The sequence below is a fragment of the Corynebacterium sp. 045007 genome, from assembly GCF_040743205.1.
In the GTDB taxonomy this organism is placed as follows: domain Bacteria; phylum Actinomycetota; class Actinomycetes; order Mycobacteriales; family Mycobacteriaceae; genus Corynebacterium; species Corynebacterium jeikeium_D.
This window is the reverse complement of the sequence record NZ_JBFLKW010000002.1, coordinates 171946-229616: the sequence shown is the minus strand read 5'-3', so window position 1 is coordinate 229616 and position 57671 is coordinate 171946. Positions and strand designations below refer to the sequence as shown.

General features: G+C 59.1%; 50 protein-coding genes (2 of these 50 only partly in view). 24 read left to right on the top strand and 26 right to left on the bottom strand.

Annotation, left to right across the window (positions count from 1 at the left end; translation table 11 throughout):
• The 4 genes from yidC to AB1Z34_RS02265 form a co-directional block, all read right to left on the bottom strand.
• A protein-coding gene (gene yidC / locus AB1Z34_RS02280; RefSeq protein ID WP_187404442.1) for a membrane protein insertase YidC crosses the window boundary here: on the bottom strand, window positions 1-880 show its 5' portion. It extends 479 nt beyond the left edge of the window; only the first 880 of its 1359 coding nucleotides appear in the window; the start codon lies at window positions 878-880; its stop codon lies beyond the left edge, outside the window.
• A gap of 196 nt (window positions 881-1076) precedes the next feature.
• Window positions 1077-1430, bottom strand: coding sequence for an Lsr2 family protein (locus AB1Z34_RS02275; protein ID WP_069359719.1), 354 nt, complete (start codon window positions 1428-1430; stop codon window positions 1077-1079).
• A 348-nt stretch (window positions 1431-1778) separates the two neighbouring features.
• Window positions 1779-3536, bottom strand: a complete 1758-nt coding sequence (locus tag AB1Z34_RS02270) for an alkaline phosphatase D family protein (protein WP_255468722.1) — start codon at window positions 3534-3536, stop codon at window positions 1779-1781.
• Window positions 3537-3696: 160 nt separating this feature from the next.
• Window positions 3697-4476, bottom strand: coding sequence for a DUF6474 family protein (locus AB1Z34_RS02265; protein WP_070602295.1), 780 nt, complete (start codon window positions 4474-4476; stop codon window positions 3697-3699).
• A 173-nt stretch (window positions 4477-4649) separates the two neighbouring features.
• Here AB1Z34_RS02265 and AB1Z34_RS02260 point away from each other — a divergent pair, with 173 nt between their 5' ends.
• On the top strand, window positions 4650-6470 hold the full coding sequence (locus AB1Z34_RS02260) for a ribonuclease H-like domain-containing protein (protein WP_187404959.1): 1821 nt from the start codon (window positions 4650-4652) through the stop codon (window positions 6468-6470).
• 4 nt (window positions 6471-6474) lie between these two features.
• Here AB1Z34_RS02260 and AB1Z34_RS02255 read toward each other — a convergent pair whose 3' ends face one another.
• The 3 genes from AB1Z34_RS02255 to AB1Z34_RS02245 form a co-directional block, all read right to left on the bottom strand.
• Entirely contained in the window at window positions 6475-7320 is an 846-nt protein-coding gene (locus tag AB1Z34_RS02255; protein WP_367157828.1) for a crotonase/enoyl-CoA hydratase family protein, read from the bottom strand.
• Between the two features lie 169 nt (window positions 7321-7489).
• On the bottom strand, window positions 7490-8086 hold the full coding sequence (locus AB1Z34_RS02250; RefSeq protein WP_005510435.1) for a superoxide dismutase: 597 nt from the start codon (window positions 8084-8086) through the stop codon (window positions 7490-7492).
• Window positions 8087-8222: 136 nt separating this feature from the next.
• Window positions 8223-10199 (bottom strand): alpha/beta-hydrolase family protein, encoded by a 1977-nt coding sequence (locus tag AB1Z34_RS02245; RefSeq protein WP_070858758.1) that lies wholly within the window; start codon window positions 10197-10199, stop codon window positions 8223-8225.
• 111 nt (window positions 10200-10310) lie between these two features.
• Between AB1Z34_RS02245 and AB1Z34_RS02240 the strand changes: the two genes are divergently transcribed.
• The 5 genes from AB1Z34_RS02240 (at window position 10311) to AB1Z34_RS02220 (ending at window position 15331) form a co-directional block, all read left to right on the top strand.
• Window positions 10311-11258, top strand: coding sequence for an L-lactate dehydrogenase (locus tag AB1Z34_RS02240; RefSeq protein ID WP_070858761.1), 948 nt, complete (start codon window positions 10311-10313; stop codon window positions 11256-11258).
• A 138-nt stretch (window positions 11259-11396) separates the two neighbouring features.
• Window positions 11397-12620: a pyruvate kinase gene (locus AB1Z34_RS02235; RefSeq protein WP_367157827.1), complete on the top strand. Its 1224-nt coding sequence runs from the start codon at window positions 11397-11399 to the stop codon at window positions 12618-12620.
• Window positions 12523-13359: a pyruvate kinase gene (locus tag AB1Z34_RS02230; RefSeq protein WP_367157826.1), complete on the top strand. Its 837-nt coding sequence runs from the start codon at window positions 12523-12525 to the stop codon at window positions 13357-13359. The genes AB1Z34_RS02235 and AB1Z34_RS02230 overlap by 98 nt, the downstream gene beginning before the upstream one ends.
• A 127-nt stretch (window positions 13360-13486) precedes the next feature.
• On the top strand, window positions 13487-14365 hold the full coding sequence (locus AB1Z34_RS02225; protein WP_367157825.1) for a hypothetical protein: 879 nt from the start codon (window positions 13487-13489) through the stop codon (window positions 14363-14365).
• A gap of 48 nt (window positions 14366-14413) precedes the next feature.
• Complete coding sequence (locus AB1Z34_RS02220; RefSeq protein ID WP_367157824.1) at window positions 14414-15331, top strand: DUF5926 family protein; 918 nt, start codon at window positions 14414-14416, stop codon at window positions 15329-15331.
• 104 nt (window positions 15332-15435) lie between these two features.
• Here AB1Z34_RS02220 and AB1Z34_RS02215 read toward each other — a convergent pair whose 3' ends face one another.
• Window positions 15436-16839, bottom strand: a complete 1404-nt coding sequence (locus AB1Z34_RS02215) for an LCP family protein (RefSeq protein WP_367157823.1) — start codon at window positions 16837-16839, stop codon at window positions 15436-15438.
• Between the two features lie 131 nt (window positions 16840-16970).
• Here AB1Z34_RS02215 and AB1Z34_RS02210 point away from each other — a divergent pair, with 131 nt between their 5' ends.
• The gene (locus AB1Z34_RS02210; RefSeq protein WP_049193137.1) at window positions 16971-17780 is read left to right on the top strand and encodes a fructosamine kinase family protein; all 810 of its coding nucleotides are present in this window, start codon (window positions 16971-16973) and stop codon (window positions 17778-17780) included.
• Here the strand turns inward: AB1Z34_RS02210 and AB1Z34_RS02205 are convergent.
• Window positions 17777-19165 (bottom strand): amidase, encoded by a 1389-nt coding sequence (locus AB1Z34_RS02205; RefSeq protein WP_187404956.1) that lies wholly within the window; start codon window positions 19163-19165, stop codon window positions 17777-17779. The genes AB1Z34_RS02210 and AB1Z34_RS02205 overlap by 4 nt on opposite strands.
• A 33-nt stretch (window positions 19166-19198) precedes the next feature.
• On the opposite strand from AB1Z34_RS02205, the gene pheA reads away from it, so the two are divergent.
• Both pheA and AB1Z34_RS02195 read left to right on the top strand, forming a co-directional pair.
• A complete protein-coding gene (gene pheA / locus AB1Z34_RS02200; RefSeq protein WP_049190938.1) occupies window positions 19199-20134 on the top strand; it encodes a prephenate dehydratase in 936 nt (311 codons plus the stop codon).
• A 3-nt stretch (window positions 20135-20137) separates the two neighbouring features.
• Window positions 20138-20929 (top strand): histidine phosphatase family protein, encoded by a 792-nt coding sequence (locus tag AB1Z34_RS02195; RefSeq protein ID WP_187404955.1) that lies wholly within the window; start codon window positions 20138-20140, stop codon window positions 20927-20929.
• A gap of 35 nt (window positions 20930-20964) precedes the next feature.
• Here the strand turns inward: AB1Z34_RS02195 and AB1Z34_RS02190 are convergent, their stop codons facing one another.
• The 3 genes from AB1Z34_RS02190 to AB1Z34_RS02180 form a co-directional block, all read right to left on the bottom strand.
• Window positions 20965-21510: a DUF1707 domain-containing protein gene (locus AB1Z34_RS02190; RefSeq protein ID WP_083296870.1), complete on the bottom strand. Its 546-nt coding sequence runs from the start codon at window positions 21508-21510 to the stop codon at window positions 20965-20967.
• A gap of 74 nt (window positions 21511-21584) precedes the next feature.
• The gene (locus tag AB1Z34_RS02185; RefSeq protein WP_016421667.1) at window positions 21585-21929 is read right to left on the bottom strand and encodes a metallopeptidase family protein; all 345 of its coding nucleotides are present in this window, start codon (window positions 21927-21929) and stop codon (window positions 21585-21587) included.
• Between the two features lie 31 nt (window positions 21930-21960).
• Window positions 21961-23214 (bottom strand): septum formation family protein, encoded by a 1254-nt coding sequence (locus AB1Z34_RS02180; RefSeq protein WP_367157822.1) that lies wholly within the window; start codon window positions 23212-23214, stop codon window positions 21961-21963.
• 134 nt (window positions 23215-23348) lie between these two features.
• Here AB1Z34_RS02180 and AB1Z34_RS02175 point away from each other — a divergent pair, with 134 nt between their 5' ends.
• Window positions 23349-23999, top strand: a complete 651-nt coding sequence (locus AB1Z34_RS02175) for a LysE family translocator (protein ID WP_049181857.1) — start codon at window positions 23349-23351, stop codon at window positions 23997-23999.
• Window positions 24000-24046: 47 nt separating this feature from the next.
• Window positions 24047-25309 carry a serine--tRNA ligase gene (gene serS / locus AB1Z34_RS02170; RefSeq protein WP_016421664.1) on the top strand — a complete coding sequence of 421 codons (1263 nt, stop codon included), beginning with the start codon at window positions 24047-24049 and terminating at the stop codon, window positions 25307-25309.
• A gap of 299 nt (window positions 25310-25608) precedes the next feature.
• On the opposite strand, the gene AB1Z34_RS02165 is transcribed toward serS, so the two are convergent.
• The 9 genes from AB1Z34_RS02165 to AB1Z34_RS02125 all read right to left on the bottom strand — a co-directional run bounded on the left by AB1Z34_RS02165 (window position 25609) and on the right by AB1Z34_RS02125 (window position 34641).
• A complete protein-coding gene (locus AB1Z34_RS02165; protein ID WP_049193142.1) occupies window positions 25609-26355 on the bottom strand; it encodes an ABC transporter permease subunit in 747 nt (248 codons plus the stop codon).
• A gap of 74 nt (window positions 26356-26429) precedes the next feature.
• Window positions 26430-27230 carry an ABC transporter ATP-binding protein gene (locus AB1Z34_RS02160; protein WP_367157821.1) on the bottom strand — a complete coding sequence of 267 codons (801 nt, stop codon included), beginning with the start codon at window positions 27228-27230 and terminating at the stop codon, window positions 26430-26432.
• Window positions 27230-27517 carry a PLDc N-terminal domain-containing protein gene (locus tag AB1Z34_RS02155; protein ID WP_016421661.1) on the bottom strand — a complete coding sequence of 96 codons (288 nt, stop codon included), beginning with the start codon at window positions 27515-27517 and terminating at the stop codon, window positions 27230-27232. Before AB1Z34_RS02155 ends, AB1Z34_RS02160 begins: the two co-directional genes overlap by 1 nt.
• A gap of 3 nt (window positions 27518-27520) precedes the next feature.
• Entirely contained in the window at window positions 27521-28363 is an 843-nt protein-coding gene (locus tag AB1Z34_RS02150; protein ID WP_187404952.1) for a hypothetical protein, read from the bottom strand.
• Complete coding sequence (locus AB1Z34_RS02145; protein WP_049190945.1) at window positions 28360-28695, bottom strand: PadR family transcriptional regulator; 336 nt, start codon at window positions 28693-28695, stop codon at window positions 28360-28362. Before AB1Z34_RS02145 ends, AB1Z34_RS02150 begins: the two co-directional genes overlap by 4 nt.
• Window positions 28696-28952: 257 nt before the next feature.
• Complete coding sequence (locus AB1Z34_RS02140; protein ID WP_284857704.1) at window positions 28953-30125, bottom strand: alpha/beta hydrolase; 1173 nt, start codon at window positions 30123-30125, stop codon at window positions 28953-28955.
• A gap of 142 nt (window positions 30126-30267) precedes the next feature.
• Window positions 30268-31824, bottom strand: a complete 1557-nt coding sequence (gene glpK / locus AB1Z34_RS02135) for a glycerol kinase GlpK (RefSeq protein WP_101688129.1) — start codon at window positions 31822-31824, stop codon at window positions 30268-30270.
• An 84-nt stretch (window positions 31825-31908) separates the two neighbouring features.
• The gene (locus AB1Z34_RS02130) at window positions 31909-32658 is read right to left on the bottom strand and encodes an MIP/aquaporin family protein (protein ID WP_187400677.1); all 750 of its coding nucleotides are present in this window, start codon (window positions 32656-32658) and stop codon (window positions 31909-31911) included.
• Between the two features lie 246 nt (window positions 32659-32904).
• On the bottom strand, window positions 32905-34641 hold the full coding sequence (locus AB1Z34_RS02125; protein ID WP_049190947.1) for a glycerol-3-phosphate dehydrogenase/oxidase: 1737 nt from the start codon (window positions 34639-34641) through the stop codon (window positions 32905-32907).
• A 439-nt stretch (window positions 34642-35080) separates the two neighbouring features.
• Here AB1Z34_RS02125 and AB1Z34_RS02120 point away from each other — a divergent pair, with 439 nt between their 5' ends.
• Together AB1Z34_RS02120 and AB1Z34_RS02115 are read left to right on the top strand one after the other, a co-directional pair.
• On the top strand, window positions 35081-36730 hold the full coding sequence (locus tag AB1Z34_RS02120) for a 1-acyl-sn-glycerol-3-phosphate acyltransferase (protein ID WP_367157820.1): 1650 nt from the start codon (window positions 35081-35083) through the stop codon (window positions 36728-36730).
• Between the two features lie 6 nt (window positions 36731-36736).
• A complete protein-coding gene (locus AB1Z34_RS02115; RefSeq protein ID WP_049190951.1) occupies window positions 36737-37570 on the top strand; it encodes an HAD family hydrolase in 834 nt (277 codons plus the stop codon).
• A 52-nt stretch (window positions 37571-37622) separates the two neighbouring features.
• Here the strand turns inward: AB1Z34_RS02115 and AB1Z34_RS02110 are convergent, their stop codons facing one another.
• Both AB1Z34_RS02110 and AB1Z34_RS02105 read right to left on the bottom strand, forming a co-directional pair.
• Window positions 37623-40046, bottom strand: coding sequence for an N-acetylmuramoyl-L-alanine amidase (locus tag AB1Z34_RS02110; protein WP_367157819.1), 2424 nt, complete (start codon window positions 40044-40046; stop codon window positions 37623-37625).
• 84 nt (window positions 40047-40130) lie between these two features.
• Window positions 40131-41636 carry an N-acetylmuramoyl-L-alanine amidase gene (locus tag AB1Z34_RS02105; RefSeq protein WP_239272138.1) on the bottom strand — a complete coding sequence of 502 codons (1506 nt, stop codon included), beginning with the start codon at window positions 41634-41636 and terminating at the stop codon, window positions 40131-40133.
• A 329-nt stretch (window positions 41637-41965) separates the two neighbouring features.
• On the opposite strand from AB1Z34_RS02105, the gene glf reads away from it, so the two are divergent.
• The 11 genes from glf (at window position 41966) to AB1Z34_RS02050 (ending at window position 55611) form a co-directional block, all read left to right on the top strand.
• Entirely contained in the window at window positions 41966-43162 is a 1197-nt protein-coding gene (gene glf, locus AB1Z34_RS02100) for a UDP-galactopyranose mutase (protein ID WP_367157834.1), read from the top strand.
• A gap of 36 nt (window positions 43163-43198) precedes the next feature.
• A complete protein-coding gene (locus tag AB1Z34_RS02095) occupies window positions 43199-44128 on the top strand; it encodes an EamA family transporter (RefSeq protein WP_239272136.1) in 930 nt (309 codons plus the stop codon).
• 182 nt (window positions 44129-44310) lie between these two features.
• Complete coding sequence (locus AB1Z34_RS02090) at window positions 44311-45324, top strand: alpha/beta hydrolase (RefSeq protein WP_367157818.1); 1014 nt, start codon at window positions 44311-44313, stop codon at window positions 45322-45324.
• A gap of 200 nt (window positions 45325-45524) precedes the next feature.
• Window positions 45525-47585 carry a glycosyltransferase gene (locus AB1Z34_RS02085; protein WP_255465784.1) on the top strand — a complete coding sequence of 687 codons (2061 nt, stop codon included), beginning with the start codon at window positions 45525-45527 and terminating at the stop codon, window positions 47583-47585.
• Complete coding sequence (locus AB1Z34_RS02080; RefSeq protein ID WP_049171825.1) at window positions 47569-48159, top strand: phosphatase PAP2 family protein; 591 nt, start codon at window positions 47569-47571, stop codon at window positions 48157-48159. The genes AB1Z34_RS02085 and AB1Z34_RS02080 overlap by 17 nt, the downstream gene beginning before the upstream one ends.
• Before the next feature lie 29 nt (window positions 48160-48188).
• Complete coding sequence (locus AB1Z34_RS02075; protein ID WP_049193199.1) at window positions 48189-49208, top strand: decaprenyl-phosphate phosphoribosyltransferase; 1020 nt, start codon at window positions 48189-48191, stop codon at window positions 49206-49208.
• A 470-nt stretch (window positions 49209-49678) separates the two neighbouring features.
• Window positions 49679-50722: an alpha/beta hydrolase family protein gene (locus AB1Z34_RS02070; RefSeq protein ID WP_049193152.1), complete on the top strand. Its 1044-nt coding sequence runs from the start codon at window positions 49679-49681 to the stop codon at window positions 50720-50722.
• Window positions 50723-51271: 549 nt separating this feature from the next.
• Entirely contained in the window at window positions 51272-53383 is a 2112-nt protein-coding gene (locus AB1Z34_RS02065) for an alpha/beta hydrolase-fold protein (RefSeq protein WP_126108231.1), read from the top strand.
• Between the two features lie 37 nt (window positions 53384-53420).
• Window positions 53421-53909, top strand: a complete 489-nt coding sequence (locus tag AB1Z34_RS02060) for a DUF732 domain-containing protein (RefSeq protein ID WP_016421642.1) — start codon at window positions 53421-53423, stop codon at window positions 53907-53909.
• A 5-nt stretch (window positions 53910-53914) separates the two neighbouring features.
• Window positions 53915-54838 (top strand): cutinase family protein, encoded by a 924-nt coding sequence (locus tag AB1Z34_RS02055; RefSeq protein ID WP_049193155.1) that lies wholly within the window; start codon window positions 53915-53917, stop codon window positions 54836-54838.
• A gap of 215 nt (window positions 54839-55053) precedes the next feature.
• Window positions 55054-55611, top strand: coding sequence for a TM2 domain-containing protein (locus AB1Z34_RS02050; RefSeq protein ID WP_016421640.1), 558 nt, complete (start codon window positions 55054-55056; stop codon window positions 55609-55611).
• Between the two features lie 18 nt (window positions 55612-55629).
• Here the strand turns inward: AB1Z34_RS02050 and AB1Z34_RS02045 are convergent, their stop codons facing one another.
• The 3 genes from AB1Z34_RS02045 to AB1Z34_RS02035 all read right to left on the bottom strand — a co-directional run.
• On the bottom strand, window positions 55630-56994 hold the full coding sequence (locus tag AB1Z34_RS02045) for a PFL family protein (protein WP_069359737.1): 1365 nt from the start codon (window positions 56992-56994) through the stop codon (window positions 55630-55632).
• 14 nt (window positions 56995-57008) lie between these two features.
• The gene (locus AB1Z34_RS02040; RefSeq protein WP_016421638.1) at window positions 57009-57278 is read right to left on the bottom strand and encodes an ACT domain-containing protein; all 270 of its coding nucleotides are present in this window, start codon (window positions 57276-57278) and stop codon (window positions 57009-57011) included.
• 236 nt (window positions 57279-57514) lie between these two features.
• On the bottom strand, window positions 57515-57671 hold the final stretch of the coding sequence (locus AB1Z34_RS02035; protein ID WP_016421637.1) for a peptide MFS transporter. Its footprint extends 1370 nt past the window's final position; the window shows 157 of its 1527 coding nt (coding positions 1371-1527); the start codon falls outside the window, past its right edge — the gene reads right to left on this strand; the stop codon is at window positions 57515-57517.

The following is a 57671-nucleotide window of genomic DNA, read 5'->3' as shown; positions in this document are numbered from 1 at the left end:
CCTTTTGGTGGTTTTGAAGAGTTCGGAAATCGTCCGTGAGCGGGTAGGTCTTTTCCACATAGCGGGTGAGAATGATATTTTGGGTCAGTGTCCAGAAGTTATTGGTGACCCAGTAGACAATTAGAGCCACAGGTGTTGGGCCAAAGAACCCCGCGAAGAGGATCATCAGCGGTGCGTAGATAAGCATTACGCGCATGAACTTGCTGAGGAATACACTGACGCTATTGGAATAGTCGAGAGTGCGCTGCAACCGGCGGTAGGAAATGACCAAGTTAAAACCGGTGAAAAAGGCCGCTGCCACGATGCCGATAATGCAGAAAGTTAACAGCGAATCATGATTGCCCCCGAGGATTTGCAGTTGCGCCGGGTCCATGCGCAGATATGCGGGTAGAGGCTGTCCCAAGAATGTCGCGCTCAGAAAGTCGGAGATCTCATCCTTAGAGATGAATCCGACATTATGAGACGCAGGCAGCCCAGGCCCCTCAGACGCCCGCAGCATGTGCCTCAGCATGCGAACAAGGCCCATAATCACGGGAATCTGGACGAAGAGGGGCGCCAGCATTACGGAGGTCTTAATTCCCTCTGCTTTGCGCATTTCCTTGCTGGCAAAGTTTACGTATTGTGGCGAGTTCGGCTCGATGCTCCTGCGGTAGCGCTCCTTGAGCATAAAAAGCTGCGGCCGTAGGTTGGCTGTCTTGCGCGCCGAGATAAATTGCTGGAACGCGAGAAACGCTAAAGCGCCACGCACCGTAAACACCAGCAGGAAGAGAGAAAGCGTCCAGGACAGAGAAGACGGCAGGTGAAATACTGAGGCCAGTAAAAGGTGCCACGCCTTAAGGACAAACGAGACCAGCCAAACAAATGGTTCCAAAATGACCACGGGCCGACTCCTCCATGTCAAGGATAAGAAAAGTAAGACAACCGGATGAGGCCGGTGTGCCAATTCCAGCCGCTATCCTAGCGACTCGAATTACCTGCCCCAACTTTAAAACAGGGCCCCGCTGTGGCGGGACCCTGTTTTAAAGATAGTAAACCTGGGTGAAACCCAGTGGAAGGCAAATGGACCTGGGTGAGAACTAGTTAGCGCTCTCGTACTTTTCAATAATGTGCTTTGGCAGCGCACCACGGTCTGCAACATCCATGCCATTCTCTCGTGCCCACTGGCGAATCTTGCGATTGCGATCACGGGCCTCAGCGGCATTGGGATTAGCGGAAGAGCGCTTACGCGGAGCTACAACCGTGCTGTGATCAATGGAAGCTTTCGCAATATACGGTTCTAATACCTGCTCGAACTTCTCTGCATTTTCCTGAGAGAGGTCGAGAATGTAGTTCTTACCGCGGAAAGAGAAACGAACGACTTGGTGGTCTGCGGAATCAAGTGGAGTCCCATCGAGGTCGTCGATGTACTGAATTAGTTCGCGGCGTGCCATAGAATCCCTGCCTAAGCTTGGTGCTGAACTTGTAATAATGAAGAAGGCTTACGGTGAAACTTCAATACGGTGAAATTTCAAATTAATATCAAGCCCTATTTTCTTTCCCCCACAGTATAAGTGCAAAGAAATTTAATGTCTATTGACGATAATTTAGCTTGATTGTGCAACTTATATTGAATACATGGTTTGTTAATAATTCGATTAATTGTGCACAAGAACTTGGGGTAATAAAAAGACGGCCCTGCATGTTGTGCAGGGCCGTCGTGAACAGCAACTACGCCACTGAGGGCGCAATGCGGGGTGCGCTCTCGGTAGTCGTCGTAAAGCGAAAGGACGAGAAGGCGCTTAAGCCTGGGTCATGCCCTGACCCGGCTTGCCGCGGTAGGTAGCGGCGACGAAAAGCGGCTGGTTCGGTTCTTCCTTGACCTCGACAAGGCGGTACTCAGAGGTAACGTCCTCGCGGCCGAAGTAGACGGCAGTGTAGCCGTGGCGGTCGAACTCGAGGTAGTTGACGTACGGGTTCGCAGCCTTGAGTCCAGCGGTAGCAGCCAAGGAAATCGGGTTGTCCTGAGGCAGCTTCACAATGTCATCGATGTTCGGGGCGCTGACGGAAGTACAGACAATCTCAATGGCGGCAATACCGGCACTCGGGTACTGGCCCGGGACCTTCGGTACGTTGCAGTTCCAGGAGGAGTGAATATCGCCGGTGAGGAAGACAACGTTGTCGTAGCCCTCCTTACCCATGATGTCAATCAGCTTACGACGCTCAGCAGCGTAGCCATCCCACTGATCCAAGTTGTACGGCAGGCCGTCCTGAGGCAAGCTCAGCAGCTCAGTGACAGCGCGAGTGGCCTCCGGATCCAGCGGCGGAACCAGCACTGGAGTGAACATGACGGAGTTGCCCACGACACGCCACTTTGCGCTCGAGGAACGCCACTGGCCGAGCAGGTAATTGAACTGCTCAGAGCCGAGCATGGAGCGGTTCTCATCATCGGTCTCGCCAGCGCGGATGAACTTCAGCTGCTGGTCGCGGTAGGTGCGCAGGTCCAGCATGGTCAGGTCGGCGAGATCGCCGAAACGGAAGCTGCGGTAGAGCTTTCCGCCCTGGGAGAACGGGACCGCGCGAACCGGCAGCCACTCCAGGTAAGCCTGGATAGCGGCGTCGCGGCGGGCAATGTAGTCGCCTTCGGTCTCCGGGTCGTGATTCTCAGCGCCACTGTGCCAATCATCGTTGGCGACCTCGTGGTCGTCCCAGGTCACAATCCACGGCTTTGCGCGGTGAGCTTCCTGCAGGTCCGCATCGGTACGGTAGGTGGCGTAGCGCAGGCGGTAGTCAGCGAGAGAAATGATCTCGTGAGCCGGCTTGTGGTCACGAACCGGGCCCTTGCCGGAGTAGCCACCGGCCTCGTACTCGTAGATGTAGTCACCGACACACATAATGATGTCGATGCGGTCATTTTCCGCCATGTCGCGGTAAGCGGAGAAGAAGCCACTTTCCCAGTTAGCGCAGGAAGTCAGCGCGATGCCCAGGTGATCTGGCGAGGAGTTCACCGGCGGCGCAGTGCGAGTCTGGCCAATCGGGGAAACCTGGCCCGCGTGATCACCAGCGGTGACGGTAAAGCGGTAGAAGTAGTAGGAATCAGCGGAGAGACCCTTGACATCGATCTTGACAGTGTTGTCAGCATCCGGGTCGGTGTTCAGGGCACCAGAGGCAACGATGTTGCCGAAGCCCTCATCAGAAGCGACTTCCCACTTCAGTGCAACAGGACGGCCCTGGTTTGCACCTGCGGTATCGCCTGGGTGTGAGGTCACACGAGTCCAGATAAGAACCGAGTCCGGCAGTGGGTCGCCAGAGGCCACGCCGTGTTGGAATACCTGAAAACCACCGGAACCGCCAGCATTAGCTGGGGACTGTGACTCAGGATTGGCCCCCGCACTGGTAGCGGTTGCCAGGCCGATGGCTCCGGCAGCAGCACCGGTAGCGCCGGCACGCAGTACGGCACGACGAGAAGGGGTGAATGGCTTTTGGGCTGTTGCGTCGCTGTACGAGACCGCACCGTTCAGATTCGAGGCTGCAGTCTGAGATTTATCTGAAGATGGCATAGCCCTCATTACAGTAGTTCTCAGTCCGTAGCGCCATTGGTGGGAAAAAATAGCCCGATACGGGGGTAATAAGAGCAAAAGCGCGACTGTTGCTGTTCAACAACAGTCGCGCTCAATTCGATGAATCTCGGCGAGTGGCCTCAACCTGAAGCGGCCGGGTTTACGCGCCCAGCTCCGAAATAATCTGGCGGTCCAGCGAATCCAGCTCCGCGGTAATGGAGTGGTGCGCGCGACGACGCTGCTCCGGGGTCATCTTCTCGGCAGTATTAATAGCATCAGTCATGACATCCAGACGCGAGTTGGCGTCCTTGATAAAACCATCGATGCCCTTGGCGCCCGACTTACGCAGCTCCGTCAGCGAACCGCGAGTAGCCTCAATGCGGGCCAGCAGCGGTGCACCGTGCCCCTGGTAACGAGCGGCATCATTAGCGGAAACACCGAACTTCTGCGCGGCCGACGAGTGTTCACGGCGCTGAATGGCAGTGATAGCGCGGTAGGCCAGCGGAACCAGCACCGGTACCAGCAGGCGCGCGCCACCGATCCACGACTTTGCCTTGTCCTTGTTGAAGCCCTGGCTGCGCTGCTGTGCCAGGATCTTCTCGGCCATCTTGGTCTGGTGACGCTGCTTGGCAGCCAGCGCCTTCTTCTCGTCCTTGGCACTTGCCTTGCGGATCTTCTCCGCGCGCTTCAGAGCACGGTTTTCCAGCTTGAGTTCCTTCTTACCGAGCTTTTCCTCAGAACGAACGCGGCCAGCGGCCTCCTTCAGCTCCAGCTTGTGCTGGTGCTTCTGGTCGCGCTTAGCGGCCTTGACCTCAGCCTTGTGTGCCTTGCGATTAAGTCGAGCTGCGTGGCGAGCCTCTTCCTTAGCCTTCGCCTTGGCAGCCTTCACCTGCTTGGCGGTTTCGCGCCGACGCTCACGGATGTCACCCAAGAAGCTCATTTTTTCCTTCGCCTAGTTGCTCGCAGATAGTCCCTCCGGAAAAGCGGGGCGGAAAACCCTTAAACCCCACCGCGCCGGAGTGCGCTTGCCAGATGCAGTGGCTGCATCACGATTCTTGCTATCCAAGCTTAACGTGAAACTTCCTACCGAGTGGCGATACGCTAATTCTCATTGTGACTGATTCATCCGTTTCGCGCCCGCTTCTCCACGCGAGCGACCTCATCGGCTGCCGCTACCGGCTGAGCCTCGACCTGCGCGAGGGGCGGCTAGCCGAACCTGCTTCTCACCAAGAGCACCGCTTGCCGACGTCCATCGCGTCCATCCCCGACCTGTACACAGTGGCCTCGGGGCCGGACGCTCACCTGGATACCCTTGAGGCCATCGCCCGTGGAGAAAGCGTCATCGCCGGTGGCGTGCTCATGCATGAGCGCCCGATTCCCGGCGGGGTGTACTCGGGAATCGACGAGATTTGCCACCCTGATCTGTTGGTCAAGGTCGATGATTCACCGCAGACGACCTCACCGACGTACATGCCGGTCCTGGTTGTCACACGGCATCTGCTCTCTGCGCGCAAACAGGGCCGGCGGCGTAAGCCGTCGTCAAGCAATGCGGCGCGTGCGGCGGCGATGCAGGTACGACTGCTGGGCGTTGACCGGCTCGGGCGTGATGGTGTGATGGGGCGGACCCTGCGTCAGGCGATGGTTGTCACGGATGAGTGGAAGCTACGGCATTACGGACCTGATGCTGTGAAGCTGGGGCAGGCGGCGGCGATGCTGCACCGGCTGGGCGTGTCCTGTGGCCTGGTGGGGGCGATTAGTGCCACCGGAATGAATCTGGATACACGGCATATCGTCATTGCTGATGAGGGTTCGCGCGTGGCCTCGTACCGGATGGCGTTGCGCGACGCGCGTGATGCCGTCGCTGCCACTCAGGGGCGACCGTCACGGTTTACGCCAGGGACCTGGCCGCTGGCGCCACGGCGCATCCGGGAGTGCCGAACCTGCCATCACCACGACCGTTGCTTCGATGAGCTGACCGCAAGTGACGACATTTCCCTCCTTCTACCTGGGGATAAGTCCATGCGGTTGCGCAGCGTGGGCATCGACACGGTCACGGCATTGGCGCAGGCGAGTACCAACACTCCGCACGTCAGCAAGGAGCAGGTGTGGATGGCGAGGGCGCGGCTTGCCGACGTCGACGCGCTCCGGGTAGCCGCCAAGACATCGGCCCCGCGTGGCGATGTCGAGATGGACATCGATATGGAGGCGTATCCCAACGATGGCGCCTACCTGTGGGGAACCTGGGTGCCCGGGGAGGACTACCGTGGCTTCATCACCTGGGAGCCACCGGGGCCAGAGGGGCTCGGCGGCACGGCGGAGGCCAGGAATTTTGCGATTTTCTGGGATTACCTGATGCGGCGTCGAAATGCGGCGCATGAACAAGGCAAGACCTTCCGCGCCTATTGCTGGGCGGCAGAGGGCGAGAACTATTGGCTACGTCAGAGCGCTACCCGGTTCGGCGGCCAGGAATATGTGGTGCCCGCAGATTCGGCGGATTTGGCCACAGGTGATGTGGCTGGTTCCGGTTTCGAGGCAGCTGGCCCGACAAAGATTGTGCGGGTGCCGACCCGCGAAGAAGTGGACAAGTTCATTGCCTCGGAGGACTGGGTGGACATGCTGAAGGTCGCCCGTCGCCAGATCCTCTCCACCGTCGGCATGGGGCTGAAAGTCGTGGCCCCGTGGTCGGGCTTCCACTGGCGCGACGCCGATGTTGACGGCGAGGCATCGCTGGATCTGTATCGCATTGCGACGGCCACTGACCTCGACTTTGTCGCGGAACAGTCCTTTGAAAAGCTCACGCAAGCCGAGGCGCGCGCTATGCTGCTGCGCTACAATGGCGATGACTGCCGATCGGTAGCCCACGTCCGCGACTGGCTGGATTCACAGCGTGCGGCCGCGGACCTGCCGCATGGGGATGACCTGCCGGTTCCTTAGCGCGCTAACCACGCGTCCACGTGCCGCGCCGGGCGAACTTAGGGGAGACCTTCTTCATCGCAGCATTGCGAATGATGGCCGTGTTCTTGCGGGCTAACAGCAGCAACTGCTGTGTGCGCTCGGCACGGAATGTTGAGCGAGGGGAGCGGTGCACATCGCGGAAAAGCCGCTTCGTCGCCGCCAGCTGATCTGGCGAACGCGTCGCCAGCTGTGCCAACTTCTCCTTGGCCAGTTCAAGCGCAGCGTCCTCCGTGTCCACGGCCCACGTCGCCAGACCAATCTCAGTTGCTTCCTTGCCGTTGAGTTCTTCGCCAGACATAGTCAGCCAACGTGCAGTATCGGCGCTGACCTCGTCGAGAATGGTTCGCATACCGGACATATCCGGAATCAGCCCCCACTTCGCTTCGAGGATTGACCACTTGGCATCGCTCGTCGTAATGCGGAAATCAGCACCTAGCGCAATCTGTAGACCACCGCCGTAACAGTGCCCATGCACCGCCGCAATGACCGGCACCGGCAGGCGTCGCCAGTCCCAGCAGGCGCGCTGGAACAGGTTCGTGCCGTGGATATCGGGGACGAATGAGCGCAGAATGCGCGAGGGCTTCTTAAATGCCGACGCGAAATCGAGCCCAGCGCAAAACGATTTGCCCTCGCCACGGAGGATTACGCCGCGCAGATCACGGTCAGCTGCCAGTTTCCGGGCGACGGTGGACAGCTCGGTCAGCATCTCAAGTGTTAGACCGTTGAGTTTGTCTCCGCGGTCCAAACTGACGACAGCGATTTTCGCCGCCTCTGAATCAGCTACGGCGAGGTGTTCATAGGTGACGTTGACATTGTTGCTGGTGCTCATGGGCACTAACGCTAAACGACGGCTACGTGTGCCGCCCGGGAAATACCAAAAGTGGTCTCAAACAAGACATAAAAAACCGACCCGCTGAGGGTAAGCCCCGTCAGCGAGCCGGTAAGCCATCTTTAGCGCGCGGCAGGGACGCGTAAAAGTCGCGCGCTGTTAGCCGAGATTACTTGGCGGCTGCGAACAACTCTGCAGCGTAATCCCAGTTGAAGACGTTCCAGACAGCCTTGACGTAGTCAGCCTTGACGTTCTTGTACTGCAGGTAGAAAGCGTGCTCCCACATATCCAGCAGCAGAACCGGCTTCAGGTTGATGGACAGGTTGCCCTGCTGATCAGTCATCTGCTCAATAACCAGGCGCTCTGCAATGGTGTCGTAACCCAGAACAGCCCAGCCGGAGCCCTGCAGACCCAGAGCAGCAGCGTTGAAGTGAGCCTGGAACTTCTCGAAAGAACCGAAGTCGCGCTCGATAGCCTCAGCCAGCTCGCCGGTCGGCTGGCCGCCACCGTTCGGGGACAGCAGCTTCCAGAACAGGGAGTGGTTGGTGTGGCCACCCAGGTTAAAGGCCAGGTCCTTGGACAGGCCGGTAACAGCTGCGAAGTCGCCGGACTCGCGAGCAGCAGCGAGCTTCTCCAGAGCAGCGTTGGCGCCGTTGACGTAATTAGCGTGGTGCTTGCTGTGGTGCAGCTCCATAATCTCGCCGGAGATGTGCGGCTCCAGAGCGTCGTAAGCGTAATCCAGCTCAGGAAGTTCGTACTTAGTCATTAGGAAAATTCCTCCTCAACACGTTTTTAGGTTGTGCCGTCGATGGTACTCAAGATGAGTGGATGCGCAACCATTTAAGCAATACAATTAATGCGAAATTCATAAAAAATGCTGTTCAGGGATATCTGTCACAAGTTTATGAACGCGGCGGCTGAGTGCGGCGAATCCATTTACTCACGCGCTTGAAGCGCATTCCGGCTGCGCCACCCAGGTCGTCGTCAAGCGGAATGTCGAGGATGGAAGCCCACGTTGGCAGCATTTCTTCCTCGTACCGGTGGCCGTGACCACCGGGGACGGTGACGGAGGCGAGGCCGTCGATAAGCACCTGCCAGAAGGTGACGAACGGGTGCCAGCGCATGGAGGGGAGGACATCGCGGCCGACGCGCTCTGCAAGCCAGTCGGGGCGGCGCCAGGCCAGCGGGTAATCCCACCAGACGATGGGGTCAGAGGCATGCTGCAGGAATGCGACGCGCGGGAACTCCCACGGCCCGAACTTGGTGCCATAGAACGAGTGGTACAGCTCGTCGGGGCGCGTAGCGAAGCGGATGTTTCGACCCTCGTCGATGACCGGAGCGATTTCTGGGGACCCCTTTGTCCGGCGGTGCGTCAGCTCTTTCCACATTGCGGAGAACTGCGGTGTGCCAGTCCAAACAGCACCGTCGACGCGTGCGAGCATGTCGGCGGAATTCTCGAACGCGCCGAGACCGCCAAACCCGCCGAGGGATTCACCGGCGACGTAGACCTTTGGCCGGTCGTTTTCCGGCATTTTGTCGACTTCCTGCAACACCCGATGGATAAGAGTGTGGCCAGCTGCGATTGGGGTTTCGTGGTCCGTTAGCCACGCCACTGGGGAGGGCAGGTCAGAGTACTGCAGAGCGACAGTGGCGCAGTTGCCAAGGGTCAAGAACTCTGCAGCCTGTGCCGACCACGGTGGCACCCAACCTGTGCCGGTGGTGGTGAAGACAACCAGGTGATCGCGCCGGAACGCGCCGGTGCGGTGCATCTCGCGGATGATGAGCTCCGCCTGTTCCCGCAGAGAACGGCCTTGCACCTTGCCCGCATAAATGCGGATGGGTTCCTGCAGTTCGGAGAGCGGCTTGCCAGTAACCACTGCCAAATCTCGGGCACGGGGGCCTTCGGCGACGAAGACGCGACCCTCGGCACCGAGTGCGTACCACGGCTCCAGAGACCATGGGCTTCCGGAACGTTCCGGCTCCCACGGCTGCATGCGACCTGGAACGACCAGGGTATTCAGGTAGCGGGACTTCTTGGCGATGGACTCCAAAGTCCGACGGATAAGCAGTCGGTCAATGCTGGCGGCCACGGCACCACCGACGATGGCACCACTGAGAACCGGGGCGAGACCGCGAGGAAGCCAGGGGCGGAGGTTGTCCCGCAGTAGGTCATAGCCGCGGTTGGCCAGCGCGGAGAGCCCCCGAGTGGTCAGGTAGAGACCACTGGCAATCATTGTGGAGGCGAACTGGCTGCGTGCGGATTCCTGCTCATCCTTGCCCACCAGGCGACCAATTTCGCGCTGCTGGGAAATGGAGCGCAGCCACAGCGCCGCGGTGGTGGCCGTGGTGGCCACGTGCCAGGTCACGGCCAGTGCGCGTTCGTGACGAGGTGCCAGCGCAAAGCGGCTGAGTGAAGTGCTGGCCAGACGCCGCATCGTCGTGTTGTAGCCATAGCCGATGGCCACCCCGGTGACATGGCCCGCCAGCTGTGCCAGGAAGGTCACAGTAACGGTGGCGGTCCGAGTGCGCGGCATCAGCGAGGGGCTAAAGGCAGCCCATGACGCAATTTCTGCACCAATTAGACCGGGGTTGGAGGGGATGCCGGCCCGCAGTGCGCTGCGGATAGTGCCGGGGCCGGTACCTAGGAGGCGTTCGCGAAAGACTTTCGCGGCCATCAGGCTGCCGGTGCCGACTGCGCCCAGCGCTTTGGCCATGCCAGCTGTGCCAGCGACTCCTGTAATTCCTGTTCGTGCTGCTCGTGCAGCTCGCACTGTCCTGGCGGTTTCGATTGGCTGAGCTACAGGTGTGTCGCCCGTAGACGCAATCGAGGGCGCAATCGAAGTAAATGCGCGACGCAGGAATCCCATGACTCCCATCATGACAAAATTTTTTCCACGGGGGTTATTCATCCCGCGCCAGTTTTCCGCACAAAGCGTAGCCTGTGGGGTGTCGCAACTTTTTCCGAATCGGTTGAGAAGGATCCGAGGGCTATGAAGCTATCCACAGGAAATAAGGTCGTGCTGATCGGCGCTGGCGACGTCGGCGTTGCATACGCGTACTCGCTGGTCAACCAGGGCACTGTCGACCACTTGGCAATCATTGACATCGACGAGAAGAAGACGATGGGCAACGTCATGGACTTAAACCATGGCGTGGTGTGGGCGTCGTCGCGCACCAAAGTCACCCAGGGCACGTACGCCGACTGTGACGATGCCGCGCTGGTGGTTATCTGTGCAGGTGCGGCACAAAAGCCGGGCGAGACTCGCCTGCAGCTGGTGGACAAGAACATGAAAATCATGAAGTCCATCGTCGATTCCGTTATGGACAGCGGTTTTGATGGGCTCCTACTGATTGCTTCCAACCCCGTCGACGTACTCACATACGCTGCGTGGAAGTACTCCGGGCTGCCGCACAACCGTGTCTTCGGCTCCGGCACCATCCTGGACACCGCACGTTTCCGCTACATGCTGGGTGAATACTACGATGTTTCCCCGATGAGCGTGCACGCATACATCATCGGTGAACATGGCGACTCCGAGCTGCCGGTGTTGTCCAGCGCCAACGTTGCAGGCGTCAGTCTGTCCAAGCGCCTCGCCGCCGACCCAGCGCTTCACGACGAGCTGGAGGACATCTTCATCCGAACCCGTGATGCCGCCTACGAGATCATCGATGCCAAGGGCTCCACTTCCTACGGAATCGGTATGGGTCTGGCCCGCATCACGCGCGCCATTTTCCAAAACCAAGAGGTGGCTCTGCCGGTCTCCGCATACTTGCAAGGTGAATATGGCCATGAGGACGTGTTCATCGGAACACCAGCCATTGTGAACCGCCGAGGAATTCGCCGCGTTATCGAGCTTGAGCTGGACGAATACGAAAAGAAGCAGCTGGACAAGTCCGTTCAGACGCTCCGAGATGTGCAGGATCCATTCTGGAAGTAACTGCTGGTAGCGAAAGCGCATGTCTTCTCGACATGCGCTTTCGGCCGTCTCATTTGAGAATGAGAATGCCCACCTTCTATTGGCCCGCGTGGCCGACTCTGGCCAACGCTTCGTCCTAAACACAGGAGTGCCTTCTCTATGGCAGCGCAGAGCCCTCAAGACACAGCAACTGACAACACTGAAAGCGGCGCGGATGTACCGCGTCTGGATGACCTCATCAGCAAGGTCACCGATTTGATTACAGAGTTGGACGACGTCTCGGTGGAGGCATCTGCACTGCTCGCAGAGGTGCCGGAAGAGCGCCGTCGGCACGCGGAAAACCTACTGCACTACGCGCACCTGCGCACAATTGACATCCGTGAGCTGCAAAACAGTTTGCACGACCTCGGCGTGACCAGTCTGACCACGGTGGAGACTTTCACCCGGGGGCGCCTTGAACTTGCCCTCAACGCGCTGTTGGCCCTGGCGGGGCGCACCTCAGATATCGATGTCGCCCGCATTATTGCCGATGATGAGCGCGCGGATATTGCCCTGGATAACAACGCCACCGAGCTGTTCGGTCAGGAGCGCGCGGATGTCACTTCGCACATTATGGTGACCCTGCCCGCCGAGGCCGCCGACGACGCAGAGTTGGTGGAGAGCTTCGCTGCTGCCGGCATGGATCTCGCTCGCATCAACTGCGCCCACGACGGCCCTGAGCAGTGGAGCCGCATGATTGACAACGTCAATGCTGCAGCTGAGAAGGCCGGTCGCCGCATCTTCGTGTCCATGGATCTGGCTGGCCCGAAGCTGCGCACAGGCGATATCGAACCGGGACCGCGCGTGGGTCGCGCCCGCGTTGTGCGTGACGACGCCGGCACGGTCATCTCCAAGTCCAAGATTTGGCTGACTCCACGTCTGGATGAGCACCCCAAGCCAGTTCCGAACGATTTGCCGGGGCGTCCTGCTCTGCCACTGGAAGCAGATCAGGGGTGGTTGGAGCAGCTGCAGCTTGATGATGTCATTACGCTGCATGACTCCCGCTCAGCGAAGCGTCACTTCACCGTTGTGCGCATCGACACCGACGTCGAGGGCGAGGTCGAGGCGGTGCTCGCCGAGGGTGAGAAGAACGCCTGGATCGCCGAGGGCACACACCTGCGCAGCAACTACGAGGTCACACGTGCTGGCGGCGTGCCACCGACCGTGCAAAAGCTGCGTTTCCACACTGGGGATGAGTTCATTCTCACCAGCCGCGAGGAAATCACCACCATTCCACGCACCGAGGATGAAAATTCCACGAGTCTCCTGCTCGCTGCCGTCTGCCGTGGCGGCTCTGAAGCCGGGCGATCCGGTGCTTTTCGACGACGGTGCACTCGGCGCTGAGGTGGTTGAGGTCTCCGAGACGTCGTCAAGCGAAGATAGCCACGTCGATGCCCGCTTGCGTGTCCAGCGCACCAAGCCGAACGGACAGCCGTTGGCGGCGCATAAAGGCATCAACCTGCCGAACACCGACCTGCCGCTCAATTCGCTTACCGACGAAGACATTGAGCATCTGCGCTTTGTAGTGGAGCACGCGGATATTGCTGCGGTGAGCTTTATTCGCACGCAGGAGGATGCTGAGTACGTCTACAAGGTGCTCGATGAGATTGCGGCAGAACATGAGGCTGCAGGCCGCGAGGATCTGGCATCGCGGGCTCGGGACCTAGGTGTTGTGCTGAAGATTGAGACTATTCCGGCATTCCAGAATCTGCCGGGAATCATCATCGCCAGCATGAAGCGCGCCAAGTCCGGTCTGATGATTGCTCGTGGTGACCTGGCTGTGGAACTGGGCTTCGACCGCATGGGTGAGGTCCCAGGCCAGATTCTGACGCTGGCGCAGGCAGCCGGAGTGCCGACCATTCTGGGTACTCAGGTGCTGGAGAATATGGCCAAGGCCGGCCTGCCTTCCCGCGCGGAGATTACCGATGCGGCCTTCGCCCTGCGTGCCGAGTGCGTGATGCTGAACAAGGGGCCGCACATCACCGAGGCCATCGCGATTTTGAACAACCTGGCTCGGAAGATGGGCCGTTCGCAGCGTAAGAGCCGCATCATGCTGCGGAAGATTCGCAGCTGGTCGGACTAGTGGCGGGGTTAGTGGCCGGGCTAGTTTAGGTAGGTTAGGGGAGCGCACCCAAAAAACGCCGTTGGAGAAAAGACTGCGGAAGAAGCCAGCCGCGCGAGAGAGACGCGAGAGAGGAGCCCTGCGGAAAATGTCTAATGAACAGGCAGAAAACGCGGGGTGGGCTGTGCCGCCGCAGTCTCCAAAGCAACAGCCGCAGCAGTCCCCACCTCAGGTGGTGCTGCCACCGCAGCAGAGCTGGCAGCCGACTGTCTCGGATTCGACTATCACGAGTGCGACGCCGCGCTGGAAGGCCGATGAGATTGTTCGCAAGCGCGCGGACAGCGTCTTTCGATGGGCGATGAGCGGCGCCGGAGTATTCGCCGCATTTACCGTTTTCGTCTGGATGAGCATCCTGAGCCCCGGTCAGGACCTAGTGGTTTCCCTCCTCGGTGAGTTTGGAGCATGGGCTTTCGGTCTCTGTGGAATGGTTTCCCTCATTGGGCTGGGTTTTTCGGTCTACAAGACCCTCCAGGTGCTGCGTGACCGCGCAACGTATGCTCGCCCACTGCTGTCGCGCACGGCAACGGATGTGCGCACGATGCACATGTGGCCAGTGCGCAACATCACGGGGCCCGTGGTCGCGTTGGCTGAAACAGGAGTCACTGCCGTAATGGGGCCAGGTCGCTTTATCTGGTACCTGGCCTGCGTTTTGTGGCCACTTGCAGTGGGGTGGTTTATCGCAGCCGACGTGTCCCGGACATACTTCCAGGCCGGAATCATCACCGTTTTAGCTTGTGTGACGACTGCCCTCACAGCGCGGCTACTCGGCTACGTGTTGGCTCCCGAGGAAGTGCATCGCAACATCCCCGTTGGGGCCGGTCGCGAACGCACCCAGCCCGGTTTCTGGTCCAAGGGCTTCATCCCCAGCGAAGCTACCGATGAACAAGGGGAGACGGGCGCAATGGCCGTCGACAAGCAGCTTTTCGAAGGAACGGCGAGCGAATTCGTCGACGATTTTTATAAGTAGCCCAGGCAGTCGCGAATTACGGAGAGCGAATAGGTATTCTGTGGCCTTGTGGGAAAGAAATCTTGTAAGAAGAATAATCAGGCCCCGGAGGGCATGAGCCGTCGTCAGGCGAAGCTGGCAGCCCGCGCTGCTGAGCGTGCAGCGCTGCTGGGTAATCCGCGTCCGTTCAAGGACTTCGACGAAGAGGCTGACATCGTGGCTGTCCGCGAGTTCGCTCCGGCTGTGGTCATTCCGGTCACGGTCGCTGACGCCGAGCGTGACATCAAGCTCTGCACCGTGCTGCCAGGCGGCGTTGCTGCCCTGACGCGTGCCGCTGACCAGGGCAATGAGGCTTTCGTCGCGCTGCAGACGCAGGCGCGCACCAATGACGGCGCTGCGGATCTCTCCCGTGCGCTGGCATGGGCTCGTGACGCAGAGCCGGGCCAGCAGCTCTCCGCCGCCACTGACGGCGAGGCTGCACCGCTTACCGACGTCCTGACCGCCGTGGATCTCGACAACCTGGAGGTCCACCAGGACTTCGAGTGGTGGATTCCCAAGGGCATTGAACGCACCCCGATGATCGAGCAGAACCTGGCCGTGGCTAACGACGCGATTCTCCCGTCATACCGCCTGGATGCGAAGGTCGCTGGTGCTGTGTGGTGGATTGATCCGGGCGAGCGCGCCCACATCCGCTGGGTGCGCCGCGAAGATGAGAAACCACTGCTAGACGCCTTGGCACGCGTGCACGCTGCGGACAACCTTTCGCTGGGAGAGGGCACCAAGTTCGCTGGTGTCTTCCGCACCGATGGTCTGCTGGTGCCGGTCTGGGACCTGGATAACACCAAGCCGCACGACCACTGGATTGCCGCCGTGGAAGAGGCCGACAAGCGTATCGCTGAGGCGCTGGCCAGCGAAGAACCGCTGACCGCCGAAGAGCGCAAGTCCCGTGAGACCATCGTGTCCCGTCAGGTGACCATTCGGAACTAGGCGTAGCTGGTTTAAGAACTAACGCGTGTGGCTCAGCAAAAAGCTGAGCCACACGCGTTAGTTGTCTCGAAAGCTATCCGAAGCTGTTTTAGCTGCCCTCTTGGCTATCTCAGCTCCGCAAAAAGTGCTGGCGCTTCGACTTCGTCCCAGAGCAGCACATTGCCCGCATAACCGGTGTCCATGGCGCCTGAGGTGGGCACGGTAAGAGAATCGGAACCGAAGAGCATGCGCAACATCAGCCAGGTCAGGTGCCAGACATGGTCACCATCGCCGACGAACACGGCCTTAGTGCCAGCATTGGCCAGGCGAATCCAGCGGTAGGGGTTGAGCCATACCGCAGGTGATTTCAGCCGTCCCATCAGCGCACTCATGAATTCACGCTGCCGCTCTACGCGGTCCAAGTCTCCCTGGGCGGTAGCACGCGTGCGCACGTAACCCAGGGCGCCCGCGCCGTCGAATTTCTGGCAACCGGCCTGGATATTCAGTCCTGCCAGCGGATCGTCGATGGCTTCTTCAGGGCACATCTCGATACCACCGACAGCATCGACGACACCGGCGAAACCGCCAAAGCCAATTTCGGCGTAGTGGTCGATGTGAATTCCAGTGTTTTTCTCTACAGTGTCGATGAGTAGCTGGGGGCCACCAAATGCGAATGCCGCATTGATCTTGTTCTTGTCATTGCCCGGGATATCCACGAAGGAGTCACGCGGGATACTGACCAACTTCGGCTTACCGAGCACCGGAATGTGGGCAATCATGATGGTGTCGGTGCGCTGGCCGAAATCACCACTGCCCGTCGAGAGCTTGGCAGCATCTTCCTCTGACAAGCCCGTACGAGAGTCCGAACCGACAAGCAACCAGTTGGAGGACATCGTATTGGCAGGGCGATCTGCCAGACCGGAGAACGCATCGACCCTGGTCAGGCGGATGTCGACAAGTGCCATCGTGACGACAAGGAAGATAACGAGAAGCAGGATGATGGATTTAACGCGCAAGCGTGGCAGCCGCATGCGTGGCATGCGGAACCCAGACCTGACGCCGGCGCCGCCACGACTGCCACGGCGTCCACCACGGCCAGAACTCGCTGCTTGTGGGGCACTGTAGTAGTCCTGTGACGAGCCGCGCAAGGAAGATTGGAAATCCGCATCCGGATTATATCCGGGTGGGGGAAACCGCGGATCGCTGCCAGCGCGTCCGCTACCGGCTCGGTTCATTGGTGGACGGGACTCAATGCGCGTTTCGTTCAGTGGCGCCTGCCGACGTTCCGGTTGCGGCCTAGACCTGCGCGGAGGCATAGGCGCTGGGCGGGCTGCCCCTGCCCTAGATGGGCGGTCGGAACGGGGCGGGATGGGGCGTCGTGAAGCGCCACGCGAATCGGCCTCACGGGGGCCGGCATGCTTCGGCGACGCCTCGTCCACACGGCGGTAGATGGGGCGGCCATAGCGATCTTTAAGCGGCCTACCGTATCGGTCGCGGGCAATGCGCGAGTCGTCGAAGTTGCCTTCCATACCAATAAAGAATAGGCAACGACAGTGGACTAAGAGAACCGAGACAGCAATACAAGTCTTGGTAGCGCTGGCGTTACCCTGCATGCGACGTGCTGAAAGGGGTTGGGAACGAAGAAGAATATGCTGGAAATATGTCCGCAATGAACCAGAACAACGAACGTGCAGTCAACGACTCGGATGTTTACGTCAAGAGCCGGCATGGTGTCCCTAGGGATTTCTTCGCCTGTGAGGCGGCGGGGCTGGGTTGGCTGCGCGAGGGCGAACCTGACGGCGGTGCGCGCGTAGTGGATGTGCTGGGCGTGAGCGGGCATGCGCTGAAATTGCGTCGAATTGAGTCGACGGCGCCGAATCCACAGGCAGCGTACGAGTTCGGAAAATCGTTGGCCATTACCCACAATCTGGGCGCTGCTGGCTGGGGTGCCGGCCCCGATGGGTGGGAGGGGCACGGCTACTTCGGTCCACTGGATCAGCCCCTGCAGATGGACCTGACTCCACGGGAGAGCTTCGGTGAATACTGGGCGAAAGGGCGTCTGCTGCCCACACTGGGAAAGTTGGAAAGCTCCTACAATAACCGTCAGCTAGATATCTTTGACCAGCTCATTGACCGGCTCTTGGCTGGAGGTTTCGACAACGAGCCAGACGCTGCGCGTGTCCACGGTGACCTGTGGTGGGGAAACCTCATGTGGGATGCAGACGGCGCGATCTTGATTGACCCCGCAGCGCACGGCGGAGCCCGCGAGGAAGACCTGGCACTGCTGGCGCTATTCGGGGCAACGCACTTCAACGAGATTTTGCGTGGCTATGAAACCGTACATCCCCTGCCGGATTTCGCCGAGAGCTGCGAACTCCATCAGCTCTACGCCGTGCTTATGCACGCGGTGCTATTTGGTGGCGGATACGCCGGGCAGGCGGCGGCAATGGCGGCGAAGTACGTGCGCTAGTTGGCGTTAGCAGCCTCCAGCACGCTAGCCATCTCCAGTAGCTCTGCCTCGCCGCAGCGCACCGCACCGATATTGACGCTGGTGACGGGGAGCTTCGCATTGGGCGTACTGCCGCTAGTTCCCGGCACAGCAATTGGCACGGACACGCTTGCCCACCCAGTCAGATTCCACAGCGACAGCCACGGCGTCCACCGGGTTTGCTCGTCAAAGTCCTCCGACGGCGCCAACGCAGAGAAATGCCCAATACGCGGCGGATCAAACGCCAGCGTTGGTGTAATCACCGCATCGACTTCCCAACGCGACCGAATCGCGCCGGGCAGAGCCATCCGCTGCTGATGTGTCGCCGCCGCCTCCGCTGCGGAAATCTCCTGGCCACAGGCTCGAATCCACTGCACGATCTCGGAGTAGTCCGCGCGCGGTAATTTCGTGGACATTCGCGTGATGGTCCGTCGAAAGATCTCGAACACGTCCGGCCCCGCAGGATCGTAGGGGCTGGGCACTTCCACCACGTCGTACCCGGCGTCGGCAAGACGGTCAGCCGCCGCCCACGCACCGTTTGCCCAGCGCTTATCGACGTCCACCTCAGCATGAAAAGGGCTGACAGTGACACCGATGCGAAGGGGGCGCTGGGGCCGTCGGAAAGCATGCGGGGTTGTGGAAAATGACACCCCGGCCAGCAGTGCTGCGTCATCGACTGTGCGAGTGAGGAAGGCGGGCGTGGAGAGATTTCCACCCGCAATATCATGCGCTGGCTTCAACCCCACGAGGCCGCAGCAGGCGGCAGGCACGCGGATGGAACCGCCGCCGTCAGAGCCCAGAGCTGCGGGAACGACACCAGTTGCGACAGCCACCGCGCTGCCGCCCGAGGAACCGCCGGGAGTGCGTGGCGTGGTATCCGGCTGATTGGACAGCTGATTGGGCGTGGCGAAGTAGGGGTTTTCTGGGGCCGGGTAGCCAATCGGCTCGGTGTAGGCCGTCATCCCGACCTCGGAGGTGTGCGTCGTCGCCGTGAGGACCGCGCCACGAGCCAGCAGTTTCGCCACGGGTTCAGAGGTTTCGGTGGCGGTGAAAGCCAAGTTGGTCGAGCCCATCGTGCATTCGACCCCAGCGATGGTGAATAGGTCCTTAATCGCCACTGGCAGACCCAGGAGGTCACGCGGGAGACCGTGGCTAGCGCGCCGGGCGGGTTCGGATCCGGCAGTGAGGCTGCGCGCGCGGTGGACAGCGTGCTCGGCCAAGGACGTGGCAATGCCGAAACGGGCGGGATTGGTCGCGGCGTCGTCGGCAAGCGTGGCGAATTCCGAAACGATTTCCGATACCGAGATTGCGCCACTGCGCACGGCTTCAGTGAGGGCGCGGGCGGGCATCTCGGAAGAAGAGGTCATGCAATAAGTGTAGAAGCCCTCTACTCTGAGCTTATGACGACGGTTACTTATTTGGGTCCTGCGGGCACATTCACCGAGCAGGCGCTGTGGGACATGGCGCGTGCTGGCGAGATTGATCCGGCAGGGGAATCCGCGGTCAATGCGGTGCCGGTGGATAGCCCCGCGGCTGCGCTTGGAGCCGTGCGCCGAGGGGAAGCGGACTTTGCCTGCGTGGCTATCGAGAGCAGCGTGGACGGTCCCGTTACACCAACTTTTGATGCCCTCGCCGCTGGGCCAGAGCTGCAGGTTTTCCGCGAAACCGAGGTCGGGGTGGTGTTCTCTATCCTGGTCCGTCCCGGTACGACGGTGGAACAGGTGCGTACTTTTACGACACATCCCGTAGCGTATCCGCAGGTCAAACAGTGGGTGGACGCCAACCTTCCGGGCGTGGAAGTTCACCAGGCCAGCTCCAATGCGGCGGCGGCCCACCAGGTCGCCGAGGGCACCCGCGACGCTTGCGCTGCCCCGGCCCGCGCGGGTGAACTGCTCGGGTTGGAGGCGCTGGCTACTGAGGTCGCCGACGTGCGCGGTGCCCGCACCCGTTTCCTGCTGGTGGGGCGCCCCGGCGTGCCGACGCCGCGCACCGGCGCCGACCGCACCTCGGTCTCCTTCACGCTGCCGAACCAGCCCGGCACACTAATGCGTGCCATGAATGAGTTCGCAGTGCGACAGGTCAACCTCACCCGCATCGAGTCACGGCCGACACGCGAGCTTTTCGGCCTCTACCGCTTCTACATCGACTGCAACGGCCACGTTGATGATGCACAGGTTGCCGCGGCTCTCGCGGCACTGCACGAATACGCCGAAGATTTGCGCTATCTGGGGTCTTGGCCAGTCGCTGAGGGCGGTCGGCGCAGCATTATGACCCCGCCACCGGATATTTCCCAGTCAATTGAGTGGGTCGACGCGCTTAAGGAAGGACGAAGGTAAAACATGACACCCGCCGCGCCCGAAAATCCAGTTGGACAGCTGCCTTTCCTCGATGACCGCCCAGACCGCCCTGAATCTGTCATGCCGGTTGATTCCCAGCGCATCATTTTCATCCGCCACGGGCAGACCACCGGCAACATCAACCGCCGTCTGGATACCGCATTGCCGGGCGCACCGCTCACCGACCTCGGTGTGAGGCAGGCGCGCAGTCTGGGACGTCTTTTGCTTCCCGACGTGCACAGAATCGGTGACATCGTCACATCCCATGCCCTGCGTGCCCGCCAGACTGGCGCAGGCGCGGTCGCAAGTCTGCACCACCTGGGAGAGACTTCTGTTCGCATCCGCCATGAGGGTGGCCTCCACGAGGTTCAGGCCGGTGACCTGGAGGGGCGCAATGATCGCGATGCGCACATGGAGTACATGCGCGCTTTCTACCAGTGGCTCAATGGGGAACTGGAGTACCGCCTTCCCGGCGGTGAATCCGGTGCTGACGTGCTGAATCGCTACCTGCCGACGATACAGCAGCTGCTGGAGCAGACAGGAGCGACAGGTGGTGAATCCAAGGAGTCGAAGGAGGGCGGCAACAAGGATGTCGTCATTGTCAGCCACGGCGCGGCTATTCGTCTGATTGGGCAGTATCTGACCGGGGTGAATCCGGAATACGCACTGCGGCACCGCATTGCCAATACTGAGCGAATCGAGCTGGTTCCGAACGCAGCGACCGTCGGCAAGCGTGCCGGCATTGAACCGGGCACGTGGGATGTGCGCCGCTGGGGCGACAGCGAGTTGCCTTAGACAGGCAGCTGGGCGGCGACTGTCACCGCTGGCCGTTATTGCTGGCCTTCCTGAATCTCGCGGCGCTTCTGAGCTGCCAGGCGTAGGCGTTCCGTGCGACGCTTGGATTCCTCTTCGTTGATTTCGTTGAGGAGTTTTTCTTCGTCATCATTGATGTTCAGTGCGGCGCGCCCGATGAGGGCAACAGCCGCAGCGGCGACGAAGCCGAACCACGCGTTGTCGATATCGGTGAAAATCATCAGAACGATAGAGACAGCGACGATGATGCCTGCAGCAGAGTCAACAATGTTGAGCTGGCGGCCCTTTTTCATCAGAGTCTGCAGCTCTTGATCGACACTTTGGTGCTGCGGTTTAGCCGGGGTGCCCTGTGAACTCTCGGGAGAAGTCTCAGCGGGCAGGTCTGCGAAGAGTGTTTGTAGTTGGGAGCGGGTTTTAGCGACTGCGGCAGCTTCGGCGCGCTTGGAGAATTCATCGACATCCAAGTAGCCGTCAGCGAAATGATTGCCGAGACGCTCCATGGCAGCGTTGCGCTCCCTATCGCCGACCCTGATTTCTGGCTTCTCGCTCGAGTTGTCGCTCATAGTTGCCAAGGCTACAGGGAAGAAAGCTGCCGTGAAGAAGTCGAGAGGGGCGAGGCCGTGCAGGAGAGCCGAACTTATCCGTAGCCGAGTCGGTCCAGATCCTCCTCCTCGAGGCCGAAATAATGCCCGATTTCATGCAGGAGAGTGACACGAATCTGCTCTACCAGCTCCTCTTCGGTGTGGCTGATGCGGCAGAGCATGTCGCGATACAAGCTGATTTGGTCAGGCGGACCCCAGTGGTTGTTAGAACGCTCGGTCAGAGGAATGCCCTCGTAGAGTCCCAGCAGTGTGGGCTCGTCGAGGTTATACGGGTGGACCTGGATGATGACCTGATCGAGCTGATCGAGAAACTGCGTCGGGATGCGGTCGATGGCCTCATCGACAAGCGCATCGAACCGCTCCGGGCTAACGTCAACCATTTATGGTGCTGCCTCGCAATGTCCTGTTGTTCTACTGTCCTGCGGGAGCGACTGCGTTATCCACAGCGCCTGCTTCAGCACCAGTACCGTCGGCACCGACCGCACCGACGTCACCTGCGCCAGCGCCAGCGCCAGCGTCACCCTGCTCCTCCCGCAGCGGATTGCGCGGCGGCGGAGCCACGGGCGGCTGGCCGTCGATAGTGAAGGACTCGTTAGCGTGGCCGTTGAGAGTGGAGAACCCGCCCTGGCCATTGTCCTTAATCAACCAGCAGTTCACACTGCGCGAGCCAGCATTGAGCGACTCCTGCGACAGTGACGTCCAAAATGGCAGCAGCGTTGAGTTATACAGCGGGTCGTCACCGCCGAGGTAATTCTGCGCGAGAGTCACACACTGTTCCGCGAGCACATCATTTTGCTCCTGGTCAGTGGGGACGTTGTCACCGAAATGGTCGCGGAGATTGACAATTCCCGTCGACTCCATCAGGTGATCTTCCACGCACGGCACCTGGCGGATGGCGCCGTTTTCATCCAAGGTCACGCAGCGGCCGCCCTCGAACACGCGGGACTGGTCCTGCCCGGCCGCAGGACCGGACATGTGCGCCGTGTTGCCGTCTTCATCGACGACCTGGATACCGCACAGGAAGGTTCGGTCACCCTTTTCCCACTGGCTAGGCGAAGGAATAATCGGCGCCGTGATAAATCGACCGTCCGGATCGTACTGGCCGCCCAGGTATTCAGTCACAGTGTCACGACACACGCCATTTTGCAGAGCCACCAAATTGTCCGCTGTCGGGTAGTTGGCAGTTTTTGCGTATTGCCCCGGATGTTCCTCGTAGTCGGCGAGGTTCAGTTTCTTGGCGACCTCATAAGCGTGTGGCTGCTCACAGGGCACGACGCGGAAGTCAGAAACATTCAAATCTTCTGCCAGATTCCAGTCCAGACAGTTGCCCGCGGTTGCGCTGGTGAACGCCGTCGTCTCCTTGTCGACGATAGTCGTCGTTGTCGACGATGACGCGCTTGCCGACGAGCCCTTGCCCCCAAGTGGCCCACTCGGTGGCTCGATGACTCCCGCTTGCAGCGCGAATGCCATTCCCGCGGCGCCGACCAGCATTGCCGTCGACAAAGCGCGCATTCCCCAGCTTCCACGCGAGTTACGGGAAGCGTTGGCATCGTTGCTGGCTGCGGAGGATGCACCAGCGCTGGCATCTGCGCCAGTACCTGCACCGGAGTCAGTGTCTGTGGCGGCAGCGTGCTCGCGATCCTGGTTCATATTGTCATCAGCCATAGTGACCCCATTGTGCACCGCCAATGAGCCTGTGGACAAGGTAACGCTCTGTCCGAGTTTGCGCTCCGAGTTTGCTCAATAACTTCAGGCACTACAATAGTCCGGTATTTGTTCGCTACCCGAGGACCCGAGTCTTGACCTGGACTGCACTACTCAGCCTGCTGGGCGTCCACATTATTGGTATGGCCTCACCAGGGCCTGACGTCTTCTTAATCCTGCGCCTTGCCACCAAATCCCGAAAGCATGCCATCGCAGCGGTTGCGGGTATCAGTACTGGTGCCACGATCTGGATGACCCTCACAGTGTTTGGGTTCGCAGCTGTCATCACCGCCAATCCTTTGCTGATGGGCGTAATCCAGCTCGTCGGTGGCTGTTATCTCATTTACATGGGTATCAGTATGGCCAAGGCAGGCATCAATACCCTCCGCGAACTGCGCGCCGGTGCCGCACCAGCCTTGGGAAGTGAGGCGCTCCGGTCACCGAAGGCGACGTTCCGCCAGGGTTTTTTCACAAACATGTCGAACCCGAAGATTGTTCTCTTCCTCACGGCAGTGCTTTCACAGTTCATTCCCGCAGGCGCATCCGTGGGGACGCTCGTGCTTTGTACGCTGGTGCTAATCGCCTCCCAAATCGCTTTCTTCCTATTTATCGCAATCGTGGTGTCGACGGATGCCGTCGTCAAGCGAATGGTGCTGGCAGGGCCGTGGATTGACACTGTCGCCGGCGTGATCTTCCTCGTCCTCGGCGCGCTGCTGGTCGCCTCAGGAGCGGAAGCGGCACTCTAGCAAGCCTTGTGCCTGCTTGCCGACGTAAACCAGGTACTCTAGGGGACGTGATTGATCTCAAATTTCTCCGCGAAAACCCTGAAGTAGCCCGCGAGTCCCAGCGCACCCGTGGTGAGGACCCGGCATTGGTCGATCAGCTGCTGGAAGCTGACGCTAAGCGCCGTGAGGTTATTGCCTCCACCGACGCGCTGCGTTCAGAGCAGAAGGGCTTCGGCAAGAAGATTGGTCAGGCGTCGAAGGAAGAGCGCCCGGCCATGCTGGAGAAGGCCAAGGAGCTTTCCGACGCCGTGAAGGCAGCCGAAGCGGAGCAGAAGGAAGCCGAGGCTGAGGTCGAGCGCCTGCAGTACCTGATTGGCAACATCGTTACCGGTGCGCCCGCCGGCGGCGAAGATGACTTTGTCGTGCTGGAGGAAATCGGTGAGATTCCGCAGTTCGACTTTGAGCCTAAGGACCACCTGGACCTCGGTGAGTCGCTGGGTCTTATTGATATGGAGCGCGGCGTCAAGGTCTCCGGTTCCCGCTTCTACTTCCTGACCGGCTACGGTGCCATGCTGCAGCTGGCCATGATGAACCTGGCTGCTCAGAAGGCAACTCAGAATGGCTTCCAGCTGATGGTGCCGCCGGTGCTGGTTCGTCCGGAGACCATGTCGGGTACCGGCTTCCTCGGTGCGCACTCCGATGAGATCTACTACCTGCAGGAAGATGACCTCTACCTGGTCGGTACCTCGGAAGTCGCGCTGGCCGGCTACCACTCCAACGAGATTATTGACCTGTCGGAGGGGCCGCGTCGCTACGCTGGTTGGTCTTCCTGTTTCCGTCGTGAAGCGGGCTCTTACGGCAAGGACACCCGCGGTATCCTGCGCGTACACCAGTTCGACAAGCTGGAGATGTTCTCCTACTGTCCGCCGGAGCAGGCGGAGGCAGAGCACCAGAAGCTGCTGAACATGGAGCGCGAGATGCTGGCCGCGGTCGATGTTCCGTACCGCATCATCGATGTTGCTGGTGGTGACCTGGGTGCATCGGCTGCCCGCAAGTTCGATACCGAGGCATGGGTGCCGACGCAGAACACCTACCGCGAGTTGACCTCGACTTCGAACTGCACGACTTTCCAGGCTCGTCGTTTGAAGACCCGCTACCGCGATGCCGATGGCAAGTCTCAGTACTGCGCCACCCTAAATGGCACGCTGGCCACGACGCGTTGGCTGGTCGCCATTCTGGAAAACCACCAGCAGGCCGATGGTTCTGTGGTGATTCCGGAGGCGCTGCGTCCGTTCATGATGGGCAAGGAAGTTCTCGAGCCGGTTAAGTAGGTTTTCGGGGCCTGGGCTGCGGGTTCCGCGGCTCGGGGCTGGTTGCTCGGTTGTTGGCCGGGGCTGGCATGGGGTCGGCGTGGGGTCGGGCTCGTTCTGCAGAGAAAGTGCCTAAGTTTATGACACTTTTCGGCCAATTTTTGGTTCGAATCTGTCATAAACTTAATCAGTTTCTGGTTGTGGTCGGGTCGGTGAGCTACGAGACGGTCGTTTTGTCCACGTCAAGACCAGTTTTCTATGTGCATGGAGAAAATTCGCGAGAGAGTCTAAGCGGATTTCCTTCAGCTAAAGCCGTTGACTTATAGCTCTTTGTGCTGCAGTACTGCAATTGCAATGCCGAAAAGTACAACGGCGATGGATAATCCAGTGATCACCGGCTGCGGAGCAACACTTTGTCCCGCGAGAACCGCATCGGCTTGTTTCAGGATTCCCGCTGGATTCCATGAATCTGCAGGAGCCCAAGTACTTAAGACTTGTAAGAGCATTCCCGTGCCGACGGCTGCGCCAGCTGCGCCCACCTGAGAAAACGACGCTACACCTACGAGAAATGCGGCAGCCACGACAAGTGCCATTACGACGAACCACGTAAGTAGCGCATAGAAGATTTGCAGAATTTGGACGTCCCCGTAGATTGCGAACGTGATGGCAACGTTGAGTATTGTGGCGATGACGATTGTGGTTGCCGGAATAAGCAGCGCGCAAAGAATTTTGGAGACCATGAATTTCCATCGCGGCACATGACGGGTCAGACTAAATAAGTACGAGCCATCGCTGAGCTCGCTTGCTGCACATGAGCCAGAAACTATAGCTACAACCAGGAGGAACACCTGGTTGAGATCTTTAATCCATTGAGCATGAGCAGTGCTGTACGTCGGTTTAGGTAAGGTGTCAGCGATGGCAGCGAGTTCAGCCCCGCCTAATGTCTGGACAATCTCCTTTAAATAGTGGGCAATGAAAGGCCCCGAAACGGCGAGGAGCAATGCCGCGGTAGCTAGTAATGGGAGTCGCCATGTGCGCAAAATCTCTTCTGCATCTTTGCGTAACAAAGCTGGGAAGACTGCCTCTGTATGAGTCCGCGATGCAGTGGTCCTACACGGTGCGGTGGTAGTTTGAGGTGTCATTATTCTCTTCCGGTAGTCGCAATGAATACTTCTTCGAGGCTGCGGTGCTCTGGCTGAGAGCTTTCGACGACCCAACCGGAATGGTTGATTGCTGACTGCAGCCTTGATGAGGTTGAAGGTTTGTCTTGTGGGCCTGGGGAAACCACTAGATGCAGTCTCTCGCTTGTGGGGGTGAGCAGGTGGTTCAGAGGCCCCTCTGCGACGATTTTTCCGTCGTGCAAAATGCCAACGCGGTCACAAATCTTCTCCGCATCATTAAGTAAATGTGTGGAAAAAAGCACTGTGGCCTGGCCGCGGAGGGCTTTAAGCATAGAGAGAACGTCGTATCGCCCAATCGGATCGAGTGCCGATGTTGGTTCATCGAGGATGAGTAGCTCGGGAGCGTCGATAAGCGCTTGTGCAATTCCCAAGCGTTGACGCATTCCTCGAGAAAAATCCATAACTCTTTGGGACTGTCCTGTGAGTTTCGCGAGGCTGAGCAGTAACTCAACTCGGTTATCGAGCACAGCGCCGCGGAGTCCGCAGAGGCGTCCGCAGTACTTAAGGAATTCGTCAGCTCGCATCCACGGATAGTAACTGGGAACGTCAGGGAGGAAACCGACACGCTTGGCGGTAGTTTTTAGTTCGCCAGAGTCGATGCTGGTCAGTCCTAAAATTGCCCTGATTGCGGTAGTTTTTCCAGAGCCATTGCGTCCGAGAAAACCATAGATTTCGCCGGGCTCGAGTGCGAGTGAAACTCCATCGAGCACAGTCTTTGAACCAAAGGATTTATGTAGGTCAGTGACTTCGAGCACGGTCATTATTCCTGCCTTGAGCTGTGCGATGAGTCGTTGGCATAGATTTTGTTAACGATGTCAGTTGCAGATTCCTGTGATTCTTCGTGGTAGTCAACTGTTTCTGTGCGGCTGAACCCAGTGGTCAGAAAAATAATTGGTCCAATGAAGTTCACGACTATGACGATGACCACCCATGCAGTTTTGGGAAAGTAGCGGATACGTTTTGCGGGGGTGCGGGCCAATACAACCAAAGAAAGTGTCAGCAGTACTAGCTGGACAATTGCGGCGATAATGATTACATACGACGGCATGATCTAAGCCACCCCAGCTTTCTTCCACGTAGCCTTCAGCCCAGCGAAGAGAGGAAGGGCAAGGCATGCGGCCGAAGCCGCGACCGATGCCACGGCAACGCCAGCTCGCACAAATGCTGGATTGGTCTTGGAGTTTTCTTCCGAGAGGACTCCGATCAGCTGAGATGGTGCAATTGTGCTTGCGAGTGCGCCTAGGGACGCAACACGCAGAGTATCTTCGCGGTCATCCGCCTTGAGCAGCGAAGCAGCTGAGAATCCAGCTCCGACCGTAGAAACCACGAAGGGAAGAAGCAAAGTTTCCTTCGGTGCTGTTTTCTGAACTGCCTTGCCGTTTAGCTTCCATTTTGTGTGGACTTCTGCAGGCAACTGCTTCCAGGACATAGCCAGTGCGACGCCGTGCGCAACCGTCACGGCCGCGGGGAGAAGAGCGGTCGCCTGCAGTGCGCGAGCTGGAATTTCAGAGATAACCTCACCGTCAATATCGTCCGGTCGGACAATCCCCAGTTTGGTCGCTACTGCGGCCCAGTTGATGGACCAGCCAAAACCCAACAGGTGAGGCTGGAGGATCCGCGGGTCATCCATGTTCCACAGGGAAACGCGACCGCTTTTGGTAAATACTCGAAGCGGGTTGGAGAGGTACCTGCGCAAGGTGCTTGGTTCACCAACTTGTTCGCCTACGCGATTTGCGTAGTCGGTTGCCGTGCCCAGCTCTTCGGCCAGGTCCGCGTGGACGTCGTTAAGCTCTTGCAGAAGACTCTCCTGCTCGGCGATGATCGCCTTGCGTTGTGCGTGCGATATGCCGATTTCGCGCAGTTTGTGGTCAATGGCAGTGAGGTAGGTGTTCATTGGGGCTCCTCGGAAAATAGTGCGGTCATGTCGGCGGATAGATCGATGAAGTCCTGGTGTAGTTGCGTGAGTGTTTGCTTTCCTTTGGCTGTCAGTGAGTAGTACTTGCGAGGCGGTCCCTTGGGGGATTCCTCCCAGCGATTGCTGATCAAGCCGTTGGTGGTCAGACGCGAGAGTAGGGGGTAGACGGTTCCCGCGGGCGCGCTGAGGTGGGGGTAGGCGTTGAGCTTTGCGACGAGTGCCGCGCCATAGAGCTCTTCGCGAGAAATCAGCTTGAGAATGGCGAGCTCAAGTACCCCTTTCTTCAGTTGTGTCTGTGGACGTTTGGGCATTGCGTGGTGCTTTCTTTCCGGCGGCATGGAGGAATCTGCCAGGCAGAATACTTTTCATACCTAGTACCTTGTAATACCAACTATACGCACAGTAGTTTGTATTGCCAAGTACTGCATGCTTTATACGGCGCGGAGAGGGTAGGGCAAGGAAAATGAGGGGCAATTGTCAGAAGACAATCGCCCCTCATTCCACCGGGTTAGCTCTATGAAGAACTCGTAACTGCTAGGGAGTGGCTCGGTTCTTTTTTAGCATTCAATTAGATACGCGCATCAAGCCAGGCAATAGCCGTCGCAATGGCCTCGTGCTGTGCCGGCTCGTTGAAGGTCTCGTGGAACTGGCCTTCGAACTCGATCAGCTGCTTGTCGGTGGATGAGATGCCGTTGTACCAGTCGCGCGAGAAGAACGGCGGCACAATCTCATCCTGGCCACCCATCATGACCAGGGTCGGCTCAACAAAGTCGACGGAGTTGGTGCCGTTGTAGGTGGCGGCAAAAGCCATCTGCTGAGCCATGCCGAGCGAGAGCTTGGAGTTGTTGTACGGATCAGTTTCGTACTCATCACGCACTGCCTGCGAAGAAGAGGTCTTCGAACCCAGCGGGTTGCCAAGCTGAATCAAGTCGCTGCCGGGTAGTGATGGCACGCGCATCTCGGTGCGGTTCGGCACTTCCTTGAGCATGCGAGTGTTGAATGTGGTCATGTCCTGGAATGGCAGGCGCTGGTAAATCGTCGGCTGCGCCTCGCGCTGGACATCGGTCATGGCCTCTGGGGTGATGGTCTCGCCCTCGTCTGTGCCACCGTAGGGGTTGAAAAGAGCGCCACCACCGTTGGCGACAATGCCATCGACACTGCCCGGGTACTTGATGCCGTGGAAGTCCACGGCAAGGCCGCCCATGGAGTGGCCGAGCAGGAAGGTCTTCGTGCTCGGGTTCTCCGCCTTGGCCTTTTCGACGAGCATGTGCAGGTCATCGACAAGCGAGTGGAAATCATCAATATGGCCACGGGCAACTGGGGTTCCTTCGACCTGGCCCGAGTGGCCGTGCCCACGGTGGTCAATGCGGTACACGTTGTAGCCGGCGTTCAGCAGCTTGCCGGTTACCCACTCGTAGCGACCCAGGTGTTCTGCAGCGCCATGCACGACGACGACAGTGGCTTTGGCATTCGGGATGGTGTTGGACTTCCAGTAAATCTGGGTGCCCTTGCCATCCTGTGAGGTCATGTAGCCGTCGGTGACCGTCACGTGGCGTCCGTCAACCGTAGTGGTTGGTGCCGGGGTGGTGGGCAGCTCGACCATCGCAGTGGACTGCGGGTCAGGAGTTGGCTCCAGTGGGTTCTTGATGAAGTCCGTTGGGGCTGCTGATGCTGCCGGGGTGGCAAGTGCCAGCGTCAGGGCGGTGGTCACACTCGCAGTGAAAAATGATGCGCGACGCATAATTGCTCTTTTCTGTTTTCAATCGAGGAGTGGATGATAGTTATAATAATTTTATTATAACAAACAAGCCCTGAATTTATAATAAAAATAGCCCGGAAAACCGAATAGGTTTTCCGGGCTATTTTTCGGCTCTTACGAGGACTTATTCAGGCTTCGGTGCCTCCTCAGCATCCGTATCCTCGACCCAACCGTAGGTGCGTTCAACGGCACGGTTCCACTGGTGGAACAGGCGATCGCGCTCTTCGGCCTCCATCTTCGGACGCCACTTCTTGTCAATCGTGATGTGAGCCTTGACCTCATCCAGGTTCGACCAGAAGCCAATGCCAAGGCCCGCAGCGTATGCCGCACCAAGGGCCGTGGTTTCAATGTTGTTCGGGCGTGTGACAGCGACATTCAGGATGTCGGACTGGAACTGCATGAGGAACTCGTTCATAGTCATGCCACCATCAACGCTCAGCGTTGTGATGTCCATGTCGGATTCTGCGACCATGGCGTCGAGGACCTCGCGGGTCTGGTACGCAGCAGCCTCCAGTACAGCACGGGCAATGTGGTTTCGGTTGACGAAACGGGTCAAACCGACGATGACGCCACGAGCGTCCGGCTGCCAACGAGGTGCAAAAAGACCGGAGAAGGCCGGCACGATGTACACGCCGCCGTTATCCTTGACGCTCTTTGCCTTGTTCTCAATGGATGCCGCATTCGGAATCATCTGCAGCTCGTCACGCAGCCACTGAACAAGTGCGCCGCCCATGGAGACGGAGCCCTCGAGAGCGTAGACCGGCTTCTCTCCCTCGACCTGGTAGCAGACGGTGGAGATGAGTCCGTGGTCAGACCACTTCGGCTTCTCACCAGTATTCATTAGCATGAACAGCCCAGTGCCGTAGGTGTTCTTGGTGTCGCCCTCGCCGAAGCAGCCCTGGCCGAACATGGCGGCCTGCTGGTCGCCGAGGATGCCAGTAATCGGTCGCTCCGCAAGAGAACCGCGGGCGCGGATACGGCCGAAGTCGCCTACCGACGGTCGGATGTCAGGCAGCATCGACATCGGAATGCCAATTTCACGGCAAATGTCCTCATCCCACTCGAGGGTCTTGAGGTCCATCAGGAGAGTACGGGAGGCGTTGGTGACGTCGGTTGCGTGAACTGCATCTTCGCCGTTGTCGCCCTCTGCGCCACCGGTGAGATTCCACAGCAGCCAAGTATCGATGGTGCCGAAGAGTAGATCGCCAGCCTCAGCCTTTTCGCGAGCTCCCTCGACGTTGTCGAGAATCCAGCGCACCTTCGGGCCAGCTGGGTAGGAGTTGATACGTAGGCCCGTGGTCTCACGCCAGCGGTCAGCGCCTTCATCCCCCATGAGTTCCTTGCAGATCTCATTCGTGCGGGTGTCCTGCCAGACGATGGCATTGTAGACCGGTTCACCAGTGTTCTTGTCCCAGACGACAGTGGTTTCACGCTGGTTGGTGATACCGATGGCATCAATATCCTGGGAAGCAATGTCGACATCGGCGAGAGCTTCGCTGACTACTCGACGAGTGTTGGTCCAAATCTCCTGAGCGTCGTGCTCGACCCAGCCCTCTTCCGGGAAAATCTGCTTGTGTTCCATCTGTGCAACAGTGACGATTTCTGCGTCATGGTTGAAGATGATGCAGCGGGTGGAAGTAGTTCCCTGGTCAATGGCGAGGACGTATTTGCTGTGCGTCATGGGGGATACTCCTAGCGAAATTGTGTGTAAATGTGAGTGTTCAGGCTTGCGATATTTTATTGTGCGATATCTCTCATATTCCCGTTATCCGATGGCAAAGGCAAGAGCGCCTGCAGCCACGGCTGCCAGCATCGGTGCGACAATCGGAACCCATGCATAGGCCCAGTTCGCATCGCCCTTGCCCTTAATCGGGAGCACGAAAGCGTAGGCCAAACGCGGGCCGAGGTCACGAACAGGGTTGATGGCGTATCCGGTCGGGGAACCAAGGGAAAGACCAATCGAGACAATGATGAACGAGACACCGAAGTAGGTCAGCGGGCCAAGCTCGCCGCCGGCTGGGCCGAACAGGATGAATGCGAGCAGAACGAAGGTCGCGATGAACTCGGTGACGGCATTCCAAAAGTTATTTGGGTGAACCGGCGCGGTGAAGAAGTTGCCGCCAGTTTCGGCATTCGCATTGGTTGGGTTGCCGTTGTCGTCGACACCATTGGCATCGAATAGCTGCTTAAACGCGGCCCAGGCCAGGATTGCACCTACGAATGCGCCCAACAGCTGACCTGCGGCATAGTAGGGGACCAGGCTCCAGGCCAGGCTGCCCTTGATTGCCAGGGCAACGGTTACCGCAGGGTTCAAGTGCCCACCGGATACGTCGGCAATCGATGCGCCAGCGAAAACGGCCATACCCCAACCGAAGGCGATGCCCAGCCAGCCAGCGTTTGCTGCGCGAGTAGTCCGGAGGTTGATAGAGGCACAGACTCCGTTACCGAGGAGGATTAGAATGGCGGTTCCGAAAAACTCCCAGAGGAATGCCTGGGATCCTGTGATTGTCTCCATGAGATGTAGAAACTCTCTGTGAGTCGTGACCGGGCGAGGTCACGATGAATCTTGCAACGTAAATTCTTTGGGTATAAGAAATGCCGGCGAGAACGGATTTTTCGCCGGCACTTTTATTTCGACCCCATCAGTCCCTTGAAGTGCGAAGCCGTTTTCCCAAGAGGGAAACCTATTTCGTTGTGGCTACAGCGTTGGTGGCCATTTGAGCACTAACTCGTACGGCCACCGGCGGAGGGGAGGGGCGAACTAGCGGTCGAGGCTGACGTCGACATCCGCGCGAGTTTCCACTGCATGAGCAGCAATCTCGTTAGCGGCCTTGTCAGTCAGCTCACGTTCAGCTGCCAGGGTTGCTTCGACACGCTCGATGAAGACCTTGATCTCCTTCTCCATCGTGTCCTTGTCCCAACCCAGAGCTGGGGCAACCAGTTCAGCGGTGGCCCGGGCGCTGTCGACACCGCGGTGTGCGTACTCCATGGAGACACGCAGGCGGCGCTCCAGGATGTCGTCGAGGTGCATTGCGCCTTCGTGAGTCACTGCGTAGAGAACCTCAGCGCGCATGTACTGTTCGGCAGCCTCTAGCGGCTCGAGCAGAGACTTATCCTCGGCTGCAGGAGCCAGCACTTCGTAGATGAGGGAGCCGTAACGGTTGAGCAGGTGCTCGACCTGCTTCTCGGTGATACCGAACTGCTTGGCCAGGGCTGGCTTCTGGTTGTTCAGTGCGTGGTAGCCGTCAGCGCCGAGCAGCGGGACATCTGCAGTGACGGACTCCGGTACCTTGCGGGGGACGTCCTGGACTGCAGCGTCGATGGTGTCAGCGCCGATGACGCGGTAGGTGGTGTACTTACCGCCTGCGACGGAAACCATGCCCGGGGCAACGTGGGCAACAGCGTGGTTGCGGGAGAGGTTGGTGGTGGAGTCGGAGTCGCCTTCCACCAGTGGCCGCAGACCCGAGTAGACACCGACGATGTCGTCGTAAGTAATTGGACGGCGAACCTTGGCGTTGACGTGATCGAGGATGTAGTCGATGTCAGCGCGGGTAGCTGCCGGGTTGGCCAAATTCATGGTCCAGTCGGTGTCGGTGGTACCGATAATCCAGTATTCACCCCACGGGATAACGAACAGGACGGACTTCTCGGTCACGAAGGTCATTGCCACCGAGCCCTCAAGAGCGGACTTCGGAATAACAATGTGGACACCCTTGGAGGTGTGGACGCGGAACTTGCCCGTGACGCCAGCCAGCTTCTCAATCTCATCGGACCAAATACCGGTGGCATTGACGAAAACGCTGCCGCGGATGGTGGTGGTGGCGCCGGTGTCGGTGTCAAGGAGCTTCGCGCCGACGATGCGCTCGCCTTCCTTCACGAAGTCGACAACCTGAGTGGAGGTGCGGACATCAGCGCCGAAGTGAGCAGCGGTGCGCAGGACAGTCATGGTGTGACGGGCATCGTCAACCAGGGTGTCGTAGTAGCGAACGCCGCCAACCACGGCATCTTCCTTCAGGCCCGGAGCCTGCTTCAGGGTTCCCTTGCGGGAGTAGTGCTTCTGCATTGGAACCTGCTTGGCGCCACCCATGACGTCGTAAAGGAAGAAGCCCGATGCCATGAACGGGCGCTCCCACACGCGGTGGGTCAGCGGGAAGACGAAGCGCAGTGGCTTAACCAGGTGCGGTGCCAGGTGCGACATGGACAGTTCGCGCTCGCGCAGGGATTCAGCTACCAGGCGGAAGTCCAACATCTGCAGGTAGCGCAGACCGCCGTGGAACATCTTGGAGGAGCGGCTGGAGGTACCGCCTGCGAAGTCACGAGTTTCAATGACCGCAGTCTTCAAACCACGGGTTGCGGCATCGAGTGCAGCGCCAGCGCCTACAGAACCGCCGCCGATAATGACGACGTCGTATTGCTCGGTACCGAATTTCTCCCAGGTCTTTTCATGCTGTTCCTTATTTAGAACTGCAGATGGGGCGAGAGATGAAGAGGACGACATTTTCCAATCCTTCCCGGTGGGGGCGTTGATTTTTCGTCGAAGAGAATTTCTCGGCTCACGGCTCAGGTTACCAAAACTCGGCTTACTTGTAAGCGGTAACTTACGGTTACGTAGATATAAACAATGGGTCAAAAAGCCAAGGAAACCCGCCCCAAAATGTTGTCTGGTTTTCCGCAGGTAGATAGGTATGTTAATAGAGGTTTACTACTTTTAGAATGAATACCCATCGGCGGAGCCCACCTCATAACGGGGGTGGTAAAAGCGACTATGGGGTGTACCGGGACTGTATGACAGGTGCGCAGTACGTGCAAGGGGGATGTGTGGGGATGTACCTGGTTTTACACAAAGACATGGGCCTGTAACGACATTTATTCATGGGTCTCAGATACCAGTACATATCGCCCCGCTAAGGGGTGCGAAAGATTGTAGAGTAAAGGCCATGTTCAAGGATCCTGTGTACTTAACGATTATCGGATTGGCGCGCACCGTCTTCTTTGCCCAAGGTTTGAAGTTCACCGTTAAGGGCTGGGAAAACGTGCCGAAAGACTCTGGCGCCGTTCTCGTTACTAACCACACCGGATACATGGACTTCACCTATGTCGGTCTTCCATTCCGCAAGCACCGCCGTTTTGTCCGTTTTATGGCGAAGAAGGAAGTCTTCGACCATTCGATCGCAGGACCAATCATGCGTGCTTGTAAACACATTCCGGTCGATCGCACCGACGGCTCCAAGTCTTTCGAAGAGGCCTGCGCAAAGTTGGAAAACGACGAGTTGGTAGGCATCTTCCCGGAGTCGACTATCTCGCGCAGCTTTGAAGTCAAGAATCTGAAGTCGGGTGCGGTGCGTATGGCGCAGCGCACCGGCAAGCCCATCATCCCAGTGCTGATTGTGGGATCCCAACGCGTGTGGACGAAGGGGCACCCCAAGCATCTCGGCCGCAGCAATACTCCGATTCATATTACGGTTTTGCCGCCGTGGACCCCGGAGGGCGATCCGGCAGAAGCCACCGAAAAGCTACACGAAATCATGGATCAGGGTGTCCGTCAGCTCTGGGACGAGTACGCAGCTGAAGAAGGTCCCCTGCCGAAGGGCGCCTACTGGGTACCGGCTCGCCTTGGCGGCGGCGCACCGACTTTCGAAGAGGCCCAGGCAGAGGACCTGAAAGTCGAAGAAGAGCGTCAGCGTATCCGTCATTTGCGCGGTGATCTGGCCGCATTCAAGGAAAAGCTAGCTGAGTCGGCACGTGAATTCGGCGATAGCGCTCGTGAGTTCGGCGATCAGACCAGGCAGCAGTTCCTCGATGCCTCGCAAACGATGAGCGCGGAATCTGCTCGCCGAAGGGAACAGACGACCGCCTTGTTGGCGCAGTTCCGTCAGTCTGTGGAACAGATGGCTGATGATGTCGTCGCCGGCGCCAAGGAGAGCAAGGAGTCCGTGCGTACTGCCACGGATTCGATGCGCGTGACGTTCCGCGAAGCGTACGTGCAGCTAGAGAAGGCCTCCGCCTCCGGTGTCGAGCAGACGCAGCAGACCGTTTACCGTCTTATCGGCCAGTCGATGATGATTCGCGACAAGCTTCCGCAGCGCTTGAACAGGCTCATCACCGCTCAGCCGGAGACGTTCATCTTCGATTACCCCGCATCGCTTGCCGACGACGCGGGCAATATCAGCGAAGAAAACATGAAGGCCTTGCAGCAGCTCGGCGATGCCGGAGCCACAATCGTTGTTCTGCACGAACCGGGAGATAAGCCGAATCTATCGGCTTTGGAGTCGGTTGACCTGCAGGTCGTGAAACTCCCGGAGGGCGCCAGCAAACTGGACGTCACAAATGCGGTGGTTAGCACACTGCGCAAGCAGGCTCGCAAGGAAGAAACCGCGATTCTTTTTGCCGGTCGCTCGAACTTTGAGGAAGCCACACAGCGTGTCGGCATGCCGGTAGTTACGGCCGATGCGGACTGGTCCCTGCTGAAGAACGCGGATTGGGTAATCGACACTGTCGAGCATGGGGGAGTAGCCGCAACGCTGCAGTTGTTGCACGACCGGTTCTGCGATGACGGTGAAGATGGCAACAGTGAGGACGGCAAGTAGTTCGAAGTGACCGAGAGACTACATCCACTACTCGTAGCTTCGGATATTGACGGGACGTTCATCGACTCGCGGGAGCGGGTAACTCCCCGCCTGCGACAGGCCGTCACGCGAATGCTACGCCGCGGAACCCCGTTGGTGCTGGCCACAGGAAGGCCGGCTCGGTGGTTGCAACCAGTGCTCGAGCAGCTGCCGGTTCAGCCGTTGTGCGTGTGTGCCAATGGCGCCGTGATTTACGACTCCGGCCGTGATGAAGTGGTTGCCGCCAACACACTGAAGCCGGAGACGCTGCGATACGTCGTCAAGCATGCGCGCGAAGCGGCGCGATCCATCGGTGGAATCGGCATTGCGGCAGAGCGCGCTGGGACGTCGGCGAATGATGCCATCGATGAGCTTTTTGTGGTGGCGCCGTCCTATGACCATGCGTGGGAATCGGATGAGCACGGTGAGCTTGCTGAAGAGGCCGTGTTGTCGGAACCCGCGACGAAACTCTTGCTGCGAAACTCAGATGTGAACAGTGCCCAGCTATATGAGCTGGTCGCCCCCGCAATTGACGCGAGCTTGGCCCACGTGACCTACTCCATGCCCGACGGGCTGTTGGAGGTGTCCGCGCCGGGCGTGACTAAGCGCGCCGGGCTGGAATACGTGTCTGAACTGGTCGGAGCGACCGCGAAGGATGTGGTCTGCTTCGGTGACATGCCGAACGATATCGAGATGCTGTCGTGGGCGGGCACGGGTGTGGCCATGGGCAATGCGGCTGACAACGTCAAGGAGATTGCAGACGAAATCACCGCCACCAATGATGATGACGGTGTTGCTCGTGTGCTGGAGCGCTGGTTCTAGCTAGCCTCGAGGTTTTCCCGCGCCAGCTAGCTCACCCAGCGCTCGACAGCGTTTACTTCAGCTCGGTCTTGACTTCGCCGGTGGTGCGGTCGAAGGTGATTGAACCGTTCTGGAACTCAGCGCGCTCGATGTTTCCATCGACCACCTGGGTCTTCGTCGGAGCGCCCAGCTTGCCGACCTCGAAGCCCTGGCGGGCCCACTCATCAGCAATCTTGCCCCAGATAGCGTGCGCGCCGGTGGTGTCGGAGTCGGTGATTACGCCGTTGGAGAACTTCACGTAGCGCAGGGCATCGGCCTGGCCAGCATTGTTCGCTACGGTAGAACCGCTCTGGATACCGGACATTGCGTAACCGAGAACGGAGCCCATTTCCTCGGAAACTTGGCGCCATTCGGCAGCCAGGTCGTTCTGCTCATTGATAGTGATGATCTGGTCAATCAGGACCGGCAGGTCAGCAATCGATGGGCCGTTTTCGATGGAGCGTCCAACGGCACCCAGAATCGCATCGGCGGTCTGTCCGAGCCCCGGTGCGCCGAGCATGCCCAGCGCCGAGGCCAGCATCGAACGTGCGCCCGAGACTGTCTCCAGAGCCTGTGCCTTCTGCTGCTCGTCGGATGCGCTCGGCGAGGAGGAGTTGCTCTGCTCGCTTGCCGACGGTGCGGAGGAGTCAGCCGTAGCAGTGTCACTGGTGTTCGTGGCGTCGGTTGGCTCCGAGGTATCCGAAGTGCCCGAGGTGGTCGAGTCGGAGCTCGACGTTGTCGACGAAGTGGTGCTCGATGCGCTCGAGGACTTCTCGGAGGACGAGGTCGTGGACGTACCCGTCGATGCCGAGGTGGTCGAAGTGGTCGAGGTCGACGTGCTCGACTCGGTCGATTCGCTCGACTGCGAGTCTGTGTCCTCGGCGGTCTTATCGTCCTTTTCATCCTGCGGAACGAGGAGATCAATCAAGCCGTCAGGCCCCTCATTATCAATCTTTCCGCTGGTGAGTGTGTTGTACTTCTTCTCGGCAATCGAGCGGATCTTGCTCATCTGGGCGTAGCCAGCATCACCTGGGCAGGTGGTGTTACCAACGTCGCGGTGCGCGAAGATTGTCGGCAGAGTGACCTGCTTACCGTATCCGTACTTGGAGTAGCTGGTGCCACCCGAGGTCATCTGGATCTGGCCGGTCGGCTTGATGCCGGCGACCTTCAGGCGCCAACCAATCATATTGCCCACCGAGTTCAGTGCAGCCTCACTGGGAGCAACCGAAGAGTAGTTACCCATCATGGAGATGCCGAAAGTACCGGTGTTGAAGCCACCTGCGTGTGCGCCCTGGACATTCTTATCCAGCCCACCGTAGCGGCCCTCGTAGATGTTGCCGTACTTGTCGACAAGGGCGTTGTATCCGATGTCGCACCAGCCCAGAGTCTGTGCGTGGTACTGGTAAATGCCGCGGACGATACCAGCGGACTGGCTCTCGGTGTAGTTGTTTGAACCAGCGGTGTGGTGCACGGTGGCACCGACAAGCTTGCTGTCGTAGTCCGCGCCCTTACAGCGGTTGTTTTCGTTGGCGCCCCAGCCGGCACGGGTAATGACCTTCGGCATGCCCGTGACATTCTTGGCATCCACAATTGGGTCGATGCCGGATGCAGCAGCCTGGCCGTCGATTAGCACTGCGTCGACCTGGTCGATCGGCAGTTCATCGGCGACCGGTTCGATGTCCGTCCACTTCACTGGGAGGTTCGGCGAGTCCAGATTTGCAGCGTCGTTAGCGCTCGGAGCAGTCGGGTCATCGAGTGCGTCCCCAGGAGCTGCATCCGGAGTCTGCTGGTAGTCGGAAGCGGCCTCGGCGACATCCTTGGCCGCATCCGTAGCGGAATCCTTTGCATCCTCCACGGCCTTCTTGGCGCCCTCGGCATTAATCTCGTCGAGGTTGAGCTTGGACAAATCCAGCTTCTCAGCGCCCTTGATGTCCTTCAGATCCACGCCGGAACCCGGACCGAAGATGTTAAGTCCGTGGGTGGAAACCTGAACGCGCTTGGTTGGCTCGATGTAGATGAGCTCCGTTCCGTTCAGGCCGTTGCCATTGCCTTCAGCGGGGTAGTCCGGGTCAACGCTGAACCAGTCGGACCAGGAGCCGTCTGCTCGCTCGGCGCGGACGAAGCTGGCGATATCAGGGTCACCGGCCCACGTCAGCGCAAACTGGGAAAACTCAGTATCGGAGGTAATTTCCTTGACGACACCGCGGTTGGGATGAGCTTCGTCGGCAAGCGACTGCGTTGCGATTGCTGCATCTTCGACGAGAACGGAGACGCTGTCTGCAAGCGACTTGCTCTGGACAACCGGGTCGATGGGGCCGGCGCCGTTTTCCTCAATGAGGTCATAAGCGGCACCTGCGCCGACAACGGCAACGGGTGTCAGGGCAAGGGTCGCCACGGCAGCGAGTACCAAGGATTGCTTGGCACCTGCGCGGCGATTGATGCGGCGGCGACTAAACACGGTAATAACTCCTGGGTGATTGCGAAAATCTGGTGTTACACCACAAATGTGATGTGGTTATGCCTGGATTAGATAAGCGGGGGGTTAGTTCTGAGGTGCGAACCAGGTCTGCGTAGCTTCGGCAGGGTTGGTTGGCAGGGATTCAGTTAGAAACTCACCAACAACCTCGCCTGGCGTGGGCGTTTCCACGTTTCCGAGGGAACCGCCGTTGTCGCCCGACTCGCCGGCGCCCGGAATCGGCGGAATGCTGGCGGCCTCTCCGTCCTGGTTGTTCGGATCCGTCGAGCGGCCGGCAATATCCGCTCCACCGGCACCATCAAACTTGGCTTTGGCTGCAGCGCGGATGGCATCCATCTGCTGGTAGCCGAAGGTGCCCGGGCAGGAGGTGTAGCCGGTGTCGCGGTGACCGAAGATGGCCGGGAGGTTCACGGTCTGGCCGGAGCTGTAGCGTGCCTTCGAGTAGCCGGCGCTGGTCAGTGCGGCGGTGGACATCGGATCGACGCCACCGACCTTCATGCGCCAGCCGACCATCTCGCCGAGTGCAGTCACAGCCGCATCCGGAATCTCCAGCTGGTCGTGATTGCCCATCACCGAGATACCGAAGGTGCCGTTGTTGAAGCCACCTGCGTGTGCGCCCTCGATGTTCTTGTCCAGGCCGCCGTAGCGGCCTTCGTAGATGTTGCCGTACTTATCGACCAGCGCGTTGTAGCCAATATCGCCCCAGCCCAGCGTATTTGCGTGGTAGGCATAAATGCCACGGACAATGGCTGGTCCCTGGGACTCTGAGTAGTTATTGGAACCCGCGGTGTGGTGGATGCACGCGCCCTTGAAAGTGCTGTAGGAGCTCGAACCGCTGCGGATGGACTCATCTGCGCCCCACGCTGCACGGCTGATTACATTTGGCGCGCCGGCAATCGACGACTCGTACGCAACTGGCTGAATAACCTCGCCGACCTGCTCTACGCCGTCGATGAAAACTGCCTGGACAGCGTTGAGGGACAATGCGGCCGTAGCGCTGACGAGGTCCTGCAGGGAATCGCCGATAGTGGCGGGGTCAAGGTTGTCGATACCAATGATGTTGCGGGGATCCAGGCCTTCGAGGAGGTTCAGGCCGACAGTCGACACCTGCACGCGACGGGTGGGCTCAACGAACAGCAGCTCGGTGCCGGACTGCCCGGAGTTATTCATCGGACCGTGTGAATCAGCGTGGAACCACGGGCCAAAGCTGCCGTCTTCGCGCTCGGCGCGAACGTACAGCTGCAGATTGTCATCGCCCGGCCAGGTCAGGGCGAACTGGGAGAACGGTTCGTCGCGGGTGATGTCCTTTACGAATCCGCGAAGCGGGTGCAGGGCATCGGTAATGGCATGCGTGCCGACGGCTGCGTCGTCAATCATCATCGTGACAGCGTCAACCAGCGGTGATGTCGAGATCTTGGCTGCGATGGGGCCTACGCCTGGGCTTTCAACCAGGGTAGGGGCCTGGCGAATACCCCATGTTGCTAGCGGAGCTGCGGCAGTAGTAGCTGCCAGTCCATAGAGGAAGGTGCGACGGCCCATCGACGGGGCATTGATGCGACGGCGAGTTGGCACGGTAAAAGCTCCAAAAAAATGGGGTACAGGGTTATCGACCCGAGGTCTACCCGGGGTCGAAGGGAAGGAAAGTTGCAAAGCAACAGAAAATTCTGAGGAGGATGTTACCAGTGTGACTAAAAAAATCTAGTGAGACATCTGTGTTTCCTCGTTAATTTTGGGAAAATTATCAAATAATGTGACCAAACGAACGTTGGGCTGGGCTCACGTGGACGTCGTAAAGCCCGCGTGTACACCCGCAAACCGGATGGAAATGCAATAGGTTTTAAGGCGTGAGTAGCGAAAAGAACACCACTGCCAATGAATTTGCTCCGAAGTCCCTACAGGACATCAAGGACAACACCTACGACCTCATCGTGGTCGGCTCGGGTTTCTTCGGTTTGACCGTTGCTGAGCGGACCGCCACTGAGCTGGGTAAGCGCGTGCTCGTTGTCGAACGCCGCAACCACATCGGCGGCAACGCCTACTCGGAGGCAGAGCCGGAGACTGGCATCGAGGTGCACAAGTACGGTGCGCACCTGTTCCATACCTCTAATAAGAGGGTGTGGGACTACGTCAACCAGTTCACGGACTTCACCGGCTACCAGCACCGCGTGTTCGCTATGTACAAGGGCACCGCGTACCAGTTCCCTATGGGCCTGGGGCTGATCAACCAGTTCTTCGGCAAGTACTACAGCCCGGACGAGGCGCGCCAGCTGATTAAGGACCAGACCGATGGTCTGGATCCGCGTGACGCGAAGAACCTTGAGGAAAAGGCAATCTCCCTGATTGGTCGCCCGCTGTACGAGGCATTTGTCAAGCACTACACCGCCAAGCAGTGGCAGACCGACCCGAAGAACCTGCCGGCCGGCAACATCACCCGCCTGCCTGTTCGCTACACCTTTAATAACCGCTACTTCAACGACACCTACGAAGGTCTGCCTGTCGACGGCTACACCGCCTGGCTGGAAAACATGGTGACCTCCGACAAGATTGACGTCGTTGTCGATGCCGACTGGTTTGAGGTGCGCGACGAACTCCGCGCTGTCTCCCCGGACGCCCCAGTCGTCTACACCGGCCCGCTGGACCGCTACTTCGACTACGCAGAGGGCAAGCTGGGTTGGCGCACGCTGGACTTCGAGATGGAGGTTGTCAACACCGGCGATTTCCAGGGCACTCCAGTGATGAACTACAACGACGCGGATGTGCCGTACACCCGTATCCACGAGTTCCGCCACTTCCACCCGGAGCGCGATTACGTCAAGGACAAGACAGTAATTGTTAAGGAATACTCCCGCTTCGCCGACGATGACGACGAGGTGTACTACCCGATCAACACTCCGGAAGACCGCGAGATGCTGGAGGCCTACCGCAAGCTCGCTGCAGCAGAAGCGCAGGAGAACAAGGTTCTCTTCGGTGGTCGTCTGGGCACCTACCAATACCTGGACATGCACATGGCAATCGGTTCTGCACTGTCGATGTTCGACAACAAGATTGCGCCGTTCTTCAACGACGGCGAAGCAATCGAGCAGGAGCGCGGGCACTAATTTGCCGCTTCCGGCTCCCGCGCTAGTATTGCGCGAGTGTCGCGTGAGAAAACCCAAACCGAAGTTCCCCAGCAGGGGCCATTGCTGCAGCGTGTGAACAAGTTTCTCACCCTGCCAGTGGCACCTGTCATTCTGGTTCTTATCGGTTCTCTTGGTACCCAGGCTGCAGCCGTGCTGGTCACTGGCATGCTTTCCACGGTCGGCGCGCCGGGCATATCGGGCCTGCGCATGACCGCCGCCGCCATCATTATGGTGGTTCTGTTCCGGCCAAAACTGTCCGGGATGACCCGCGCCCGCGCCATCAACATCGTGGTCTACGGCATCGCCATGGGCATGATGAGCATGATGGTGTACGCAGCCATCGCGCGCCTCCCGCAGGGCGTCGCCGTCACCATCGACTTCCTCGGCCCCTGCGTCGTGTCCTTCCTGGGGCTGAAAATGTGGCGCTCCCGCCTATGGGCCATCGTCGCTTTCATCGGCGTTGCCCTGATTGCCCAGCCCTCCAATGACCTTGACATTATCGGCATTGGTTACGCCGCAATCGGTGCAATCTTCTTCGGCGCTTACACGCTCTTCTCCGCCCGAATGGGCAGCACCGAGGGCGGCGGCATGCCCGACCTGGCGCTGTCAGTGGTCGTCGCAGCAATCGTGCTCGCGCCATTTTCTGTTTCCGCTGCACCGCTTGTCGACGGTTCGATGTGGGCCACCATCGTTATTTCCGGGTTTATTGGCGCTGTTATTCCCTACGTGATGGACACCATCGCTGCGGGGATTGTCTCAGCGGCGGTCGTCGGCACGCTCTTTGCACTGGACCCGGTCATCGGTGCAATCCTGGGCTGGGCGTTTTCCGGTGACCGAGTGACTTGGTCCATGGCGCTGGGCATCGTGCTAATCGCGGCGGCTGGCGCGATTATTACCTGGCGCGGGGCGCGGGAGTCGCGCGAGCTGCGGGGGCTTGCGCAGTAAAAATGCGGATACCAGAACCCGCCGAAAAGTGGGGTCTCGACGTGTTCTGCTGGAAAACGACAGTGAATGCGGGTAAGTTTGTCGAAGATTTATTGTTTCTTAAGGTAATTCCCTGAAGCGGAAACACGCCTGATAGTTCCCACCGGCCGTGGGGAATCGCACATTGTGAGGAGAATGCACACGTGAAAATCACCTCTACTTTCCGTGGTTGGCGCCGAAAGGTTGCAGCCGTTGCGTCCGTAGTAGCTGTGGCTGCGTCTGCATTGACCATGGCGCCGGCCGCGAGCGCGGCGGGTGACCGAGGCTCGCTGCGTCCGGGTTGTGAGTGGGATTCGTACCGGTACTTCACCCAGAAGTGCCAGGTTTATTCGCCGGCCATGGATCGTAATATTCCGGTTCAGATTGTGGCCTCGGCCAATGGCGGTAACAAGGCTCTCTACCTGCTAGATGGCCTGCGTAGCCCGGCTGATGCCTCAGACTGGGTGGAGCACGGTAACGCCCCACGTACTTTTGAGGGATCCAACGTCAACCTGGTTATTCCAGGTGGCGGGGGCGGTAGCTTCTACACCGACTGGAAGCGTCCGTCGGTTAGTGTGCACGGTCCGTTTGTAAACATGTGGGAGACCTTCTTAACTCAGGAACTGCCGGTTTACCTTGAGCGTGAGTTCGGCATTTCTCGCACTGGCAACTCCATTGCAGGTCTGTCCATGGGTGCATCTGCTGCACTGTCGCTGGCATACAACCACCGAGACCAGTTCGGTCAGGCTCTTGCCTTCTCCGGTTACCTGCACACCACTGCCCCGGGTATGACCACTGCAATTGAGGCTGCTCAGCTGTCGGCTGGCTACAGCTCCTTCGACATGTGGGGTGCGCCTATGTCAGCGGAGCGTGTCCGCAATGATCCGTACCTGAACGTCGAGAAGATGAAGGGGCTGGATCTGGTTATTACCTCGGCAAATGGTGTTCCGGATGAGGTTCGCGACCCGAAGAACCTCTACCGGGTCGTCCCGAAGGCCGGTGGTGTTGCGCTGGAGTCGCTGTCCCGCTTGTCCACCCGCGAGTTTGAGTTGCGTGCTCGTACCTCCGGTCTGGATGCCACGTTTGAATACGAGCAGACCGGTATCCACGATTGGCCAACCTGGGATCGTAACCTCCAGAACTCCAAGGCCCGCATCGAAGGTTTCCTCGGAGCTTAAAACTAGAGCCTGAACGAAAAAGCCCCTATGCGCAGCAGATAGTCCGCAGCGCGTAGGGGCTTTCACATTCTGGGCTGTCGCTAGCGTGGCAACAAGAGGCAATCCGCCACGGGCACTAGGATGCTATGAGATAGAAACGTCGGTAACTTATCGGCGGCAACACCCCCGGTAGACCTTTCGGAAAGTGGTTGATACGTCTCATGGCATCACAGCCTGAACAAAAGCGGACACATACCCCGACAACGTCGTCAAGCCTTGCCGTTGAACGCCTGCAGCGGATTTTGCTGCCAAAGTTGGGTGAGCCCCGTGATGTCCGCTCGCTCTACTTGGTTGAGCCGGAGACTAATGCCGGTCGTGTGCAAGCGCATTCGCGCACGTCAGCCACTATTCCGGCGGGTGATGAAGTTAGTTTTGAAACCTACTTCAATGCTTTTCCGGCCAGCTACTGGCGCCGGTGGACGAATCTGGACAATGTTGTCCTGCGCCTGGAGTTATCCGGTACTGCGCGCGTGGACATTTACCGTTCGAAGATTGACGGTGCACGCATCGCCGTGACCGGCGAAGTTGTCGGTGACCTGGGTGCGGCGGCTGAAGGTGCAGAAGCCAAGGTGGACGGCAAGGATGTGCACGTCTGCGAAATCCCAGTACCGCTGACGCAATTTGAAGACGGCGGCTGGATTTGGTTTGACCTCACCTGTGAGACGGACGTGGTAATCCACTCCGCAGGTTGGTACTCCGATATCGAGGCGCCGAGCCAGACGTACCCGGACGGCACGGAGCATCAGGCGCCGGAGGGGCGCGTCACTATCGGTATCCCGACGTTCAATCGCCCGACCGACGCAGTTGCTGCTCTTGAGGCGCTGTCCTCGGATCCTGAGGTCGATGCCATCATCGATGCTGTTTTGATGCCTGACCAGGGCACCAAGCACCCGGCAGACGAGCCGGGCTTTGATGCTGTCGCCGAGCACTTTGGTGACCGCCTGCGTATTTTCCCGCAGGGAAATCTCGGTGGTTCCGGCGGGTACTCCCGCATTATGTACGAGGCCCTGGGCGGTCCGGATTCGGATTCGAAGCGTGCGACCGATAGCCCTTTCATTCTCTACATGGATGACGACATCGCCATCGAACCGGATTCCATTCTGCGTGCGGTCGCTGTTGGCCGGTTCGCGAAGTCCCCGATGCTGGTCGGCGGTCAGATGCTGAACCTTCAGGAGCGCAGCCACTTGCACTCGATGGGTGAAGTCATCGGCCGCCATGACTTCATGTGGACTTCCGCTCCGCACGTCCACTATGACCACGACTTTTATGCGCACCCGTTGCGCGATCGCGGGGAGCACGGCACTAACGCAACCGGTGAGGTTGTCGATTCGAAGGATCTTCACCGTCGCATCGATGTTGAGTTCAACGGCTGGTGGATGTGCTTGATTCCGCGCGTCGCCGCTGAGACGATCGGTCAGCCACTGCCGCTGTTTATTAAGTGGGACGATGCCGAATACGGTTTGCGCGCAGGCAAGGCAGGCTTTCCGACGGCTACGTGGCCGGGTGTAGCAATTTGGCATATGGCCTGGTCGGACAAGGACGACGCCATTGACTGGCAGGCGTACTTCCACCTGCGCAACCGCTTGATCGTCGCGGCTCTCCAGCACGAGGGAGATGCTGCCGGTATCGTGCGTTCCATGCGCAAGGCCACATTCAAGCACCTCCTGTGCCTGGAGTACTCCACTGTTGCCATCCAAAACGAAGCCATGAAGGACTTCCTGGCAGGTCCGGAGCATCTGTTCGACATTCTCGAATCTTCGCTGCCGCGCATCAATGCCCTGCGCAAGAGCTTCCCCGACGCGGTTGTGCTGCCGAGTGCAGGCGATCTGCCAAAGCCCTCCGGTATTCCGGGGATTCCGACAAAGGATGTCGGTGGTCGCCTGGGCAAGCTGAAGAAGGTCGGTTGGCTGGCCAAGGGCTTGCTTCACAGCGTGCGCCCGGAAAACTCCGAGCACCATGCGGTGCCGCAGGCAAACCTGGCGCCGCTGGAGGCTCGTTGGTTCTCCCTGTCGCGTCTGGATGGCGCAACGGTCACCACCGCTGACGGCCGTGGCGTGGTGTATCGCCAGCGTGACCGCGACAAGGCCAAGGCTCTGCTGGAAGAATCCTGGGAGCTGCAAAAGCAGGTTGAGGAGCGGTTCGAGCAAATGCAGGCACGCTACCGCGCAGCCTATGACGATCTGACCAGTAGGAAGGCCTGGGCGAATGTCTTCGAAAATTAAAGGCGATCCGTTCGGCGAGTCCGACGTTCTCGTTAATATTCAGCACACGCTTAACGACGTCCCGGGTGTGCTGCCCACCGCGCGTGCCATGAGCTATTTCGGTGAGCACGCCCTTGGGTGGATGGGGCTCGCTGCCCTCGGGGCAGCGGTGGATAAGGAGCGACGCATTGGCTGGGCAAAGGTCGGTGTGGCCGCCTTTACCTCGCATGCGGCATCGGTGGTGCTTAAGCGCATTGTCCGTCGCCCGCGTCCGCATGACCGTCGTATAGCAATCGGCGTTGGTACGCCGAGCAAGCTGAGTTTCCCGTCCTCGCACGCGACGTCGACGACGGCGGCGCTGGTGGGGATTGCAAAGTTGGGTTACCCGGCAGCCCCGGCTGTGGGTGTGCCGGCGATTATGCTCTCCCGCCTGGTGCTGGGAGTGCATTACCCAACCGATGTCGCTCTCGGAGCAGCGCTGGGTACAGCCACTGCTCTTGCGGTGGACAAGATAGGTGATAAGGTCATCGAGCCGAAAAAGGCGCAGCATAACCAGGGTGGACAGCCCTCCATTGCGGAAAGGAATGCACAGTGACACAGGCGGAGAACGACAACTTGGCCAATGTGTCGGCCAACCAGCGGCAAGCTTCTCAATCAAGGATTGGGTCCGAGCCGCACACTTCCGGTATCGATGAGCCTGCGCATCCGCAGGGGCATCCGCCGAAGAATCTGCTGGACGGCATGATCAAGGCGCTTCGCCCGAAGCAGTGGGTGAAGAATGTCCTGGTCATTGCGGCTCCACTGGCAGCCGGCAACGAGATCATGGACTCGGGACGTTCGATCGGTACGCTGACCGTCGACATCCTGGTGGCGTTTGTGGCCTTCTGTTTGGCCGCATCGTCGATTTACCTGATTAATGATGCCCGCGATGTCGAAGCTGACCGCGCGCACCCAACCAAGCGCTTCCGCCCAATTGCCGCTGGCGTACTGCCGGTGAGCATGGCGTACATTATGGCGGTCGCACTGATTATTGGTTCGATTGCGGTGTCCTGGTTTGCCTCTGAGGGGCCGGGGCTAGCAATTGTTGTGGCTGTATACATTGCACTGCAGCTCGGTTACTGCTTTGGCCTGAAGCACCAGCCGGTGATTGATATTGCGCTGGTGTCCTCGGGTTTCATGCTGCGTGCAATGGCCGGCGGTGTTGCTGCCAACATCAACCTGTCCCAGTGGTTCTTGCTGGTTGCCGCCTTTGGTTCGCTGTTCATGGCAGCCGGTAAGCGTTACGCTGAGCTGCTGTTGGCAGAGCGCACGGGTAAGAAGATTCGAAAGTCGTTGCAGGGTTACACCGCGACTTATCTGCGCTTTGTGTGGACCCTCGCTGCGACCGCCGTGGTGCTGAGCTACGCGCTGTGGGGCTTTGAGATGGGCCGCGCGCCGGGCACTTCATCGACTTCGGCTATTTGGTACGAGATCTCGATGGTTCCATTCACTGTGGCCATCCTGCGCTTCGCCGCCGACGTTGACCGTGGTGATGCGGGAAGCCCGGATGAGATTGCGCTCAAGGACCGACCGCTGCAGGCACTGGCCGTCCTGTGGCTGCTGTCCATTGCCATCGCTGTCTACGCTGTCCCGACTCTGGGGTAGTTCCCAGTTCTTATCCCTTTAAGCGAACTGCGATTTCCGTCGGGTTCTCGTCGGGTTCTAGTCGGGTTCGGTTGGTAGCTGAAAGCCCATGCACCGAGGGGTGCATGGGCTTTTTTGTGCCTAGCTAATACTTACGTTGTGTTTGGGGTTCTTGTAGGCGTGTTTTAGGTTTCTCAGTCAGTCCTACGGATTAGTCGGGGCGGAATTACAATTTTGTAATTCCATGCTGGTAAACATTGTTTCTCCTTGTGGTGGATAGTTTTGAGGGGAAATGTGAGAAATATTACGGAATGATTACGATTTAAACTTGGATGTAGGGAAACGATTGAGTATCGTTACATACTCGAGATTCTTTTGTGGGGTCTCCAGTTGTCGCGTCACAACTGGAAGCAGAAAAGCGAAAGCTCGCGTAAGCGACTGCCTCCGAAAAGTCTGGCGCGGAGGTAAGTCCGAAAGTAAAGAGGAGAACGATGAGCTTTACTGCAGTGAGTCGTAACTTCACGGTGAAGGTCGTAGCTGCCCTTGTGGCTGTTGCAATGGTGTTTGGTGGCATCATGCTCGCATCCGCGAAGGATGCGAGTGCTGATCCAAACCGTGATCGACTGCGTCCAGGCTGTGAGTGGGATCCATACAACTGGTGGGTTCAGTACTGCCAGGTCTTCTCGCCGGCTATGAACCGCAATATTCCGGTTCAGATTAAGGCGGCTACTGGTGGCGGCGATGCGTCCCTGTACATGCTCGACGGTCTGTGGGGCTTTAATAAGGGCGCGTCCGGTTGGATTTGGTCGGGTCACATTGCTCAGACCTTCGCCAATGACAACATCACTCTGGTTGCGCCGGCTGCTGGCGATGGCTCCTTCTACACCGACTGGAATACCCCGGCTGTGACTGCTGAGGGTCCGAAGATCCAGAAGTGGGAGACCTTCCTGACTCAGGAGCTGCCGGTCTATCTGCAGCGTGAGTTTGGTGTCAACCCGAACCGCAACGCAATCGCTGGTTTGTCCATGGGTGCGGCTGCGGCGGTTTCTTTGGCAGCCCGCCACCGTGACCAGTTCAAGCATGTTACTTCGCTGTCCGGTTACTACCAGATGTCGAACGAGGTAGTTGCTACGGGTACCACTGCAATGGTGGCTAGCACTGGTGTAGTGAATCCGACTGGCATGTGGGGTCTTCCGGTTCCGGCTTCGGCGGAACGCCAGGCCCATGACCCTTCGATGCTGCTCGACCAGCTCAAGGGGCTGCCGATGTATGTTTCCTCCGCCCAGGGTGTTCAGAGCCTGTGGAGTGATCCGGAGGTTTTGAACCGTCCGGTGCCGCAGCTCCCTGACACCGTCTGGCGTGCCGTGATGGAGTCCGTATCCCGCGCTTCGACGCAGCGCTTTGAGCAGGATGCTCGCGCTGCCGGCCTCAATGCGCAGTTTGTCTACAGCCCGAACGGTATCCACTCGTGGGAGCTGTGGGGCCGTGATGCCGCGCTTGCTCGCCCGCACATTCTTCGGGCGCTGGGCCTTTAGGTCGATAGTTATTTCAGGGCGCTCTGGTGCGCTGGCCTAGTTCTGGTGCTGGATGACTTCTTAAAGGGACTAGCTTCTTAAGATGTCTCAATTTTGAAAAAGACCAATCCTTTTGTTGGGGTTGGTCTTTTTTTCTGTGTCGAGTCCGGGTTTGGATGCTGAGCGGAAGGTGTGGGTAACGGCCTACAGAGGGGCGCAAAGAGTTGCGCTGTCAAAGCTTGAATTCAGTTCCTTTTGCGTGTGTCTCCACGGTTTTTACCCGTAAGAGGGTAAACATGAGAGTCGAACCTTAAAGTAAAGGGTGAAGCTATTCAGGTAGCTATATCGTTTGTTTCGCAGAACGTGTGTGAGATTCTTCGTGCAGCGGCACGCCGGAGGAGGGGAACCTTCGGATACGTTGCTGGTCACCACATAATTCTGCGAAGCCGAACGGTAAACGCATAGCTCTAGCGCCGCGTGATGCTATCTGCAGGTGCCTAATCGGCGCCGGTGCAACACTCAACGTCTCAAAAAATTTCAACCAGCGACTTTGTAAAGGGAAGCCCTCTTATGCGCGTAACCGCTAGATTCCTCCGTGGTGGACTCGGCAACAGCCGGAAGTCATCACGGGCGTTGACCGCACTTTTGGCACTACCGTTGACTCTCGCTCTCGGTGCCCCTGCTGCAGTGGCGGCTCCCGAGCCAGCTCAGCCAGGTCTGCCTAGCTACGAGGAACTTCAGGCCGTTCAGGGGCAGTTGGCGCAATCTGGAGACCTGGGAGACCTTGCTAAGGCCGCTGAAGCAGCGCAAGCTGCTGGTGCGCAGCTACCTGGCCTGGGTATGCCGAAGCCGATGCCAGGGCCGGAGCGTACGCCATTTAAAGTCGATACTCCCGCAGTGGCGAACCTGCCCAGTGGAGTCAGCGTAGACAAGGTCGAGTGGTACACAGATCACCACGTCATTGCGCACATTCGCTCGGCTGCCATGCCGGAGAAGCCAATTCAGGTTGAGATTTTGCTGCCGCGCGATTGGTACCGCGACAAGGAGCGCACATTCCCGAGCGTCTACCACCTTGACGGTATGGCATCGTTTGATGACTACTCCGGTTGGATTCGCGCTACTAATATCGAGCGCTTCTACGAGGACAAGAATGTCCTGGTGGTTATGCCTGCCGGCGGTACATCGTCCTTCTACTCTGACTGGGATCAGCCGGATAACGGTCAGAACTACAAGTGGGAGAGCTTCATCACTAAGGAGCTCGTGCCGGTTATCACCAACGGCTTCCGCGGCAACGATGAACGCGGCATTATCGGTATCTCCATGGGAGCTACCGGTGCTTACAACGTTGCAGCACACTCCCCGGAGCTGTGGAAGTTTGCCGGTAGCCTCTCTGGTTACCTGGATATGACTTCGCCGGGCATGCCGCAGGCAATCTCTCTGGCGATGAAGAACACCGGTGGCTATGACGCGACGAAGATGTGGGGCCCGCTCGGTTCGCAGCGTTGGAAGGACAATGATCCGAAGCTGAACATCGACAAGCTCAAGGGCATGTCGCTGTACATCTCGGCGGGTAACGGCAACACCGGTGAGTGGGACGTGCCGTCGCAGATCGATCCAACGAAGCCGGACAATCCGACCGGTTACGCATTGGAAGTGCTTTCCCGCATGACCAGTGAGACCTTCATCCGGAATGCTCGCGAAAAGGGCGTCGAGCCGGTTGTGAACTTCCGGAGCTCGGGTACTCACACTTGGCCGTACTGGCAATTTGAGGTCAGTCAGGCCTGGCCAACGCTGGCCGATGCACTGCAGTTGCCGGAGTCCGATCGTGGCGCGGTCTGCCGTGTAGGCGGCGAGATTGAGAAGGCCGTCGCATCGCTGCCAGGAATTGGCACCTGCCTGTCGGATGAGTATGGCGTCGCCAAGAATGGCGTGGCTCAGGACTTTACCGGCGGTACCGCCTACTGGCACCCGGATTCCGGGGCACATGTGGTCTGGGGGCGCATCGGTTCGCGTTACAACGAGCTCGGTGGTCCGTCCTCGCCGCTCGGCTACCCAGTGACCAACGAACTGGCTACGCCGGATGGCTCGGGACGATTCGTCCACTTCGAAAAGGGCTCGATTTACTGGACTCCGGAAGGCGGAGCCCACGAAGTCACCGGCGACATTATGAACGTCTGGGGCAAGGCCGGCTTCGAGACCGGTCCGCTGGGCTACCCAGTCGCCAACCACCGCGATATTCCGGGTGGTGTCGCCCAGGATTTCCAGGGTGGCACCATCGTCAAGATCGGCGGCGAAGAACCTCGCATCGTGCGTGGTGAAATCGGCCGTGTCTACAAGGAGCTCGGTGGCGCTGAGTCCGATTTGGGTCTGCCTGTCGACGGCGACGAGGTCAAGCTCGCCCGCGGCGCTTTCCAGCGCTTCGAACACGGTGCCATTTACTGGACTCCGGAAACTGGTGCACAGCCGGTGCGCTCCAACGACATCACTGACCACTGGGGCAGCACTGGCTACGAAAATGGCCCGTTCGGCTACCCGGTCGGCCCACTGCAGCCAGTCAAGGCCGGCGGTCTTGAGCAGCAGTTCGAGGGTGGCTGGATTCGTCAGCTCAACGGCAAGATTGTCGAAGAGCGCAATAAGCCAGAAGCGCCGGCCCCAGCCGCCGACAACGGTGATGACAAGTAAGCCAACCAAAGCAGGGCACTGAATAAGGGATAGACAAATGTCCATGAACAAGTCCTTCCGGACACTGGCTACAACCACAGCTGTTGCGCTGCTGACCTTCGGAGTGGCCGCCTGTGGCAGTTCCACAGTGGAGTCTTCGGAGGTCACCTCGTCAACGACTACGAAGACCTCCACGACGTCGTCAAGCACGAAGACTTCTGCGCCGAAGTCGAGCGAAAAGTCTGCGCCGGAGATCACAGATCCCCAAGCTAAGCGCGTGGACGAAGCGCCCGATGGGCAGATGAAGCTCAGCGAGGCGGACGATTCATACCTCGGAGCGCTGGAAAAAGCGGGAATCGATGTTGATGGGGTGGAGGATCAGCTCATCGGCACAGGTCGCGCGGCATGCGCGGACGCACCGGAGGAGGAGCGTGAAGTCATCGCGCTGGCGATTGCCGGGCAGCTGGTCGCACAGGGGCGCTCACAGGAAAGCGCCGAGGAAGTGGCGAAGACTATTGCAAGCTCCGCTAAAAAGGCGTATTGCTAGCACTCATGCGTAAAGTGCTGACAATTCTGGCGGTCATTGTGCTGGTGGCCGCTATTGGCTTCGGCGTAGTGCAATGGCTTAACGACGACCAAGGCGGTCAAACCCCACCGACCCCCGGTGACGATGGCGGGGTTCTGGCCGAACAACCCGAGTGGTGCCCGGCGGTAGAAGTTATCGCCGTGCCCGGAACTGCGGAATCGCGTGCTGACGATGATCCGATGGCCCCGACCGCGAACCCGCATTCGCTGCTGCTTGGCCTGACGAACTCGATCTCAGGGTCCTACTCGGAGGGTGATGTCAAGGTCTGGACTACGCCGTACCCGGCACAGATTAAGACGCATCAGCTGCCCGACCAACTCACTTACGATGATTCGCAGGCAGTCGGGCGCGATGTCACCGCTAAGGAAATGGCTGACTTGCACGGGCAGTGTCCGCTGACGGACTTCGTCCTGATGGGCTTCTCCCAGGGTGCCGCTATTGCAGGTGATTTGGCCTCTGACATCGGCAATGGCCGCGGTGTAGTTCCGGCCGAGCGCATCGCGGGCGTGGCTCTGTTGGGCGACCCGCGGCGTGACCCCAATCAGGGCGTGAACCAGGGCGTTCCGCTGGCTGGTGTGGGCGTCGAGCTGTCATTGCAGCCGCTTGGCGGCATTGTGCAGGCTGTGGTTCCGGGCGCAACGATGCGCGGTCCACGAGACGGCTTTGGGCCTCTTAATGACAAGGTCCAGAATGTCTGCGTGCCATCGGACTCCTTCTGTGATGTGCCTCCGGGAGTGGCCGATGCGATTGCACGAGCGCAGGAGATGATTACCGGCGCGGGTGCGCACGCGACCTACGCCACGAATGATGTGGCAATTCCGGGGACGACTCCGCTGGCCTGGACGGAGGGTTGGGCTCGCGAACTGATTGAGCAATCGCTGGCGCGGTAGTAGGTGCAGCTCAAAATGTGCGAGACGCCCCCGACGGGGACTTGCTGTTAGAATCTTGCTCAAGAACTGGTGTTTAATATTCAAAAACAACAGTTTCACTAAAATTTCGAAAGAAATTGACAAAGTTGCAGGAAGCAGTCTGACGGAACCGGTTATTATCGCCCAAGGAACTGCTGTTCATGACCGGGGAAATCTAGGCGAAAAGGTAGGGTGCAATGACGAATCCGACAAACCCATATGGAGATTTCGACGAAGACGGTATGCCGAGGTCCAAGGGGAAGTTCGCTAACAGCTCGGGTGCTTACAGCTCCGGTATGCCGTACTCGGATCCATACCCACCGCAGCAGCCGAACGTGGGGCAGGGCTATCAGGACCCGAGCCAGCACAATTTCCACAACGGGTACTCGAACCCGTATCAGAGTGGTTACCCAAACCAGCAGGCGCCGGCGTATTCCGCTGGCTTCGGCGGCCCGAACCCGCACCAGGGCTACGGGGTCGCAGGTTCCCCTGTCTCGGATAAGTCCAAGATTGCAGCGGCTCTGCTTGCCTTCTTCCTGGGCACCCTCGGTGTTCACAATTTCTACCTGGGGCACAACTCGCGTGGTGCTATTCAGCTAGCACTGACGGTTTTTGGCTGGATTACCGCCATCTTCCTGGTTGGCTTCTTCCTCATTATCGGCGTCAGCATTTGGGCATTTATCGAGTTCATTCTGATTCTCGTCGGTAGCGGCTCCTACGCCTATGACGCAAATGGGCGCCGCCTGCAATCGTAGGAGCCTCGTCCGAAGCCGCTAGTTCCTGAACCCGTGCACAGGTGCGGGGATGTAGCCGCCGCGGGCAATGAACTCGGCATTGCCCTTGGCATTGACATCGATGACCGGCGCGTAGCCGAGCAGACCACCGAAGTTCACCTCATCGCCCGGCTTGGTACCCGGCACCGGAATGAGGCGGGCTGCGGTGGTTTTGTGGTTCATCACACCGATGGCGGCCTCGTCGGCAATCATGCCGGAAATCGTGGTCGCAGGCGTGTCTCCCGGGATCGCAATCATGTCGAAGCCCACCGAGCAAATAGAGGTCATCGCCTCCAGCTTGTCCATGCTGATCGACCCCGCGCGCACAGCATCAATCATGCCCTTGTCCTCAGAGACCGGAATGAACGACCCGGACAGTCCACCGACGCGTGAACACGCCATCAGGCCGCCTTTCTTCACGGCGTCGTTAAGCAGTGCCAGCGCGGCAGTGGTGCCGTGCGTGCCGACCTGCTCCAACCCCATGTGCTCGAGAATATGAGCGACGGAGTCGCCCATCTCGGCGGTCGGCGCGAGCGAGAGATCCACGATGCCAAAAGGCACGCCCAGGCGCTCCGACGCCATCGTGCCGACCAGCTGACCCGTGCGCGTGATCTTGAACGCCGCCTTCTTAATCTCCTCGGCGACTTCGTTAAAGCTGGCGCCCTGCAGATCGCCGAGCGCGCGATCGACCACACCCGGACCCGAAACGCCGACGGACACGACACAATCCGGCTCTCCAACACCGTGGAACGCGCCGGCCATGAAGGGGTTGTCACCCACCGCATTGGCGAAAACCACCAGTTTTGCGCAGGCAATGGAGCTGCGGTCGGCGGTCTGCGCCGCAGCTTCCTTCACCACTTCGCCCATGCGGCGCACTGCATCCATGTTGATGCCCGCGCGTGACGACGCTACGTTGACCGAGCTGCACACCAATTCGGTCTCGCTAAGAGCGTGGGGAATGGAGTCGATGAGCCGCTTCTCGCTGGTCGTCGCGCCCTTTTCGACGAGCGCCGAGTAGCCGCCGAGGAAGTTCACGCCAGAATCGCGGGCGGCGCGGTCCAGTGCCTTGGCCACCACGGTGGGGTCGCCTTCGCAACCGGCCGTGATGAGGGAAACTGGTGTGACGGAGATGCGCTTATTGACGATCGGAATGCCCAGCTCCGCCTCGATACCCTCGCAGACCTCCACGAGGCGAGCGGCCTGCCTGGTTACGCGGTCATACACCGCCTGTGCGGTGGCTTCCATTTCAGAGCGAGAGCACTCGAGCAGGGAAATGCCCATGGTGACCGTCCGGATATCCAGACGGTACTTCTCGATCATGTCAATAGTGTCGAGGAACTTAGATTGCGCGAAGTTGAAATCCATCCTGGTCGCGCCCTTTAAATCTCGTTGACGGCGTTGAATAGCGCCTCAGACTGGATTCGAATGACAAGCCCCTCCCGCTTGCCGACGGAATCCATGTAACCCTGCAGCGTGCTGATAGGGGTGGCCTTCTCGTTGAACTCCACCCGCAGGATCATGGTGAACCATTTATCCATGAGGGTCTGGGAAACATCGACGATGTTGACGTCCTGCTCCGCCAGAGCAGTGGTGACGGCGGCGATGATGCCGGTGTGATCCTCGCCGGTGACGGTAATGATGGCAAACATGGCCTCAATTTTAGCCGGTGGGGAGGCGGGGAAAATCTGTGGATGGCGGTTGTGCTGGTGGCAAGTTTGTGGCGAAGCATGTTCAGGGCCGCCCAAAAACACTTCACGACACCTATGTCACCTCGTGCCATCTGTGGAGGCGGCATGAGGTGACATAGGTGTCGTGAAGTGGGGAGGAGGGGAGGGGCGTGAGCGTGGGCTGTGCCAGAGCGAGGGGCAGCCCTACGGAGCCAGCCCTATCGGACGTCGACGAACTCCTTGACAATCCACTTGCGCAGGGCGAGCAGAATCAAGCCCAGGACAACCGAGGCGATACCCAGGGTGATGAAGAAGGTGTTCTCAGCAGCGGCATCCTCATAGTTGTAGAAGCCGGCCAGGGTGCCTGCCAGCGAA

Bases quoted from the DNA above. Each gene is read 5' to 3' on its own strand.
- AB1Z34_RS02275 (WP_069359719.1), bottom strand. From the start codon at position 1,430: ATGGCACGCCGCGAACTAATTCAGTACATCGACGACCTCGATGGGACT.
- AB1Z34_RS02270 (WP_255468722.1), bottom strand. From the start codon at position 3,536: ATGCCATCTTCAGATAAATCTCAGACTGCAGCCTCGAATCTGAACGGT.
- AB1Z34_RS02265 (WP_070602295.1), bottom strand. From the start codon at position 4,476: ATGAGCTTCTTGGGTGACATCCGTGAGCGTCGGCGCGAAACCGCCAAG.
- AB1Z34_RS02255 (WP_367157828.1), bottom strand. From the start codon at position 7,320: ATGAGCACCAGCAACAATGTCAACGTCACCTATGAACACCTCGCCGTA.
- AB1Z34_RS02250 (WP_005510435.1), bottom strand. From the start codon at position 8,086: ATGACTAAGTACGAACTTCCTGAGCTGGATTACGCTTACGACGCTCTG.
- AB1Z34_RS02245 (WP_070858758.1), bottom strand. From the start codon at position 10,199: ATGATGGGAGTCATGGGATTCCTGCGTCGCGCATTTACTTCGATTGCG.
- AB1Z34_RS02240 (WP_070858761.1), top strand. From the start codon at position 10,311: ATGAAGCTATCCACAGGAAATAAGGTCGTGCTGATCGGCGCTGGCGAC.
- AB1Z34_RS02235 (WP_367157827.1), top strand. From the start codon at position 11,397: ATGGCAGCGCAGAGCCCTCAAGACACAGCAACTGACAACACTGAAAGC.
- AB1Z34_RS02230 (WP_367157826.1), top strand. From the start codon at position 12,523: ATGAAAATTCCACGAGTCTCCTGCTCGCTGCCGTCTGCCGTGGCGGCT.
- AB1Z34_RS02225 (WP_367157825.1), top strand. From the start codon at position 13,487: ATGTCTAATGAACAGGCAGAAAACGCGGGGTGGGCTGTGCCGCCGCAG.
- AB1Z34_RS02215 (WP_367157823.1), bottom strand. From the start codon at position 16,839: ATGGAAGGCAACTTCGACGACTCGCGCATTGCCCGCGACCGATACGGT.
- AB1Z34_RS02210 (WP_049193137.1), top strand. From the start codon at position 16,971: ATGTCCGCAATGAACCAGAACAACGAACGTGCAGTCAACGACTCGGAT.
- AB1Z34_RS02205 (WP_187404956.1), bottom strand. From the start codon at position 19,165: ATGACCTCTTCTTCCGAGATGCCCGCCCGCGCCCTCACTGAAGCCGTG.
- pheA (WP_049190938.1), top strand. From the start codon at position 19,199: ATGACGACGGTTACTTATTTGGGTCCTGCGGGCACATTCACCGAGCAG.
- AB1Z34_RS02195 (WP_187404955.1), top strand. From the start codon at position 20,138: ATGACACCCGCCGCGCCCGAAAATCCAGTTGGACAGCTGCCTTTCCTC.
- AB1Z34_RS02190 (WP_083296870.1), bottom strand. From the start codon at position 21,510: ATGAGCGACAACTCGAGCGAGAAGCCAGAAATCAGGGTCGGCGATAGG.
- AB1Z34_RS02185 (WP_016421667.1), bottom strand. From the start codon at position 21,929: ATGGTTGACGTTAGCCCGGAGCGGTTCGATGCGCTTGTCGATGAGGCC.
- AB1Z34_RS02180 (WP_367157822.1), bottom strand. From the start codon at position 23,214: ATGGCTGATGACAATATGAACCAGGATCGCGAGCACGCTGCCGCCACA.
- AB1Z34_RS02160 (WP_367157821.1), bottom strand. From the start codon at position 27,230: ATGACCGTGCTCGAAGTCACTGACCTACATAAATCCTTTGGTTCAAAG.
- AB1Z34_RS02155 (WP_016421661.1), bottom strand. From the start codon at position 27,517: ATGCCGTCGTATGTAATCATTATCGCCGCAATTGTCCAGCTAGTACTG.
- AB1Z34_RS02150 (WP_187404952.1), bottom strand. From the start codon at position 28,363: ATGAACACCTACCTCACTGCCATTGACCACAAACTGCGCGAAATCGGC.
- AB1Z34_RS02145 (WP_049190945.1), bottom strand. From the start codon at position 28,695: ATGCCCAAACGTCCACAGACACAACTGAAGAAAGGGGTACTTGAGCTC.
- AB1Z34_RS02140 (WP_284857704.1), bottom strand. From the start codon at position 30,125: ATGCGTCGCGCATCATTTTTCACTGCGAGTGTGACCACCGCCCTGACG.
- glpK (WP_101688129.1), bottom strand. From the start codon at position 31,824: ATGACGCACAGCAAATACGTCCTCGCCATTGACCAGGGAACTACTTCC.
- AB1Z34_RS02130 (WP_187400677.1), bottom strand. From the start codon at position 32,658: ATGGAGACAATCACAGGATCCCAGGCATTCCTCTGGGAGTTTTTCGGA.
- AB1Z34_RS02125 (WP_049190947.1), bottom strand. From the start codon at position 34,641: ATGTCGTCCTCTTCATCTCTCGCCCCATCTGCAGTTCTAAATAAGGAA.
- AB1Z34_RS02120 (WP_367157820.1), top strand. From the start codon at position 35,081: ATGTTCAAGGATCCTGTGTACTTAACGATTATCGGATTGGCGCGCACC.
- AB1Z34_RS02085 (WP_255465784.1), top strand. From the start codon at position 45,525: ATGGCATCACAGCCTGAACAAAAGCGGACACATACCCCGACAACGTCG.
- AB1Z34_RS02080 (WP_049171825.1), top strand. From the start codon at position 47,569: ATGTCTTCGAAAATTAAAGGCGATCCGTTCGGCGAGTCCGACGTTCTC.
- AB1Z34_RS02070 (WP_049193152.1), top strand. From the start codon at position 49,679: ATGAGCTTTACTGCAGTGAGTCGTAACTTCACGGTGAAGGTCGTAGCT.
- AB1Z34_RS02065 (WP_126108231.1), top strand. From the start codon at position 51,272: ATGCGCGTAACCGCTAGATTCCTCCGTGGTGGACTCGGCAACAGCCGG.
- AB1Z34_RS02060 (WP_016421642.1), top strand. From the start codon at position 53,421: ATGTCCATGAACAAGTCCTTCCGGACACTGGCTACAACCACAGCTGTT.
- AB1Z34_RS02055 (WP_049193155.1), top strand. From the start codon at position 53,915: ATGCGTAAAGTGCTGACAATTCTGGCGGTCATTGTGCTGGTGGCCGCT.
- AB1Z34_RS02050 (WP_016421640.1), top strand. From the start codon at position 55,054: ATGACGAATCCGACAAACCCATATGGAGATTTCGACGAAGACGGTATG.
- AB1Z34_RS02045 (WP_069359737.1), bottom strand. From the start codon at position 56,994: ATGGATTTCAACTTCGCGCAATCTAAGTTCCTCGACACTATTGACATG.
- AB1Z34_RS02040 (WP_016421638.1), bottom strand. From the start codon at position 57,278: ATGTTTGCCATCATTACCGTCACCGGCGAGGATCACACCGGCATCATC.